52 protein-coding genes, 10 tRNA genes and 1 other RNA gene (2 of these 63 running past the window's edge) are annotated in these 54,872 nt (G+C 69.3%); 21 read left to right on the forward strand and 42 right to left on the reverse strand.

The window, feature by feature from the left end; all coding sequences use genetic code 11:
- The 3 genes from GGR66_RS10410 to GGR66_RS10420 all read right to left on the reverse strand — a co-directional run.
- Positions 1 to 85 carry the 5' end (the start) of a beta-ketoacyl-ACP synthase III gene (locus GGR66_RS10410; protein ID WP_184448223.1) on the reverse strand. The gene continues 899 nt to the left of window position 1, outside the view, so the window shows 85 of its 984 coding nt (coding positions 1-85); it begins with the start codon at positions 83 to 85; its stop codon lies off the left edge, out of view.
- A 97-nt stretch (positions 86 to 182) separates the two neighbouring features.
- A complete protein-coding gene (gene rpmF / locus GGR66_RS10415) occupies positions 183 to 377 on the reverse strand; it encodes a 50S ribosomal protein L32 (protein WP_010342479.1) in 195 nt (64 codons plus the stop codon).
- Positions 378 to 478: 101 nt separating this feature from the next.
- Positions 479 to 988 (reverse strand): YceD family protein, encoded by a 510-nt coding sequence (locus GGR66_RS10420; protein WP_010342480.1) that lies wholly within the window; start codon positions 986 to 988, stop codon positions 479 to 481.
- 131 nt (positions 989 to 1,119) lie between these two features.
- Here GGR66_RS10420 and GGR66_RS10425 point away from each other — a divergent pair, with 131 nt between their 5' ends.
- The gene (locus GGR66_RS10425; protein ID WP_184448224.1) at positions 1,120 to 1,692 is read left to right on the forward strand and encodes a Maf family nucleotide pyrophosphatase; all 573 of its coding nucleotides are present in this window, start codon (positions 1,120 to 1,122) and stop codon (positions 1,690 to 1,692) included.
- 1 nt (position 1,693) lies between these two features.
- Here GGR66_RS10425 and GGR66_RS10430 read toward each other — a convergent pair whose 3' ends face one another.
- From GGR66_RS10430 to GGR66_RS10440, 3 genes are all read right to left on the reverse strand, one after another.
- Positions 1,694 to 3,532 carry a glycosyltransferase 87 family protein gene (locus GGR66_RS10430; protein ID WP_255421663.1) on the reverse strand — a complete coding sequence of 613 codons (1,839 nt, stop codon included), beginning with the start codon at positions 3,530 to 3,532 and terminating at the stop codon, positions 1,694 to 1,696.
- A gap of 8 nt (positions 3,533 to 3,540) precedes the next feature.
- A complete protein-coding gene (locus GGR66_RS10435) occupies positions 3,541 to 4,530 on the reverse strand; it encodes a glycosyltransferase family 2 protein (RefSeq protein WP_184448226.1) in 990 nt (329 codons plus the stop codon).
- 245 nt (positions 4,531 to 4,775) lie between these two features.
- Entirely contained in the window at positions 4,776 to 6,620 is a 1,845-nt protein-coding gene (locus GGR66_RS10440; protein ID WP_184448227.1) for a glycosyltransferase family 39 protein, read from the reverse strand.
- Positions 6,621 to 6,656: 36 nt separating this feature from the next.
- Between GGR66_RS10440 and GGR66_RS10445 the strand changes: the two genes are divergently transcribed.
- Genes GGR66_RS10445 through GGR66_RS10460 form a run of 4 tightly spaced genes read left to right on the forward strand, consistent with a single transcriptional unit; the run spans position 6,657 to position 11,029 of the window.
- A complete protein-coding gene (locus GGR66_RS10445) occupies positions 6,657 to 7,610 on the forward strand; it encodes a MoxR family ATPase (protein WP_048490150.1) in 954 nt (317 codons plus the stop codon).
- Between the two features lie 5 nt (positions 7,611 to 7,615).
- Positions 7,616 to 8,572 (forward strand): DUF58 domain-containing protein, encoded by a 957-nt coding sequence (locus tag GGR66_RS10450; protein ID WP_184448228.1) that lies wholly within the window; start codon positions 7,616 to 7,618, stop codon positions 8,570 to 8,572.
- Positions 8,565 to 10,514: a DUF3488 and transglutaminase-like domain-containing protein gene (locus tag GGR66_RS10455; protein WP_184448229.1), complete on the forward strand. Its 1,950-nt coding sequence runs from the start codon at positions 8,565 to 8,567 to the stop codon at positions 10,512 to 10,514. The genes GGR66_RS10450 and GGR66_RS10455 overlap by 8 nt, the downstream gene beginning before the upstream one ends.
- On the forward strand, positions 10,511 to 11,029 hold the full coding sequence (locus GGR66_RS10460; RefSeq protein ID WP_184448230.1) for a Slp family lipoprotein: 519 nt from the start codon (positions 10,511 to 10,513) through the stop codon (positions 11,027 to 11,029). The genes GGR66_RS10455 and GGR66_RS10460 overlap by 4 nt, the downstream gene beginning before the upstream one ends.
- Before the next feature lie 83 nt (positions 11,030 to 11,112).
- Here GGR66_RS10460 and GGR66_RS10465 read toward each other — a convergent pair whose 3' ends face one another.
- From GGR66_RS10465 to dnaX, 4 genes are all read right to left on the reverse strand, one after another.
- The gene (locus GGR66_RS10465; RefSeq protein ID WP_010342491.1) at positions 11,113 to 11,460 is read right to left on the reverse strand and encodes a histidine triad nucleotide-binding protein; all 348 of its coding nucleotides are present in this window, start codon (positions 11,458 to 11,460) and stop codon (positions 11,113 to 11,115) included.
- Between the two features lie 75 nt (positions 11,461 to 11,535).
- Positions 11,536 to 12,150, reverse strand: a complete 615-nt coding sequence (gene recR / locus GGR66_RS10470; protein WP_160966221.1) for a recombination mediator RecR — start codon at positions 12,148 to 12,150, stop codon at positions 11,536 to 11,538.
- Between the two features lie 243 nt (positions 12,151 to 12,393).
- A complete protein-coding gene (locus GGR66_RS10475) occupies positions 12,394 to 12,714 on the reverse strand; it encodes a YbaB/EbfC family nucleoid-associated protein (protein WP_160966219.1) in 321 nt (106 codons plus the stop codon).
- 6 nt (positions 12,715 to 12,720) lie between these two features.
- A complete protein-coding gene (dnaX, locus tag GGR66_RS10480) occupies positions 12,721 to 14,583 on the reverse strand; it encodes a DNA polymerase III subunit gamma/tau (RefSeq protein WP_184448231.1) in 1,863 nt (620 codons plus the stop codon).
- A 234-nt stretch (positions 14,584 to 14,817) separates the two neighbouring features.
- Here dnaX and GGR66_RS10485 point away from each other — a divergent pair.
- Together GGR66_RS10485 and ffs are read left to right on the forward strand one after the other, a co-directional pair.
- Positions 14,818 to 14,910, forward strand: a tRNA-Ser gene (locus GGR66_RS10485).
- Between the two features lie 98 nt (positions 14,911 to 15,008).
- Positions 15,009 to 15,105, forward strand: an RNA gene (ffs, locus tag GGR66_RS10490) — signal recognition particle sRNA small type.
- 260 nt (positions 15,106 to 15,365) lie between these two features.
- Here the strand turns inward: ffs and GGR66_RS10495 are convergent.
- The 7 genes from GGR66_RS10495 to GGR66_RS10525 are packed head-to-tail and all read right to left on the reverse strand — an operon-like array spanning position 15,366 to position 19,530.
- Entirely contained in the window at positions 15,366 to 15,812 is a 447-nt protein-coding gene (locus tag GGR66_RS10495) for a molybdenum cofactor biosynthesis protein MoaE (RefSeq protein ID WP_184448232.1), read from the reverse strand.
- A 3-nt stretch (positions 15,813 to 15,815) separates the two neighbouring features.
- Positions 15,816 to 16,061, reverse strand: a complete 246-nt coding sequence (locus GGR66_RS10500) for a MoaD/ThiS family protein (RefSeq protein WP_160966213.1) — start codon at positions 16,059 to 16,061, stop codon at positions 15,816 to 15,818.
- Positions 16,058 to 16,576, reverse strand: a complete 519-nt coding sequence (moaC, locus tag GGR66_RS10505) for a cyclic pyranopterin monophosphate synthase MoaC (protein ID WP_184448233.1) — start codon at positions 16,574 to 16,576, stop codon at positions 16,058 to 16,060. Before moaC ends, GGR66_RS10500 begins: the two co-directional genes overlap by 4 nt.
- A gap of 31 nt (positions 16,577 to 16,607) precedes the next feature.
- A complete protein-coding gene (locus tag GGR66_RS10510; RefSeq protein ID WP_160966209.1) occupies positions 16,608 to 16,979 on the reverse strand; it encodes a nuclear transport factor 2 family protein in 372 nt (123 codons plus the stop codon).
- A gap of 3 nt (positions 16,980 to 16,982) precedes the next feature.
- Complete coding sequence (gene moaA, locus GGR66_RS10515; protein ID WP_160966207.1) at positions 16,983 to 18,017, reverse strand: GTP 3',8-cyclase MoaA; 1,035 nt, start codon at positions 18,015 to 18,017, stop codon at positions 16,983 to 16,985.
- Positions 18,014 to 18,781, reverse strand: coding sequence for an MBL fold metallo-hydrolase (locus GGR66_RS10520; RefSeq protein WP_184448234.1), 768 nt, complete (start codon positions 18,779 to 18,781; stop codon positions 18,014 to 18,016). The genes moaA and GGR66_RS10520 overlap by 4 nt, the downstream gene beginning before the upstream one ends.
- Positions 18,781 to 19,530: a 3-deoxy-D-manno-octulosonic acid kinase gene (locus tag GGR66_RS10525; protein WP_160966203.1), complete on the reverse strand. Its 750-nt coding sequence runs from the start codon at positions 19,528 to 19,530 to the stop codon at positions 18,781 to 18,783. Before GGR66_RS10525 ends, GGR66_RS10520 begins: the two co-directional genes overlap by 1 nt.
- A gap of 20 nt (positions 19,531 to 19,550) precedes the next feature.
- Here GGR66_RS10525 and GGR66_RS10530 point away from each other — a divergent pair, with 20 nt between their 5' ends.
- Both GGR66_RS10530 and GGR66_RS10535 read left to right on the forward strand, forming a co-directional pair.
- A complete protein-coding gene (locus GGR66_RS10530; protein WP_184448235.1) occupies positions 19,551 to 20,600 on the forward strand; it encodes a glycosyltransferase family 9 protein in 1,050 nt (349 codons plus the stop codon).
- A 199-nt stretch (positions 20,601 to 20,799) separates the two neighbouring features.
- The gene (locus GGR66_RS10535; protein WP_160966199.1) at positions 20,800 to 21,054 is read left to right on the forward strand and encodes a DUF2798 domain-containing protein; all 255 of its coding nucleotides are present in this window, start codon (positions 20,800 to 20,802) and stop codon (positions 21,052 to 21,054) included.
- A 46-nt stretch (positions 21,055 to 21,100) separates the two neighbouring features.
- On the opposite strand, the gene GGR66_RS10540 is transcribed toward GGR66_RS10535, so the two are convergent.
- From GGR66_RS10540 to GGR66_RS10550, 3 genes are all read right to left on the reverse strand, one after another.
- Positions 21,101 to 21,505 carry a DUF6165 family protein gene (locus GGR66_RS10540; protein ID WP_160966197.1) on the reverse strand — a complete coding sequence of 135 codons (405 nt, stop codon included), beginning with the start codon at positions 21,503 to 21,505 and terminating at the stop codon, positions 21,101 to 21,103.
- A gap of 104 nt (positions 21,506 to 21,609) precedes the next feature.
- Positions 21,610 to 23,484, reverse strand: coding sequence for a rhamnogalacturonan lyase B N-terminal domain-containing protein (locus GGR66_RS10545; RefSeq protein WP_255421664.1), 1,875 nt, complete (start codon positions 23,482 to 23,484; stop codon positions 21,610 to 21,612).
- A gap of 435 nt (positions 23,485 to 23,919) precedes the next feature.
- Positions 23,920 to 24,010: transfer RNA gene (locus GGR66_RS10550), tRNA-Ser, on the reverse strand.
- A 209-nt stretch (positions 24,011 to 24,219) separates the two neighbouring features.
- Between GGR66_RS10550 and GGR66_RS10555 the strand changes: the two genes are divergently transcribed.
- On the forward strand, positions 24,220 to 24,924 hold the full coding sequence (locus GGR66_RS10555; protein WP_048490132.1) for a protein phosphatase 2C domain-containing protein: 705 nt from the start codon (positions 24,220 to 24,222) through the stop codon (positions 24,922 to 24,924).
- A gap of 169 nt (positions 24,925 to 25,093) precedes the next feature.
- Here GGR66_RS10555 and dnaQ read toward each other — a convergent pair whose 3' ends face one another.
- From dnaQ to GGR66_RS10570, 3 genes are read right to left on the reverse strand one after another with little or no spacing between them, the layout of a single operon-like run.
- The gene (gene dnaQ / locus GGR66_RS10560) at positions 25,094 to 25,831 is read right to left on the reverse strand and encodes a DNA polymerase III subunit epsilon (protein ID WP_184448236.1); all 738 of its coding nucleotides are present in this window, start codon (positions 25,829 to 25,831) and stop codon (positions 25,094 to 25,096) included.
- Between the two features lie 29 nt (positions 25,832 to 25,860).
- On the reverse strand, positions 25,861 to 26,319 hold the full coding sequence (gene rnhA, locus GGR66_RS10565) for a ribonuclease HI (protein WP_184448237.1): 459 nt from the start codon (positions 26,317 to 26,319) through the stop codon (positions 25,861 to 25,863).
- Between the two features lie 12 nt (positions 26,320 to 26,331).
- On the reverse strand, positions 26,332 to 26,991 hold the full coding sequence (locus GGR66_RS10570) for a hypothetical protein (protein WP_184448238.1): 660 nt from the start codon (positions 26,989 to 26,991) through the stop codon (positions 26,332 to 26,334).
- Positions 26,992 to 27,003: 12 nt separating this feature from the next.
- On the opposite strand from GGR66_RS10570, the gene gloB reads away from it, so the two are divergent.
- Together gloB and GGR66_RS10580 are read left to right on the forward strand one after the other, a co-directional pair.
- Positions 27,004 to 27,771 carry a hydroxyacylglutathione hydrolase gene (gloB, locus tag GGR66_RS10575; RefSeq protein ID WP_184448239.1) on the forward strand — a complete coding sequence of 256 codons (768 nt, stop codon included), beginning with the start codon at positions 27,004 to 27,006 and terminating at the stop codon, positions 27,769 to 27,771.
- Positions 27,768 to 28,979, forward strand: coding sequence for a lytic transglycosylase domain-containing protein (locus tag GGR66_RS10580; RefSeq protein WP_184448240.1), 1,212 nt, complete (start codon positions 27,768 to 27,770; stop codon positions 28,977 to 28,979). Before gloB ends, GGR66_RS10580 begins: the two co-directional genes overlap by 4 nt.
- Positions 28,980 to 29,419: 440 nt before the next feature.
- Here the strand turns inward: GGR66_RS10580 and GGR66_RS10585 are convergent, their stop codons facing one another.
- The 14 genes from GGR66_RS10585 to GGR66_RS10650 form a co-directional block, all read right to left on the reverse strand.
- Positions 29,420 to 31,408, reverse strand: coding sequence for a peptidylprolyl isomerase (locus GGR66_RS10585; protein ID WP_184448241.1), 1,989 nt, complete (start codon positions 31,406 to 31,408; stop codon positions 29,420 to 29,422).
- 174 nt (positions 31,409 to 31,582) lie between these two features.
- Positions 31,583 to 31,659: transfer RNA gene (locus GGR66_RS10590), tRNA-Asp, on the reverse strand.
- 117 nt (positions 31,660 to 31,776) lie between these two features.
- Positions 31,777 to 31,853 (reverse strand) — tRNA-Asp (locus GGR66_RS10595).
- Between the two features lie 27 nt (positions 31,854 to 31,880).
- Positions 31,881 to 31,955, reverse strand: a tRNA-Val gene (locus tag GGR66_RS10600).
- Positions 31,956 to 31,966: 11 nt separating this feature from the next.
- Positions 31,967 to 32,284: an HU family DNA-binding protein gene (locus GGR66_RS10605; RefSeq protein ID WP_228135976.1), complete on the reverse strand. Its 318-nt coding sequence runs from the start codon at positions 32,282 to 32,284 to the stop codon at positions 31,967 to 31,969.
- A gap of 183 nt (positions 32,285 to 32,467) precedes the next feature.
- On the reverse strand, positions 32,468 to 34,936 hold the full coding sequence (lon, locus tag GGR66_RS10610; protein WP_160966185.1) for an endopeptidase La: 2,469 nt from the start codon (positions 34,934 to 34,936) through the stop codon (positions 32,468 to 32,470).
- Between the two features lie 178 nt (positions 34,937 to 35,114).
- A complete protein-coding gene (gene clpX, locus GGR66_RS10615) occupies positions 35,115 to 36,401 on the reverse strand; it encodes an ATP-dependent Clp protease ATP-binding subunit ClpX (protein ID WP_160966183.1) in 1,287 nt (428 codons plus the stop codon).
- Positions 36,402 to 36,529: 128 nt separating this feature from the next.
- Positions 36,530 to 37,156 (reverse strand): ATP-dependent Clp endopeptidase proteolytic subunit ClpP, encoded by a 627-nt coding sequence (gene clpP, locus GGR66_RS10620; RefSeq protein WP_017907831.1) that lies wholly within the window; start codon positions 37,154 to 37,156, stop codon positions 36,530 to 36,532.
- Between the two features lie 141 nt (positions 37,157 to 37,297).
- Positions 37,298 to 38,593, reverse strand: coding sequence for a trigger factor (gene tig, locus GGR66_RS10625; RefSeq protein ID WP_184448242.1), 1,296 nt, complete (start codon positions 38,591 to 38,593; stop codon positions 37,298 to 37,300).
- 191 nt (positions 38,594 to 38,784) lie between these two features.
- Positions 38,785 to 38,869 (reverse strand) — tRNA-Leu (locus tag GGR66_RS10630).
- Positions 38,870 to 38,959: 90 nt separating this feature from the next.
- Positions 38,960 to 39,035 (reverse strand) — tRNA-Lys (locus tag GGR66_RS10635).
- A gap of 75 nt (positions 39,036 to 39,110) precedes the next feature.
- Positions 39,111 to 39,187 (reverse strand) — tRNA-His (locus GGR66_RS10640).
- A gap of 35 nt (positions 39,188 to 39,222) precedes the next feature.
- Positions 39,223 to 39,299, reverse strand: a tRNA-Arg gene (locus GGR66_RS10645).
- Between the two features lie 44 nt (positions 39,300 to 39,343).
- Positions 39,344 to 39,420 (reverse strand) — tRNA-Pro (locus GGR66_RS10650).
- A gap of 155 nt (positions 39,421 to 39,575) precedes the next feature.
- Between GGR66_RS10650 and GGR66_RS10655 the strand changes: the two genes are divergently transcribed.
- On the forward strand, positions 39,576 to 40,376 hold the full coding sequence (locus tag GGR66_RS10655) for a Bax inhibitor-1/YccA family protein (RefSeq protein ID WP_184448243.1): 801 nt from the start codon (positions 39,576 to 39,578) through the stop codon (positions 40,374 to 40,376).
- Positions 40,377 to 40,517: 141 nt separating this feature from the next.
- On the opposite strand, the gene GGR66_RS10660 is transcribed toward GGR66_RS10655, so the two are convergent.
- The 3 genes from GGR66_RS10660 to grxC form a co-directional block, all read right to left on the reverse strand.
- A complete protein-coding gene (locus GGR66_RS10660) occupies positions 40,518 to 41,525 on the reverse strand; it encodes an isocitrate dehydrogenase (protein WP_184448244.1) in 1,008 nt (335 codons plus the stop codon).
- A 164-nt stretch (positions 41,526 to 41,689) separates the two neighbouring features.
- A complete protein-coding gene (locus GGR66_RS10665; protein WP_160966175.1) occupies positions 41,690 to 42,100 on the reverse strand; it encodes a carboxymuconolactone decarboxylase family protein in 411 nt (136 codons plus the stop codon).
- Positions 42,097 to 42,408: a glutaredoxin 3 gene (grxC, locus tag GGR66_RS10670; RefSeq protein WP_160966173.1), complete on the reverse strand. Its 312-nt coding sequence runs from the start codon at positions 42,406 to 42,408 to the stop codon at positions 42,097 to 42,099. Before grxC ends, GGR66_RS10665 begins: the two co-directional genes overlap by 4 nt.
- Positions 42,409 to 42,558: 150 nt before the next feature.
- Between grxC and GGR66_RS10675 the strand changes: the two genes are divergently transcribed.
- From GGR66_RS10675 to GGR66_RS10705, 7 genes are all read left to right on the forward strand, one after another.
- Positions 42,559 to 44,202, forward strand: a complete 1,644-nt coding sequence (locus GGR66_RS10675) for a M48 family metalloprotease (RefSeq protein ID WP_184448245.1) — start codon at positions 42,559 to 42,561, stop codon at positions 44,200 to 44,202.
- Between the two features lie 83 nt (positions 44,203 to 44,285).
- Positions 44,286 to 44,975 carry a phosphate regulon transcriptional regulator PhoB gene (phoB, locus tag GGR66_RS10680; RefSeq protein ID WP_160959358.1) on the forward strand — a complete coding sequence of 230 codons (690 nt, stop codon included), beginning with the start codon at positions 44,286 to 44,288 and terminating at the stop codon, positions 44,973 to 44,975.
- 64 nt (positions 44,976 to 45,039) lie between these two features.
- A complete protein-coding gene (gene phoR, locus GGR66_RS10685) occupies positions 45,040 to 46,365 on the forward strand; it encodes a phosphate regulon sensor histidine kinase PhoR (RefSeq protein ID WP_160966169.1) in 1,326 nt (441 codons plus the stop codon).
- A gap of 11 nt (positions 46,366 to 46,376) precedes the next feature.
- Positions 46,377 to 48,476: a polyphosphate kinase 1 gene (ppk1, locus tag GGR66_RS10690; RefSeq protein WP_160966167.1), complete on the forward strand. Its 2,100-nt coding sequence runs from the start codon at positions 46,377 to 46,379 to the stop codon at positions 48,474 to 48,476.
- 55 nt (positions 48,477 to 48,531) lie between these two features.
- Complete coding sequence (gene ppx / locus GGR66_RS10695; protein WP_160966165.1) at positions 48,532 to 50,058, forward strand: exopolyphosphatase; 1,527 nt, start codon at positions 48,532 to 48,534, stop codon at positions 50,056 to 50,058.
- Between the two features lie 413 nt (positions 50,059 to 50,471).
- Complete coding sequence (locus GGR66_RS10700; RefSeq protein WP_184448246.1) at positions 50,472 to 51,605, forward strand: glycosyltransferase family 1 protein; 1,134 nt, start codon at positions 50,472 to 50,474, stop codon at positions 51,603 to 51,605.
- Complete coding sequence (locus GGR66_RS10705) at positions 51,589 to 52,113, forward strand: phosphatase PAP2 family protein (protein ID WP_184448247.1); 525 nt, start codon at positions 51,589 to 51,591, stop codon at positions 52,111 to 52,113. The genes GGR66_RS10700 and GGR66_RS10705 overlap by 17 nt, the downstream gene beginning before the upstream one ends.
- A 95-nt stretch (positions 52,114 to 52,208) precedes the next feature.
- Here GGR66_RS10705 and GGR66_RS10710 read toward each other — a convergent pair whose 3' ends face one another.
- The gene (locus GGR66_RS10710; protein ID WP_184448248.1) at positions 52,209 to 53,627 is read right to left on the reverse strand and encodes a CoA transferase; all 1,419 of its coding nucleotides are present in this window, start codon (positions 53,625 to 53,627) and stop codon (positions 52,209 to 52,211) included.
- A 401-nt stretch (positions 53,628 to 54,028) separates the two neighbouring features.
- Between GGR66_RS10710 and lpxH the strand changes: the two genes are divergently transcribed.
- Positions 54,029 to 54,766: a UDP-2,3-diacylglucosamine diphosphatase gene (lpxH, locus tag GGR66_RS10715; protein ID WP_160966161.1), complete on the forward strand. Its 738-nt coding sequence runs from the start codon at positions 54,029 to 54,031 to the stop codon at positions 54,764 to 54,766.
- A 55-nt stretch (positions 54,767 to 54,821) separates the two neighbouring features.
- Here the strand turns inward: lpxH and GGR66_RS10720 are convergent, their stop codons facing one another.
- Positions 54,822 to 54,872 carry the end of a hypothetical protein gene (locus GGR66_RS10720; RefSeq protein ID WP_160966159.1) on the reverse strand. The gene runs 441 nt beyond the window's last position, so only the last 51 of its 492 coding nucleotides appear in the window; the start codon falls outside the window, past its right edge — the gene reads right to left on this strand; its stop codon occupies positions 54,822 to 54,824.

The following is a 54,872-nucleotide window of genomic DNA, read 5'->3' on the forward strand; positions in this document are numbered from 1 at the left end:
TCTGCGACAGATCGTCGTTGGTCAACACTTTTTCAGGCAAATAGCTGCCGGTGCCCGCGATCCTGGAATAGATCCGCTTGCTCATGCTGGTTCCTGTTGCCTGTTACGCAGGCCGCACCGGTGCGGCGCGGCCTGTGAAGATGGGTGACTCCGTCCGCCGCAGCGCGATGGACGGGCACGAATCAATCTTCTTCGACCTGCGCGGTCTTGGTGGCGATCACCTTCTTGCCACGGTAGTAACCGTCGGCGGTGACGTGGTGGCGCAGGTGGATCTCGCCGCTGGTCGGATCGGTCGACAGCTGCTTGGCGCTGAGGGCGTCGTGCGAACGGCGCTGGCCGCGGCGGGACGGGGTGACACGGGATTTCTGCACAGCCATGGGATTGCTCCAAACTCGGTTCGTTTACATCTGTCGTCATTACGTCGCGCAGGACGCGCGCGTCCGGCAACAACCTCAGGCAGCGGCAGGCGGACCGACCGCTACTGTTTCTTCAGCGCCGCCAACGCCGCGAACGGGTTGACCTTGCTCGTTTCTTCCTCGGTCGCCGGCCAGTCGCGATCGACCGCCTCGCTTCCGGGCGCCACCGGCACCAGCGGTACCGCCAGCACCAACTCGTCCTCGACCAGATCGGCCGGCCTCAGCATGCCGTCTTCCGGCACCAGCAAGGCCTCGTGATCCGGCGGCAGCGCGGCTTCTTCTTCCTCGCTGCGGATCAGCCCCAGCCGCTGTACGCTCGACACCGGCAGCAGGAAGCGCTGCAGGCTGCGCTGACAGATCAGCGGCAGCTCGGTTTCGATCTTCAGTTCGACATAGGACACTTGCAGTACAGCGTCGCGGCCGAATTCCAGCGTGTAGCGGCATTCGCCTTCGGTGTCGGCCAGGCTGCCTTGCAGACGGGTCATCGCCGAGAGCGGCAGGCGGTCTTCGAAGACCCTGCGCGCTGCGACCATCCGCCAGGCATCCAACAGTTCGGGCACGTTCGCGGACATAAGCCGCAGAATGTTAAGGACTGCCGGGGCCGCTGTCAAACCGTCCCGGACCCGTCCCTGCATCGCCTTGCCGGTCCGCGCCGGCCGCCGCAGACTGCCGGCCCCGGCCCACCGCTGCCTGCCCACCGCCGATGCCACCGCTGATCCTGGCTTCCACTTCCACCTACCGCCGCGAGCTGCTGCAGCGGCTGCGCCTGCCCTTCGACTGCGCCCGCCCGCAGGTCGACGAGACTCCGCTGCCCGGCGAGACGCCGCTGGCGCTGGCGCAGCGGCTGGCGGCGGCCAAGGCCGCGGCGGTCGCGGCCACCGCCGGGGAGGCCTGGGTGATCGGCTCGGACCAGGTCGCCGAACTGGACGGCCAACCGCTGGGCAAGCCCGGCGACGTGGCCGCGGCGCACGCACAGCTGGCGGCCATGTCCGGGCGCAGCGTGCGCTTCCACACCGCCGTGTGCCTGCAGCGCGGTGGACGCACGCTGCAGGCCTGCGACCTCACTGAAGTGCAGTTCCGCGACCTGCAGGCCGAGGCCATCGCCCGCTACGTCGCCGCCGAACGGCCGCTGGACTGCGCCGGCAGCTTCAAGTGCGAAGGCCTGGGCATCAGCCTGTTCCGCGCGATCCACAGCCAGGACCCGACCGCGCTGATCGGCCTGCCGTTGATCGCGCTGTCCGAGCTGCTGCGCGAGGCCGGTTACACCCTGCCCTAGCTCACTGCAACCGGCACCACTGATACGGGAAGCGCGCCTGCCCGACCCAGGACGGGTAGATCCGGCAGGACCCCGGCTGCAGCGCCAGGCCGTAGCGCGCCAGTTGCTGCTCGGCCAGCGCCTGGGTCTGCCGGTCCGCGGCGGCGACATCCACAGCCCGTTCCGGCAGCAGCACCCAGCGGCAGCGGCCGGCGTCCACGGCCACGCCGGCACGCACCGGGCGGTGCGCCAGGCGCCGCATCAGCGCGCAGTCGGGGCCGCGATCCAGGCCCAGGCGCGCGGCCACGGCATTGAGCCGCCGCAGGCGCTCGACATTGCGATCCACCTCGGCCGGCAACAGCGCATAGCCCTGCCCGCGCGCCGCCAGCATCGCCCGTACCCGCGCGGCGTAGGCCGGCGTTTCCGGAAAATTGGAGGCGACCGAGGCATACGCCGCCTGCTCCGGCAGGAACGGAATGCGCCAGGACTCCGGCGCATCGCCGACCAGCAGCACCAGGCTGCGCTCGGGCTGCGGCATGGGCGGCGCCTGCACCCGGAACGCCTGGCGCGCCCAGCGCTCGTGGCCCCACTCGCCCCAGCCATACAGCGCAAAGGCCGCACAGGCGATCAGGGTCCAGCGCGCCGCCGGGGCGGCGATGCGCGCCGGCAGCAGCCGCCGCAGCCCCACCCACAGCAGCAGCGGCGCCAGCAGCTCCGGCACCACCAGATAGCGCTGGATGCTGAAGGCCGCCTGCCAGGCGAGGAAGGCCACCAGCACGAACACCAGCACCGCACGCCAGGCCGGCGCGACCACCTCCGCCGGCGCGGAGGCGCGCGGACGCCGCAGCGCCCAGCGCAGCAACGCGACCAGGCCCAGCAGATACAGCAGCGGCCACACCAGTTGCCGCAGGCGCACCTCGCTGACCCGGTTCGGCGCCAGCGAGAACTGCAGCGGCCAGGTCAGCCATTCCCACAGCGTCTTCGGCAACCAACGCGTGTCGCTGACCGCCACCGGCTGCGCCAGCGGCGCCAGGAAGTGGCTGTTGAACTGCGGGAACAGCGGATTGCCGAAGGTCTGCCAGACCCGCAGCAGCCAGGGCCCGGCCAGCAGCGCGAAGCTGAGCAGCGTCACCGCGGTCAGCACCGCGGCACCACCGAGGCGCTGCCGTGGGCGCCCGCCGGCGACCAGCGCGGCCACGCCCAGGGCCAGCGCAAACAGGGCATTGGTCAGTTTGCAGGCCATCGCCAGCCCGAGCAGGGCACCGGCCAGCGTCCACCAGCCCAGCGCCACGCCCTGCCCCGCGGCCTGCTGGCGGCGTTGCGCATGCAGTGCGGCGAGCAGCGCGCCCAGCACCGGCAGGGCGCTGGTGTTGTCGGCCATGGTGCCGGCGAACTCGGACAGGAACGCGGCGCTGCACAGGCCGGCCAACGCCAGCCACGGCACCAGCCGCGCGCGATCCAGCCGCGGGTCCAGCACCTGCCAGACGATGCCGGCCAGCAGCAGGAACGCCAGCGCATGCAGCACGCCCATCGCGAACCCGGCCAGCGGCGCAGGCAGGCCGACGAACAGCGCGTAATGCAGCACGTCCAGCAGCGGATTGAAGTAGCTCTGCATCTGCGCCGGCGCCAGGTCGATGCCGAGGCGGCCGTGCAGTGCGGCGTAGCCGTTGTACAGGTGGTAGTTGCGCAGGTCCCAGTTGGCGTCCTGGCCCAGCCACAGCGACAACAGCCCGCCGAGCAGCGCCACCGCCACGCCCGCCGCGATCACGTTGCCGCGGCTGTGGAAGGCGAAGCGGCGATCCAGCGCGGCCAGCAGGCGCTGGCGGCGCGTCGGGCGCGGCACTTCCGCCGCAGCAGCCATGCCCACACTCATGCGCCGTCACCCCGCTGCGTACCCTGCACGTCTGCCGCCGGCCAGGCCGGGATCGCCAGGTAGGCCAGGCGCTTGGCCTCGATGCGGCCGCGCGTGACCGTGTCCAGGATCAGCCCGCAGGCCAGCAGCAGCACGCCGAGCAACACCAGCGCCGAGCACAGGATCGCGGTGGGGAAGCGCGGCACCAGGCCGGTCTGCCAATAGGTCTGCAGCAACGGCACCGCCAGCGCCAGCGCCAGCAGCACGCAGGCACCGAAGCCCAGTGAGAAGAACAACAGCGGCCGCTCGGCCTTGAACAGGCGCAGGATGGTCAACAGGATGCGGGTACCGTCGTGCCAGGTGCGCAGCTTGCTCTGCGATCCTTCCGGACGCGCGCCATAGGCGGTGTCCACTTCCGCCACCGGCATGCGCAGCTGCAATGCGTGCACCGCCAGTTCGGTCTCGGTCTCGAAGCCGGCGGCGTGCGCGGGGAACGACTTCACGTAGCGCCGCGAGAACACCCGGTAGCCGGACAGCATGTCGTCGAAGCTGCGGCCGAACAGGAAGCCCACGCAGCGGGTCAGCAGCACGTTGCCGGTGCGATGGCCGGCGCGGTAGGCCGCCGCCGCGTCGCTGCGGCGCGCCCCGACCACCATGTCCAGCCCGTCGCGCAGCAGGCGCTCGACCAGCGCCGGCGCCATCGCCGCATCGTAGGTCGCATCGCCGTCGACCAGCACGTACACGTCGGCCTCGATGTCGGCGAACAGGCGCCGCACCACGTTGCCCTTGCCCTGCAGCGCGACCTCGCGCACCACCGCGCCGGCCGCACGCGCCCGGGCGATGGTGGCGTCGCTGGAGTTGTTGTCGAACACGTGGATGTGCGCGCCGGGCAGATGCGTGGCGAAATCGGCCACGACCTGGCCGATGGTGGCCGCTTCGTTGTGGCACGGCACCAGCACCGCGATCCGCGGCGCGGCCGCGGGGCGGTCGGAGGGGGAACTGGACATGGGCGGCGTGCGGTCCTGCGCGACGGCGTGGAAAGGCGCGTCATTCTAGGGCGGATCACCACTCCCCGAGCACGTCGCGCCGCGGTTGCGCCTGCCTGTGGCGAGACGCAGGAGGACGTAGACGTCAGCCCAGGGCCGAACGATGGCGCGGCCACGGGCGCGCAACCCCGGCATTCGGGTTTGGCATGGCAGGCGCGCCGCCAAACCAAACACTGCATCCTCAGGGAGCGACCAGACGCCCTCGCTCAGCGCGGGCGCAACACGATCGGTTGCTCCCACCAGTCTTCGACGCTGCCGTCGCGGCCGTGCAGGCGCAGGCCCAGCCAGTGCGTGCCCGGCGCCAGGCCGCTGGCATCGACGGTGGCGCTGAAGCCGATGTTCGGATGGCCGGGATCGGTGGAGATCTTCCAGAACTTGGTGACGTCGTAGAACGCGCCGTAGTGCGCCTGCGCCGCGACCTTGCCGTCGAGCAGCACCTCGATCCGGTCGAGCCCCACTCCATCCTTGAACGCCCAGCCGGAGACGTCGAAGCGGTGGCCGACCGTGGCATCCACGTCGGGGGTGTTGAACCAGGCCATCGCCGGCGTGGTGCAGGGGCCGGTCGCGCGCTGCGCCGGCAACGCGAACAGCAGGAAGCGCTGGCTGCCGTGGTCGCTGGACACCACGCGCGGCGGCGGCAGCGGACCGACCAGGGCGCAGACCACGTGGTAGCGCTGCAGCAGCAGCCGGTATTTCATGTCGCTGGGCGAGAGCACCAGCAACCGCGGACCGTCGCGGTGGCCGTCGCTGAGCAGCCCCCACTGCTGCAGCTGCGCGCTGCGCCCGTGCTTGTCGTTCAAGGGATGCGGCAGCACCTGGATGTTCGGGTCGCGCAGTTCGAAGCCGAGTTCGGCGCCGACCTTGAAGTTGTCCGCCAGCACTTTGGTACCGGCCGGCATCGCTGCCAGCTCGCGACGCACCGCGCTGGCCAGCGGTCGCCAGCCGGCGAAGTTGCGCGGGTAGTACTTGTCGCCGGCGGCGTGCTCGCGCACCGCCGGCGTCGACACCGCCAGGTAGTAGCCGAACGCGCCGACCAGGCCCAGCCCGGCCAGCAGCCAGGTGGCGCGGCGCAGCGGCTTGCTCCAGCCGTTGAGGATCACCGGCGTGGCGATCAGCAGCGCCAGATAGCCCGGCAGCGGCCAGTGGAAGCTGACCCGCTCGGCATCGGTGAAGAACCCGAGCAGGAAGATGCCCAGGGTGGACACGCCACCGAGCAGGCCGAAATAGCGCCACTGCACGCGCGTGCCGCTGCTGCCGCCGCGCGTTGCCATCAGCGCCACCTTGGTCATCGCCACCGCCAGCAGTGGCGTGACCAGCAGCAACTGGATCAGCAGGAAGGCGATGCCGGCCGGCTGGAAACTCCAGGGATGGCGATCGACCAGCTGGAACTTGAGACCGGCCTCGCCGTTGTCCGCATTCCAGGCCAGCAGCGGCAGCCAGGCGACCATGCCCAGCGCCAACGCCACCCACACCTGCGGATCGCGCAGCATGCGCCGGCCCTGCGGGATCAGCAGCAGCGCGATCGCGCCGACGCCGATCACGCCGACGAAGCGGTAATGGCTCAGCGCGCCGATGCTCAGGCCCAGCGCCAGCTCCACCGCGCTCATCGCCTCGGACTGGCGCAGCAGCCGCGCCGTGGCGTCGAGGCACAGGATGGTCGCCAGCGCCATCGGCACGTCCGGCAGCGCCAGGATGCCCAGGGTGCCGGACAGCGGCATCAGCAAGGCCAGGCTGCCGGCGCGCCAGCCCGCCACCGCGCCGAACCAGCGCGTGGCGATGCGCGCGATCAGCCATGGCAGGGCCGCGCCCAGCAGCAGGAACGGCGCGCGCAGCGCCAGCAGGTGATCGCCGCCGAGCGCCACGCCCAGCCGCGCCAGCCACGCGGTCAGCCCGGGCAGATCCGAATAGGCCAGCGCCAGATGCTGGCCTTCCTGCCAGTAGAACGCCTCGTCGACGAACAACGGCAGGCGCGCGGCGACCAGCAGTTTGGCGGCGGTGACGAGCGTCCACAGCACGATGAAGACGCTGCGTGCACGTTGTTCCCCTTGCATTGCCCGTACACTCCCTGAAACCGTTGCGAGACTGCGATGCCTACTCCGCTCCGCTTGCCGGAAATGCTAACCGATACGTTGCGCGAGGCGCTCACACGCGCCCAGCAGCAGGTCAATTCGCTGGTCCTGGGCAAGCCGCAGCAGGTGCGCATGGCCTTTGTCGCCCTGCTGTCCGGCGGACATCTGCTGATCGAGGACCTGCCCGGCCTGGGCAAGACCACGCTGGCGCATGCGCTGGCGGCGAGCCTGGGGCTGGGCTTCCAGCGCGTGCAATTCACCTCCGACCTGTTGCCGGCCGATGTGCTCGGCGTGTCGGTGTACGACGCGCAGTCGCGCCAGTTCCAGTTCCACCCGGGGCCGGTGTTCACCCACGTGCTGCTCGCCGACGAGATCAACCGCGCGCCGCCGCGCACCCAGAGCGCGCTGCTGGAAGCGATGGCCGAACAGCAGGTCACCCTCGACGGCACCACCCATCCGCTGCCGTCGCCGTTCTTCGTCATCGCCACGCAAAACCCGGTGGACCTGTCCGGCACCTTTCCTCTGCCCGACTCGCAACTGGACCGTTTCCTGCTGCGCCTGGCCCTGGGCTATCCCAACGCCGAGGCCGAACGCGCGCTGCTCAGCGGCAGCGACCGCCGCGACCTGATCGCGCAGGCGCAGCCGCTGCTCGGCGAGGCCGACATGGCCACCCTGCGCCAGGGCGTGGAGCAGATCCATGCCAGCGAGGCGCTGGTCGGCTACGTGCAGGCGCTGCTGGCGCGCAGCCGCCAGCACCCCGGCGTGCGTGTGGGCCTGTCGCCGCGCGCCGGCATCGCCCTGCTGCGTGCGGCCAAGGCGCATGCACTGCTGCTCGGGCGCGGCCACGTGCTGCCCGACGACGTGCAGGCGCTGTTCGTGGCCGTCGCCGAACACCGCCTGGTGGCCGAGCAGGAATCGGCCTCCGGCCAGGCCCTGGCCAAGGCGATCCTGCACAGCGTCGCGGTGGACTGACGCCGATGCCGGGCGGGCGGCGCGACTGGCGGCAGCGACTGGCGCAGTTGGCCGCGCCGCGCGCGCCGGAAGCCCTGCCGATGCAGTTGGACCGGCGACGCATCTATATCCTGCCGACGCCGTTCGGCGGCTTCATGGCGCTGCTGCTGGCGGCGATGTTGCTCGGCGCGCTGAACTACAACAACAACCCGGCGCTGCTGCTGGCGATGCTGCTCGGCGCAGCGGCGATGGCCAGCGCCATCGTCGCCCACCTGCAGTTGTCCGGGCTGCGCCTGGAGGCGCTGTCGGCCGAGCCGGTCGCCGCCGGTCAGCCGCTGCGCCTGCGGCTGGCGCTGGCCACCGCCGACGGCCGCCGCCGGCGCGGCCTGCGCGTGCGCCACGGCACCGCGCACACCTATCTGGACCTGCACCGCGACGACCGCAACGAGGCCGACCTGGAGGTGCCCACCGAGCGCCGCGGCTGGCTCGACCTGCAGCGCATCCAGGTCTCCACCACCCAGCCGCTGGGCCTGCTGCGCGCCTGGGCCTGGTTCTGGCCGGACACCCCGCTGCTGGTCTACCCGCAACCGGAAGCCGATGGCCCGCCACTGCCGGCCGGCGCCGGCACCCCGACCCAGACCCGGCTGCACGCGCTCGGCGAGGAATTGCACCAGTTGCGTCCCTACCGCGCCGGCGACGCGCCGCGGGCGATCGCCTGGAAGCACTCGGCGCGCCGCGACACCCTGCTGGTGCGCGAGTACGAACGCCCGATCGGGGTGGACGTGGTGCTGGACTGGCGCACGCTGCCGGCCTTGCCGCACGAACGCCGCATCGCGCGGCTGGCGCGCTGGGTCGAGGACGCCGAACGCGACGGTCGCCGCTACCGCCTGCTGTTGCCGGGGCAGCCGGCGCTGGGGCCGGGCCGCGGCCCGCAGCACCGGCATCTGTGCCTGCGCGCGCTGGCGCTGCTGCCGCATGGCTGAGCCGCGCTCGCCCGCGTTGCACGCCGCCAGCCGCGCCTGGGCACTGGGCGCGGCGCTGCTGGCCTTGCTGCCGCTGCTGCTGCAGTTGCCCGGCACGCTGGCCTGGCTGATCGCCCTGTCGGCGCTGCTGATCGGCGCCAGTTCGGCGTGGCGTCCGATGCCGGCACTGCTGCGCCTGGCCCTGGTCGCGGTGATGCTCGCAGCGTTGTACTGGCAGGTCGGCCTGCGCTTCGGCCGCGATACCGGCTGCGCGCTGCTGGCGGCGATGCTGGCGATCAAGCCCTCGGAACTGAAGAGCCTGCGCGATGCGCGCAGCCTGCTCGGCTTCGCCCTGTTCGCGCCGTTCGCCGCCTTCCTGCTCGACCAGGGCCCGGTGACGATGGCGCTGGGGCTGGCCGCGGTGATCGCGGCGCTGCTGTGCATGCAGCGCCTGGCCGATCAGGAAGGACACAGCGCACGCCGCCCGCTGCGCGGACAACTGCGCGGCGTCGGCCGTCTGCTGGCGCTGGGCCTGCCGCTGGCGCTGGCCGCGTTCTGGCTGTTCCCGCGACTGGGCTCGCCGCTGTGGGGCGTTCCGGAGCGCGCCATGGGCCGTCCCGGCCTGTCGGACACGATGAGCCCGGGGCAATGGCTGGACCTGATGGCCGACGACACCCCGGCGCTGCGCGTGCAGTTCTTCGGCCCGGTGCCGGCACCGGCGCAGCGCTACTGGCGCGGCCCGGTGCTGTGGGATTTCGACGGCCGCACCTGGCGCGCGCAGCGCGGCAACGCCTGGGCGCCGGCACCGGCGGTACAGTTCGCGCCGGGCGGCTGGGACTACCAACTCGAAGTGGAGCCGACCGACCGCCGGCAACTGGTCGCGCTGGACCTGCCGCTGCAGGCGCCGGCCGGCACCCGGCTCAGCGCCGACGCCGTGCTGCAGACCGAGCGCCCGCTCAGCGCGCTGACCCGCTGGCGGCTGCGCTCGGCGCCGCCGCAGCGAGTCGAGGCCGATCTCGACCCGGCGCAGCGGCAACGCGCACTGGCGCTGCCGCCGGGCTACAACCCGCGTACCCTGGCGCTGGCCCGGCAATGGCGGCAGCAGGCCGGTGCCGACGACGCGGCGATCGTCGCCCGCGCCCTGCAATGGATCCGCCGCGACTTCGCCTACACCCTGCAGACGCCGCTGCCCGGCCGCGACGGCGTGGACGAGTTCCTGTTCCGGCAGAAGGCCGGGTTCTGCGAACACTTCAGCTCGGCCTTCGTGGTGCTGATGCGCGGCGCCGGCATTCCCGCGCGCGTGGTCACCGGCTATGCCGGCGGCACCCGCAACCCGTTCGGCGACTACTGGGTGGTACGACGCATGGACGCGCACGCCTGGGCCGAGGTGTGGCTGCCGCAACGCGGCTGGGTGCGCGTGGACCCGACCGCGGCAGTGGCGCCGGAACGCATCTACGACACCCTGGAGGACCGGCTGGGCAACGGCGCCGGCGCCCAGGGCGGCAACGCCGACTGGCGCTTGCGCGACCTCGCCGACTGGGCGCGGCGCGGCTGGAACGACCTGGTGCTGTCCTTCGACGCCAACCGCCAGCAGCGCCTGCTCAGCCAGTTCGGCGTGGCGAAGTTGGAGCCCGGCCAGCTGGTGGCGCTGTTCGCCGGGTTGGCGGCCCTGCTGCTGGGTGCGATGGCCTGGTGGCTGGCCCGCGGCGAGCGCGAGCGCGATCCCTTGCTGCGTGCCTGGCGCGGCCTGAGCCGGCGCTACGCCAAGCGCGGCCAGGGCCGCGCGCCGCACGAACCGGCATTGGCGTGGGCCGCGCGCGTGCAGCAGGAAACCGGCGATGCGACGCTGATTCCGCTCAGCCGGCGTTTCGCCGATGCGCGCTACGCTGGCGCTGATTCGGACAGCGCTTCATTGTTGCGCGACCTGCGCAGGCACCGTCCGCCCACTGGAGCATCCCGATGAAGATTCGCCTGCTGTTCCCCGTGATCGCTGCGTTGGCGCTCGGCGCCTGCGCCACCGCTCCCAAGCCACTGCAAGGCCAGTTCGCGCCGGTCAGCCCGCGCGATTCGGTCGCCGGCCACCAGGCCGGCGCGCCGGTGCGATGGGGCGGCAAGATCATCAAGACCACGCCCGGCCAGGGCCAGACCTGCTTCCAGATGCTGTCGCGCCCGCTCAATGCCAGCGGCCGTCCGGACAGCAGCTCGGCCGACGCCAGCGATGGCCGCTTCATCGCCTGCCGCGCCGGCTTCTACGACCCAGCGGTGTTCGAGCCCGGCCGCGAAGTGACCTTCATCGGCCATGTGTCCGGCTACGACAACACCCGCATCGGCGAGTACGACTACCGCCTGCCGAAGATGGACGCGGACGTGGTCTACCTGTGGCCGGTGGTGCGCCAGGTCGAAGTGGTGCCCGCCTACCCGTACGGCCCGTGGGGCCCGGGCTGGGGCCCGTGGGGTCCGCGCTGGGGCTGGTGGTAAGCCTGCCGCATTCACCGCAACGAAGAACGCCGCTGATCCAGCGGCGTTTTTTTATGCCTGCCGGTTGGCGCCAGCCGCGCGACTCAGGGCGTGCCGAAGCGACCCAGCGGCGCGCCGGCGAGCAGATGCAGGTGCAGATGGAATACGGTCTGCCCGGCGTGCTCGCGGCAGTTGATCACCACCCGGTAGCCGTCCTGGGCCAGGCCCTGCTCGCGCGCATAGCTGGCCGCGGCCAGCACCAGCCGGCCGACCAGAGTCGCCTGCTCCGGCGCCAGGTCGTCCAGGGTCGGAATCTCCACCTGCTTGGGGATGAAGAGCACATGCACCGGCGCCTGCGGCGCGATGTCCTTGAAGCCGAGCACGGCGTCGTCCTCGTAGACGATGCTGGCGGGAATTTCGCGACGGATGATCTTGCCGAAGATGGTGTCCATGGAGCGCGCCCGGAACGAAAGAAGGGGCCGTCGTTATAGCCCAATTCGGCGTTGCGCCGCAGCCGCGTGCGGCGGTTACTCGCCGGCGCCGGCGCGCGGCACTTCGCTGCGGCTGCCGAAGGCATGCGACAGCGTGCCGCGATCCACGTACTCCAGCTCCCCGCCCAGCGGCAGGCCCTGCGCCAGGCGGCTCGGCCGCACGCCGTGCTGGCGCGCCAGTTGCGCCAGGTAATGCGCGGTGGCCTCGCCTTCGACCGTGGAGTTGGTGGCGATGATCAGTTCGGCGACCTCGCCCTGCGCCAGCCGCGCGGCCAGCCGATCCAGGCCCAGCTCGCGCGGCCCGATGCCATCCAGCGGCGACAGCCTGCCCTGCAGGATGAAGTACAGGCCGCGGTAGCCGGTGGCGTGCTCGATCGCCAGCCGGTCGGCCGGCGATTCCACCGCGCACAGCTGCTGGCGGTCGCGGGCGGGACTGGCGCAGATCGCACAGAGTTCGGTCTCGCTGAAATCGCGGCACTGCGCGCAATGGCCGATGCGCTCGATCGCCTCGTGCAACCGCTCGGCCAGGCGCTGCCCGCCTTCGCGCTCGCGCTCGAGCACGTGATAGGCCATGCGCTGCGCGGTCTTCTGGCCGACGCCAGGCAGCACGCGGAACGCATCGATCAGTTGTTCGAGCAGCGGCGAGCTCATTGCGGTTGGGGATTCGGGATTGGGGATTCGGATGGCAACGGACGGTCGGCAACCAAAGCGTTGTCACGCGATCCGATGGAAACGTGGAGATTTCCGTAGGAGCGGCCTCAGCCGCGACAGGCGTTCCTGGAAAGCCCGTCGCGGCTGAAGCCGCTCCTACGAAGGCAATTCACCGAAGCAGGAGGGGCAGCGCGCTCGCGAGAAACCACGAATCCCGAATCCCCACTCCCGAATCCAGGGCCCTCAGAAAGGCAGCTTCATGCCCGGCGGGATCGGCATGCCGGCGGTGGCCGCGCCCATGCGCGCCTTGGACTCGGCATCGATCTTGTTGGAGGCGTCGTTGAAGGCGGCGGCGATCAGATCCTCGGCCATTTCCTGGTCGGCCAGGATGCTCGGATCGATCCGCACCTTGCGGCACTCCTTGGCGCCGGTCAGGGTCACGGTGACCATGCCGCCGCCGGCGCTGCCGGTGACTTCGAGCTGGGCCAGTTCTTCCTGGGCGCGCTGCAGGTTTTCCTGCATCTTCTGCGCCTGTTGCATCAGTTGGGCGATATTGCCGCGCATCGTGGTTCACTCATCGTAGGGACGGATGGAATCGGGAACGACCCGCGCGCCTTGCTGCTGGATCAGCGCCTGCACCGCCGGGTCGTTCATGAACGCGGTTTCGGCCGCGTTCTGGCGCTCGCCGCGTTGCCGGTGCGAGCGCTCGTGCAGGGTTTCGGCATCGACTGCGATGCCGCTTTCGATGACGATCTTCGGCCGCTGCCCCAGCGCATCGGCCAGGGCCGCCGCCAGTTCGCCGAGCGAGCGCTCGGACTGCAGGTACTCGAAGCCCGGCGACAGCGACAGCCGCAGCATGCCCTCGGCATGGCTGACGAAGGCGGCATTGGCGGCGAGCTGCCGCGACGGACCATTCAGGCCGCAATCGGCGACCAGTTCCAGCCAGTCCTCGGCGCTGTGCAGGGCGCGTGGCAGGTCGGACACGGCGGCGTGCGTCCGTGGCGTCTGCGCCAGCGGCGGCACCATCGCCATCTCCGGTTCGGCGGCCGCGGCCGGGGCGACCGCTGGCGCCGGTACCGTGACTGGCGCGGACGGCGCAGGGCGTGCCACCGGCGGCGCCGGCGGATCCCACGGCGGATCCAGCGGGGCCGCCGCCGCACTGGGCGCCGCCGCCGCGGGCGCAGCGGGGACCGGTGCCGACACGGCGACGACGGGCGCCGCCGGGACAGCGGCAGCCACCGCTGCAGGTGCTGCCATCGCCGCAGCAGGCGCACTGGCCGCGGCCGCCGACGCATTGCCGTGCCCTTGCGCAGCCGCACTGGTCGCGGTGCCGGCCGGCAGCGCCGCGGCGCCCATCGGACGGAACGCCAGCATGCGCAGCAACGCCATCTCGAAGCCGGCGCGCGGGCTCGGCGCCAGATACAGGTCGCGACGACCGTTCAGCGCCATCTGGTACCACAACTGCACGATCTCCGGCCGCAGGCGCTCGGCCAACGGGGCCGGATCCAGGCCGTCCAGCGCGGGCGTGGCGGCGCCCGGCACCAGTTGCCGCACCTGGATACGGTGCAAGGCCTCGGCCAGCGCCTCCAGTACCCCACCCCAGTCGGGCGAGAACTCGGCCAGGCCGGCCACCACCTGCAGCAGCCGCTGCCCGTCGGCATCGGCCAGCGCGTCCAGCATCGCCCCGACCTGGGTGCGGTCGACCGTGCCCAGCATCGTCCGCACGACGTCGTCGCGCAGCGCACCGCCGGCGTAGGCGATGGCCTGGTCGAGCAGCGACAGGCCGTCGCGCAGGCTGCCGTCGGCGGCCTTGGCCAGTTGCACGATCGCCGAGGCATCCACCTCGATCTGCTCGGCGGCCAGGATCTTGGTCATCTGCCCCTGGATCTGCTCCTCGTCCAGGCGCTTGAGGTTGAACTGCAGGCAGCGCGACAGCACCGTCACCGGCAGCTTCTGCGGGTCGGTGGTGGCGAGCAGGAACTTCACGTGTTCCGGCGGCTCTTCCAGGGTCTTCAGCAGCGCGTTGAACGCCGCCTTGGAGAGCATGTGCACTTCGTCGATCAGGTAGACCTTGAACTTGCCGCGCGAGGGCATGTACTGCGCGTTCTCGATCACCTCGCGCACGTCGTCCACGCCGGTGTTGGACGCGGCGTCGATCTCCAGCAGGTCGATGTAGCGGCCGGCATCGATGTCCAGGCAGGCCGCACACTGGCCGCACGGGTCGGCGCTGGTGCCCTGCTCGCAGTTCAGCGACTTGGCGAAGATGCGCGCGATCGTGGTCTTGCCGACGCCGCGGGTGCCGGTGAACAGGAACGCGTGGTGCACCCGGCCGCTGTCCAGCGCGTTGGTGAGCGCGCGGACCACATGCTCCTGCCCCACCAACTCGGCGAAACGCTTGGGGCGCCACTTGCGGGCGAGAACGAGATAGGACATCAGGCGACCGTCTTCATCTGAACCACCATTGTGCCACGCCGGGCCACCACGATCGTTCAGTCGCCCGGTCAGCCGCCGTCACGCGCGCGCCGCCTCCGGCGCAGGCTGCCTGCGACGATGAACAGGGCGAAGATGAGCGCAGTTCACGCAACGGCGGTGGTTCGCCTTGTGAACGGCGGCCATGACGGCTAGAATTCCCGCCCTTGCCCGGACCGCATGGCCCGCGCAAGACCCGGAGAGGTGTCCGAGTGGTTGAAGGAGCACGCCTGGAAAGTGTGTAAGCGTCTAAACCGCGCTTCGGGGGTTCGAATCCCCCTCTCTCCGCCAGATTCGAATGCGCTTCCCTCGCAGAGTTGCTTCGCTACTGGCGTAGAACTCAAAGGGAAAGACCGCGCCACTGGCGCGGTTTCGTCTCTATGGTGGCCCCGTCGGCCCCTCGCGACGCTAGGTCGAAAACCCCGCCAGGGCCGGAAGGCAGCAACGGTATCGATCGACGCGGGCGCCGAGGTCAGCCGGCGGGGTTACCACCCCTCTTCTGCAACGCTGCCTGCCGCATGGGCACACATCGCCTGCGCGATGCGTCCTGCCAGACATGAGCATCCTTGCGGTACGCCATGCCTTTCGCCCGCTTCGGGTCCGCTTCGGTTCCCTGGCTAGTCGTTGGCACCGGCCGTGGCGACGGCGCGGAGATCCCCCACGGCGGCAGGATATGCCTGGCGCGGTCAGCCGGTGGGGTTACCACCCTTCTACGACGACGAACGATCAGCCTTGATCGCGCGCCGCTATTCGCGCGACGGCGCCTGCGCCTCCGGATGCAGCCAGCCGGCATCGCCGTCGCGATAACGTTCGCGCTTCCAGATCGGCACGCGTGCCTTGACCTCGTCGATGACGTAGCGGCAAGCATCGAACGCAGCACCGCGGTGCGCGGCGACCACGCCGACCCACACCGCCAGATCGCCGATTGCCAGTTCGCCGATGCGGTGCAAGCAGCGCAGATCGAGGATGTCGAAGCGGGCCAGCGCCTCGTCGACGATGCGCTGGCCCTCGGCCTCGGCCAGCGCGGCGTAGGCCTCGTAGTGCAGGCCGTCGACCGCGCGGCCGTCGTTGTGATCGCGCACCCAGCCTTCGAAGCTGGCGTAGGCGCCGGCCTGGGCGTGCGCCAGCGGGGCGCGCAGCATGGCGATGTCGAGCGGCTGGTCGGCCAGCCGGAAACGCGGTTCGGTGGCCATGGTTCAGCCTCCCGAGACCGGTGGAATGAACACCACTTCGCTGCCGTCGCGCACCGCTTCGTCCCAGCCGACGAAGGCGCCGTCCACCGCCACCCGCAACCGATCCAGCGGCCAGCGCAAGCCATGCCGGGCATCGAGTTCGGCGTACAGCGCGCGCAGGTCGGGCGCATCGGTGCGCACCTGTTCGCGCTCCAGGCCCGCGGCTTCGCGCAAGCTGGCGAAGTACAGCACGGTCACCGAGGCGCTCATGCCACGTTCCCGACGTCGCGCTTGCCGCCACGCTTGCCGACCAGCCGCACCGGACCGATGGTCATCGTGTGGGTCAGCGCCTTGCACATGTCGTAGACAGTCAGCGCGGCGACGCTGGCGCCGGTCAGCGCCTCCATCTCCACGCCGGTGCGGTGCACGGTGCGCACCGTGCACTCGATGCCCAGCACCTGCGGCGAGCGCCAGTCGATGGCGAAGCGGCAGCCGTCGATCGGCAGCGGATGGCAGAACGGAATCAGTTCGTGGGTGCGCTTGACCGCCATCGTGCCGGCGATCACCGCGGTGTCGACGATACCCCCCTTGGCACTGCGCAGCGCATCGGCGCGCAACTGCGCGGCAACGGCAGCGGGAAAGCGCACCTGCGCCTCGGCCACGGCGACGCGCGCGGTGACGGCCTTGGTGGAGACATCGACCATGGTCGGCAGCCCCTGCGGGTCCAGGTGGGTCAGTGCCGGCGCGGCGGCGCGCGCGGACGTGGCGGTGGTCTTCTTGGTCATGGACTGCGCTGCCGCTCCCACGGCGCGATCTTCAGGCACCGCCGGGAATCGGCGTGCCTTGGTGGAACAGCATGCGCCATCGGCCGTCACGGCGCTGCCACAGCGAACTGCGCAGCGCCTGCCGCGGCGGCTCGCCGCCGCTGCGCTCGCTGCGGTAACGCACTTGCGCAAGATCCGGCGCCAGCGACTGCACCTCGATGTCGAAGGCGCGGTAGCGGACGTCGCCCGATTCGGCCGACAGCGTGTGCAGCACCGCCGGCTTGTCGAAGCAACGGCCGGAGGCGCCGAACTCGACGAAGGCCTCGTCGAGCAGTTCGGCCACGCGCGCTGCCGAGGCCCGCACCGCCGGCTCCAGCAACTCCAGTTCCAGCGCGACCAGCGCGCGTTGCACTGCGGCGTCCATCGCTCAACCGCCGATCAGGAACATTTCGACGTGCTTGCCGCGCCTGACCTGCGCGGCACCGCGCAGTTCGCTGTAGCGATCCTCGCGGCGCTCCCACAGCGCGCGCACGCGCTCGGCCAGCGCCTCCTCGCCGCCGGCCAGCGCCGGCCGCAGGTCGGTCCCTTCGCCCGCGAACAGGCAGGTGTAGAGATGGCCATCGGCGGACACGCGGGCGCGGTGGCAATCGCCGCAGAACGGCGTGCTGACCGAGGTCACGAAGCCGATCTCGCCGCCGCCGTCGGCGAAGCCATAGCGCGCGGCGACCTCGCCGGGATAGTGCGGCGCCAGCGCCTGCAGCGGCCAGCGCGCGGCGATGCGGTCGCGCAGTTCGGCGGCCGGCACCACCCGCTCGCGGCGCCAGGCGTTGCAGGTGCCCACGTCCATGTATTCGATGAAGCGCAGCACGTGGCCGCTGCCGCGGAAATGCGCCAGCAAGGGCAGCACCTGATCGTCGTTGATGCCGCGCTGGACCACGCAGTTGAGCTTGACCGGCCCGAACCCGGCCGCGACCGCCGCATCGATGCCCTCCAGCACCTGCGCGATCTCGCCGCGGTCGCCGGACATCTTCCGGAACACCGCCGGCTCGATCGCGTCCAGGCTGACCGTGACCCGGCGCAGACCGGCCTCGCGCAAGGCCTGCGCGTGCCGCGCCAGCAGCGCGCCGTTGGTGGTCATGGCCAGATCGTCCACACCGGGAATGCGCGCCAGCCGCCGCACCAGTTCGGGCAGATCGCGGCGCAGCAGCGGCTCGCCGCCGGTCAGGCGCAGCTTGTTGACACCGTTGCGCACGAAGGCGCGGGCCAGGGTCTCGAGTTGCGCGAACGACAGCCGCGATGCGGCGTCGAACCCGTAATCGTCCGGCACCTTGTCGGCCGGCATGCAGTAGCCACAGCGGAAGTTGCACGCCTCGATCACCGACAGCCGCAGGTCGCGCAACGGTCGCCCGCGCCGGTCCGCCGGCGTCGCCGACGCGAGCGGCAAGCGCGGCAGCGCGTTCATCCCACCGCTACCTGCGGCACCTGCGCGGCGCGCGGCGCGGGCAGCGCCACGCATTCGCCCGGGCGCGCCACGCGGTGCCCGCGCCTGCGCAGGGCTTCGGCATCCTCAGTGCTGGCGTAGTGGTACAGCATGGTCCGTTGCAGCAGCTCGACGGGATACTCCCGCTCCAGATCGTCCACGCCAGTATGCGACGGGTTGCCGTGAAGACCACAGTCGTGGGCCACCAGTTCGCCGTCGTTGGCATACCGGTTCAGCATTTCCGGGATCGGCCGGGTATCCCCGCTCCACACCAGCGCACCCTGCAGGCGCAGGCCGTAGGCGGTCTCCGGCCAGTGGTGGCGCACCGGGAACACCTCCAGGCGCATGCCCTCGTGCCAGAACGCATCGCCCACCGCGATCAGCTGGAACGCATCCCAGAAGTTGGCGCCGCCCTCGGCCAGCACGTTCGGATAGTCGGCCACCCGGCGGTGCAGCAGCGGCACCACCGTCGCCGGCACGTACAACCGCACCTTGCCACGGCGCTCGGAGAAATAGCTGTCCACGAACAACCGCTCGAAGCCAGCGACGTGGTCCAGATGCACATGGGTGACGAACAGCGCCTGCGGCATCGCGCCGTAGTGCGCCTGATAGGCGGTCAGCCCCTCACCGCCGCAGTCGATGGTCAGCCACGGCCGACCATCGCGCTCGATGGTGGCCATCGGCGAGCCCAGCGCCACCGCCGAGGCATTGCCCACGCCCTGGAAGCGCAGCGCCCAGTCGGTCATCAGCAACCGCGCTCCCAGGCCAGGTCGTAGGCGCGGCGCAGGCGCGCATAGTCCTTCTCCACCGCATCGACGCTGCGTTCGCCGCGCAGCTTCAGCAGCGAACGACGCAGCCGCTTGAGGTTGCGCTCGCGCCAGCGGGTGCTGGGAATGCGCAGCACGCCGCGATCGAAATCGATCAGCCAGCCGCGGTTGTTGCCGTCGAACAGGATGTTCTGGGCATTGAGGTCGGCGTGATCGAGGCCGGCGCGATGGAAGCGTGCGATCAGCCGCCCCGCCTCCTCCCACGGCGCGCCGCGGCCGGCGATGCGCGCGCAGTCGGCCAGCGAGCGCACGCCCTCCAACCGCTCCATCAGGATCGCCGCGCGGTAGCGCAGCCCCTGGCGCAGATAGCAGGCCGCCAGCGGTCGCGGCACCGGCAACTTGCGCGCGATCAGCGCGCGCATCAGCCGGAACTCGGCGAAGCTTCGGGTGCGGTCGGCGCCGGTCCACAGGTAGCGGTCGCGGACCAGCTTGGCGACTAGCCCACCGCGGCGGTACTGGCGCAGCACACAACTGCCGAACGGGGCATCGACGAACCAGGCGCCGCCACGGCCGCCGGCATCCACCGGGCGCGCGCGTTCGGCCCAGGCGGCGGCGGAGAACAGCGCCGGTTCGGCTTGCCGCAGCCGCTCGCGGTCGAACAGAATGGCCCCGTAACCGCGGCCCTCGCGGTACGGCGTCAGCGCTTCGGTGGCGTCGAATGCAACCATCCAGCGAGTCTAACAACACCATGCCGGCAACGCTCCCTTCGTTGTGCCTGTTGCGCCTGTCGGCGCTGGGGGACGTGACCCACGTGGTGCCGCTGGTGCGGACCTTGCAGCGCGCCTGGCCGCAGGCGCCGGCACTGCATTGGATCATCGACAAGGCCGGGCACAAGCTGCTGGACGGTTTGCCGGGCGTGGTGTTCCACACCTACGACAAGCGCAGCGGCGTGGCCGGCATGCGCGCCTTGCGCAGTGACCTGCCCGCGCAGGGCTTCGACGCGCTGCTGCAGATGCAGGTCGCATTGCGCGCCAACGTGCTGTCGGCGTTCGTGCCGGCGCGCCGGCGCATCGGCTACGACCGCAGCCGCTCCAAGGACCTGCATCGCCTGTTCGTCAACGAACGCATTCCGGACCGCCCCGGCATCCACGTGCTGGATGCGATCGGCAGCTTCTGCGAGCCGCTGGGGCTGCGCCAGACCGAGGTGCGCTGGGATCTGCCGGTGCCCGAGGAGGCCCATGCCTGGGCGCGCGCGCAATGGCCCGACGACGGCCGCCCGGCACTGCTGATCTCGCCCTGCTCCAGCCACCAACGCCGCAACTGGTATGCCGAGCGCTATGCCGCGGTGGCCGACCATGCGGCCACACAGGGCTGGCGCGTGGTGTTGTGCGGCGGCCGCAGCGATCTGGAACGCAGCACCGCCGACGCCATCGTCGCCGCAGCGCGCACGCCGGTGCTCGACCTGGTCGGCCGCGACACGCTCAAGCAACTGCCGGCGCTGCTGCAGCGCGCGGCGCTGGTACTGACCCCCGACTCCGGCCCCATGCACATCGCCAACGCGATGGGTGCCAAGGTGCTGGGCCTGCACGCGGCCAGCAACCCGCGCCGCAGCGGCCCGTATTCGGACCTGCGCTACTGCGTGGACAGGTACGACGCGGCCGCGCGCAAGTACCTGGGCAAGCCGGCCGAGCGCCTGAAGTGGGGCAGCAAGATCGAGTTCGACGGGGTGATGGCGCTGATCGAGGTGGACGACGCCATCGCCGCGTTCGAGCGCTACCGCGCCGACCACGGCCACTGAGTCCTATTGCGGCGCGCGCGGCGCCGCCCTACCATCGCCGCGCGTTCTGCCGCCGACCCGGCCCGCAGGAGCCGCCGTAAGCGTTTACGTCAATCAACGCGCCAACTGCGCCGGATCCGTCCGGGGCTGTTTCCCGCCCGGGCCTGGCAGGCCGTTGGCGGGTGGCGCCTTCGATCGACCGGCTTACGGAGAGTCCGCAATGTCACGTTCCCCGCTGTTTTCCCGCAAACTGCCCCCGCGCCATGCCGCCTGGGTGACCCCGCTGCTGCTGTCGGTGCTGATGACCTGCATCGTCTCGATGATCAGCACCCTGCGCAGCGTCGGGCTGGCGCCCGGCGTCGGCACGCTCTGGCTCGGCGCCTGGGCGCTGTCCTGGCTGGTCGCCTTCCCCACCTTGCTGCTGGTGCTGCCGCTGGTGCGGCGCCTGACCGGCCTGGTGGTGGCGCGCGGCTGACGGTGGCCGGCATCCGGGAGACGGCAACGCCTCCCGGGCGCCGCCCTCAGGCCGAGGGGTTGCGGTAGTCCTGGTAGGACTTCTCTTCCACGTAGCTGGAGCCCAGGGCCAGATTGATTTCCTTCTTGAGCCGCGCGCGTTCGTCGTTTTCGTAGTACACGCTGCGCGCCAGCTTGATGAACTCCTCGTCGAAGGCCTGCGCCTTCTCCTTGATCCGGATCTCGTCCTCGATGACCCACAGGCGCTCGTTGACCGCCTTCAACTCCGCACGCAACCGCGCCACGTCCCCACCGGCCGCCGGATGCGCCATCCAGGTCTTTTCCAGCGCCGACAACTCGGCGCGCACGTTGGCCAGCTTTTCGGCATCGCCGATGCGCTCGGACTTGATCTGCAGGATGGCGATCTTGTCGAGCAATTCGCCGAAGGATACGGGCACCAGGATTTCGGACATGGCAGACACCACAAACAGAAGTCGCGCAAGTGTAACGGCTCTGCCTTAAGGCGGCGTCGGCGCTGCGTCGCGGTTGCGCACCGGCCTGGTACGGAGCACGGACGTCAGCGCGCCGCAGCGACGCCCGCAGGTTCGTTCTCCTGGACCAGATCGATCGCATCGTACGAAACGCCCGGACTGAGGAAACCCTGCCCGTGCTGACCGCTGGCGACGCTCAACGTCAGCTCGTTGCTCCCGACCTTCAACGCGGACAACGGGATGACGAAGCGATAGACGGTGTTGTTGCCGCGATAGGTGCCGACCGTCAACGTGCGCGAGGTCGGTTGCTGCGACGCCGTGGGAACCGCCGCCTGCCAACCGCCGATCGCGGGCACGGAGCGCCCATGAAAGGCGGCAGTGGTGATGCCGATCCGCAGCGTCGGCGGCGCGGCCGGCATGCGCGCGAGGACGAAGCGCACGTGCAGCGCGTTGTTCACGTCCTGCCATTGATACGCGGGAAAGTCCTGCGCCGCTGACGACGCACCGACCGTGAATGGCGCGGTCCGCCAGCTCGCCATGCGCACGTCCGACGGGTGCATGGTCGTCACCTTGTCGCCATTCAAGAACTCGCGCGGCGAGCCGTCCCAGCGCCCGATCCGCCACAACGCCGGCACGGCGTCCGGATCGTCGGCGCGCAGCGTCCCGGCGGCCACGGTACGGCCTGCTGCCACGGTGGCCTCGCCCTGCGCGACAGCCAGTTCGTTCTTGTAGAGCGTCACCCGGTAGACGCCCGGCAGCATGCCGCTGCGTTCGAAGCGCCCGTCCGCGCCGACGCCGGTCCAGTACTGCGCCTGGGCCGAGGCGAAACCCACCGTATAGGCAAAGGCGGGATCAAGGCCGCGCGCCGTACCGGCCACCCCGCCACGTGCCGCCGGCGGGACGTAACCGTCCAGGCCCGCACCCGCGAACCACGCGGTATCGACCGGCCCGGGCGGCGCGCCATCGGTGAAGGCCAGCGTGTAGGCATCGAGGATGCCGGTCCGGAACGGCTCGGTCTGGCCTTCGCCGTAATTGACGATGTAGGTCAGTTCCTGGTCGACGGTGCCCTGGTCCAGCAGGCTGCGGTAGAACGGGCCGCCGGAGCCGCCTTCGTTGTCGTCGCGCACCATCCACATCCCGACATGCGCACCGGTCGCGCCGAAGAAGCGCCAGTCGAGCAGCCGCATGTTGGAATAGTGTTTCGAGCGGGTCTGCCCGTCCGGACGGGCAAACACGTCATGCGCCTCGATGGTGCGATCGGTACCGTGCAGGTCCGCCGGTTCGGGGCCATGCGGGAGCAGCGCCCAGGGCACGCGCACGACGAAGCGCAGCAGCCCGGGCTTCGGTTCGCTGCTGAAGCGGTCGGCCATGTAGATGCGCGGCTCGCCGCGCCGGGCCAGGTAGTAATGGACCAGATCGCCCGAGCGCACCGTCACCCGGATCGTGTCGGCATCGAGTTGTCGCGCCTCGACGGCGACCGGCCCGGCGTCCGCATAGAGGCCGGCGAAGCCCGAGTTGACGTGGCTGTCCTTGGCCGGATCCTGGTACTCGACACCATGCCAGCGCAGCGAGGACAGACCGCCCGCGCTCTGCAACCCATTGTGGCCGGCGATGCGCCGCACGGCGAAGGTCAACCCCGCACCGGTGTCGACGACATAGGCATCCGCGCGTTCGCTGAGTCCGAACCGCGCCGCGCGCGCGGATGCCGGCGCGTCCGGCATCGGCGCCGCAACGCCGCGCTGGGCCGTGGCGCCGACCGCGGCAAACAGCAGGATGCACATCGTGATGGAGGAGAAGCACCGACGCGATCCTGGGTGCCCACCTGCGTTCGTCGTTTTCATCGCCTGCGCGCGCGGCACCACCCTGGTGACGCCGGGACACGCGTCGGCACGTCGATTCGCACGCTCGAAGCCAATCCGACTATCCATTGCGCCAATGCCGAAACCAGGGGGCGACAGCATGCGAACACGACCGCTGGACGATGGATGAACCGGGAGAACGATCTTGTCCAACGCATGGCGGGAACGCCTGCGACGCGCCGGATGCAGGCGCGACGCCTCGGGATGCGGGCGTCCACCTGCGCAGGCAGACCTGGCGGCCGGTCTCACCCGCGGTGAGGCGGGATCAGGCCCAACCGGAGGTGGAGTGCAGGTCCACGCCAGGCGCAAGGCCTGTTGCGATCGAACCTGCACGAACGGGGCGATCCATCGATGGCCACATGCGGTCGACCGCCGCCCGAGGACCCTGGACGGCTCGGTCGCGGCGCGGGGAGGCGATGGGGTAACGGGACAGCGCCTGCAGCGCGGCTGGAATCGCCAGCGACGTTTGCCGGTCCGGCACGGGGCATGTCTATGCCCCTGGAGACGCAACCTCGCGGGAGCGCGAGACGCGAAAACTGGCGGGAAGGGGGGGATTCGAACCCCCGAGGCGCTATAAACGCCTGCCTGATTTCGAGTCAGGTACATTCAACCACTCTGCCACCTTCCCGGGTGGTCCCCGGCGGACCGGGGGCGTGCATCATACGGTTCCCGCCGCGCGCGGACAAGCGGCCCGGCGCCAATGCCCCGCAAGCGCCCCGGCGGCGCGGGGCGATGAACCCCGCCTGCGTGGCGCCACGCCCGGCGATTGCCTGATCCGCGCGCGACCGCGATGATGCCCTTCGACCCCAGAAAACACCGGCCGGCCGCAGGCGCGCAATGATCGAATTCGGACACCTCACCCACGTCGGCCTGCGCCGCGACCTCAACGAGGACACCTATTACGGCGACCACGAACTGGGGCTGTGGCTGGTGGCCGACGGCATGGGCGGCCACGCCTGCGGCGAAGTCGCCAGCGCCCTGGCGCGCGAGGCCATCGTGCGCGAGGTACGCGGCGGCACCGCGCTGGCGCAGGCCATCCGCATCGCCGACGAGGAAATCATCCGCGCCTCGCAGCGCCGCAACGACACCCTGCCGATGGGCACCACGGTGGTGGCCGCGCGGGTGCAGGGCAACCGCTTCGAGGTGGCCTGGGTCGGCGACAGCCGCGCCTACCTGTGGCGCGACGGCAAGCTGGCCCAGCTCAGCCAGGACCACAGCTACGTGCAGGAGCTGATCGCGCAGGGCGCACTCACCGCCGAGCAGGCCCGCGCGCACCCCCACCGCAACGTCGTCACCCAGGCGCTGGGCGTCACCGATCCGCAGCACTTGAACGTGGCCACGATGACCGGCGAATTGCGCCCGGGCATGCGCCTGCTGCTGTGCAGCGACGGGCTGACCGAGGAAGTGGACGATGCCGGACTGGCCAGCGCGCTGGGCCACGACGACTGCAGCGCGCAGGAATGCGTGGACATGCTGGTCGCCGCCGCGCTCGACGAAGGCGGTTCGGACAACATCACCGCGATCCTGGTGCGCTGCCACTAGGGCGCGTCATCTGTCCCGGGCACGACGTCCTGCCGCGCACGCCTTCTAAAATCGAAGCGCGAAGAAGTGACCGCCCGCCTGTCCACGCCTGAGCGATGACAAGCTTGGCGCGCAGCCAGCCAGATCCTCAGGATCGGCGTGGCAGACGCGCCACCCGCGCAAGGCGGCCTCAGCCGGCCACTGCCTCCGCCGCGACCGGCTCGGCGTCGTCCCACAGCGCGCGGCCGGCCTTCTTGCGCAGCTTCTCCAGCCGCGCCTGGTGCGCCTCCAGCTCCGAGGCCGTCGGCAGCACCCGCGGGCGCGGCAGCAGCATCGACATGTCGAAGGCCGGCCCCTGCGCTGCCGTACGCGCGGCGCCGTCCTCGGCCAGAGCGAAGCCGATCTCTTCCTGGCCGGAGGTCAGCGCGATGTACACGTCGCTGAGGATCTGCGCATCGAGCAGCGCGCCGTGCAGTTGCCGGTGCGAGTTGTCCACGCCCAGCCGCTTGCATAGCGCGTCCAGCGAATTGCGCTGGCCGGGGAAGCGCTCGCGCGCCAGCAGCAGGGTGTCGATCACCGTGGCGCGGTCGAGGATGCGGCCGTAGGACTCGCCCAGCCGCGACAGTTCGTAGTCCAGAAAGCCCAGGTCGAACGAGGCGTTGTGGATGATCAGCTCGGCGCCGTCGATGAACTCCAGGAATTCGTCGACCACCTCGTGGAATTCCGGCTTGTCGGCGAGGAAGTCCAGGGTCAGGCCGGTGACTTCCTGCGCGCCGGGCTCGAAATCGCAGTCCGGGCGCAGATAACGATGGAAGTTGCGCCCGCTGGGGCGGCGTTCGAGCAGTTCCACCGCGCCGATTTCGACGACGCGGTTGCCCTTCTTCCATTCCAGGCCGGTGGTTTCGGTATCGAGGATGATCTGGCGCATGGGACTCGCAGCGGAAAAGGAAGACACGATCAGGTCGCCACCGCGGCGCCGCCGGCGCGCACGTGCAGGGCCTGGTTGCGCGCCAACTGGTCGACCCGCTCGTTGTCCGGATCGCCGTTGTGGCCCTTGACCCAGCGCCAGTCGATCGTATGCCGCTGCGCCGCGGCGTGCAGCCGTTCCCACAGGTCGCGGTTCTTGACCGGATCGCCGCCAGCGGTCTTCCACTGCCGCCGCACCCAGCCCGGCATCCATTCGGTGATGCCCTGGCGCACGTACTGCGAGTCGGTGTGCAGCACGATCTGGCACGGCTCGTTGAGCGTTTCCAGGGCCATGATCGCGGCCATCAGCTCCATGCGGTTGTTGGTGGTGTACGCCTCGGCGCCGGCCACCTCGCGTTCCAGTCCCTTGTAGCGCAGCAGCGCGGCCCAGCCGCCGGGGCCGGGATTGCCGAGGCAGGCGCCATCGGTATGGATGTCGACAGTCTTCATGAAACTCCGTGTTCAGATGGAAGCGACCGAGCCGCGCCAGCGGACCGGCGCGCGCAACGGGATGGGGCCGATGCCGGCGGCGGTGCGTTTCTCCGCCTGCAACAGGCAGACCGCGCGCAGCGGTGCGGTGGACGTGGCCGGGCCGACACCACCGCGAGTCGGCCATACCGGCCCGAGATAGCGCAACTGCTCCACGCACGGCAGGCCGACCTGTTCGAGCAGGCCGCGCCAGCTGCCCGGCGGGCGTGCCACCAGGCCCTGGCGGCGCCAGCGCAGCCGGTACGGGCTCATCGCGTTGAGCGCGAACAGCCACAACCGACCACCCGGCATCAGGATGCGCTCGCATTCCTCCAGCAGCGCCGCCGCATCGGCGCCGAGCACGTGTTGCAGGACGATGGCGTTGACGCTCTCCGACGGCAGCGGCAGCGGCAACGTGCACACCAAGTCGCCGGCATAGCCGCGCGCGCTGCGGTGCAGGCGCACGCCCCTGCCCGGAACCTCGCGCGATGGCGGCGGCAGCGGTACCGGCGCCAGCCACAGCCAAGGCTGCGCGGGGCGCTTGAGCAGGGCGTCGAGGATCAGCGGCTGCTCGGCCTGCAGCAGCGCCTGCGCCCCGGCTGTATCAAACCAGGATGAGACGTTGGCTTGACGAGGGAGCGACACGGCAGGCATGGTGCCAATTCTATGCGACTGATCGCCCTGCCCGCATTCCAGGATAACTACATCTGGGCGATCGCCACGGACGACGGGCGTGCATTGCTGGTCGATCCCGGCCAGAGCGAGCCGGTGCTGGAAGCCGCGGCGCAAGGGCTGCAGCCCGCTGCCATCCTGCTCACCCACCACCACGACGACCATATCGGCGGCGTCGCCGCCTTGCGCGAGCGCTGGCCGGACATCCCGGTGTACGCGCCGGACGACCCGCGGATCGCCGGATTCGCGTGCGAACGGGTCGGCGACGGCGATGTCGTGAAGGTGCTGGACTGGCAGTTCGATACCCTGGCCGTTCCCGGCCATACCCGCTCGCACCTGGCCTATGTCGGCCAGGGCCACCTGTTCAGCGGCGATACGCTGTTCAGCCTGGGCTGTGGGCGCATGTTCGAAGGTACGCCCTCCCAGATGTTGGGTTCGCTGCAGCGCCTGTCCGCCCTTCCGGGCCAGACGCTGGTCTGCTGCGGACACGAATACACCTTGGCCAATGCGGCATTCGCCGTCACGGTCGATCCCACCAACGCTGCTCTGCGGCAGCGCCATCAGGAAGCCCAGGCCATGCGTCACGCTGCCCGCCCCACCGTTCCCGTCACCCTCGCCAGCGAACTGGCGACCAATCCGTTCCTGCGCACCGCCTCGGCGGCGATCCAGCAGGCAATCGGCGCCCGGCTCGGCCGGGGGGTGTCCGACGAGGTGGACGTCTTCGCCGAATTGAGGCGCTGGAAAGACGATTTCCGCGCATGAGGGCGCTGGCGTTGACGGCGGCGCTGACGCTGGCGATGGCGTCGGCGACGCCCCCCGCGGCGGCCTCGACCCCGCTTGCGGCGGCACTCGAACAGACCGTGGCCGGCCTGAACGGCCTGCCCACGGACGCGGCGGCGCTGCCACCACCGACCACCCGTAACGGGCACGACATCCTCGCCCGCTTCCGCGATGGCCTGGCCGACGCGCGCTGCGACGCCGGCGCCACCGATGCGCGCTGGCAGCAGCAATTCTCGCGCGCGCCGTCGCGTCTGGCCGACGAGGACGAGGACGTGCTGCCGCTGTTCGGCTACGTGGTCGACGAACTGCGCGCGGCCAACCTGCCGACCGAGTTCGCGCTGATCCCGTTCGTGGAGAGCGGCTACCGCCCAGGCGCCCGCAACAGCGGCGGCCCCGCCGGCCTGTGGCAGTTCATCCCCGGCACCGCGCGCAACCACGATGTCCCGGTGGAGAGCGGCTACGACGGCCGCCTGTCCGCGGTGGACTCCACCCGCGCCGCGGTGCGCTACCTGAAGACCCTGCACGGCATGTTCGGCGGCGACTGGCGCCTGGCGATCATGGCCTACAACGCCGGCGAGTACCGCGTGCTGCAGTCGATGCGCCGCGCCGGCATGAACGCGCAGAACGCGCAGCCGGACAAGCTGCCCGGGCTGTCCTCGGTCACCTACGCCTATGTCGAGAAGCTGCACGCGCTGGCCTGCGTGCTGGAACAGGCGCAGACCCGCGACGAATGGATGGCCTCGCTGGACCGCGACGTGCCGATCCTGCAGGCACAGACCCTGCCCGCCGGCATGGCGCTGGACGAATGGGCACGGCGCCAGGCGCTGCAGGGCAACCAACTCGCACGGCTGAACCCGGCGCTGGGCAGTGGCCGCAGCACCAAGCGTGCGCTGCCGGTACTGGCGCCGCGCAGCCTCGGCGGCCCCGTGCTGGCCCAGGACACCGCGCCGCCGGTGCAGGACGACGCGCCGGTCGTCACCACCGTGGCCAGCACCGACGACAGCCCCGCGCCGAAACGCGCCACGCGCGCCGGCGCACGCTCGCGCCACACCCACACCGTGCGCGATGGCGACACCGCCTGGAACATCGCCAAGCGCTACGGCATCACCGTGCAGGCGCTGCTGATGAAGAACGGTCTGTCCGCGCGCAGCGTGCTGCGTCCCGGCATGGTGCTGAGCTACGAGGACTGACGCGCTCCCGCCGCGGCGGGACGACGTCCACGACGTGCCGCAGCGCCGACGGCCGTGCAGCCACGCCGCGGGATGACCTGATCACTCGTTCCCAACCCGAATGAGCACCTGCGACCAACGTAAGCGCCTGCAAGACAGGCGTATCACCGCGTCCAGGGCCTGCGGCAACCGCGCACTGCCCCACGGCCAGCATGTCTGCCTCGATCGCCCCAGCGCGCTCAGCATGCGCACGAGGCGAAGGTAGCGACGTACCGCGCTTGCCGCCCAGTCGTGCCACTGCCAAGCCTGCCGGCGATCGGCAGGCGCACGCGATGCACTTGCGCGCCAAGGCTGCGCACCTCTCCCGCGGCGACACGCACACCTCGATGACGCCTGAAACGCAACAGGCCCGGCATTGCCGGGCCTGTTGCGTGACATCGTGCTTCGACGGCGCGCAGCCGTTACAGCTGCGACTCCTGCACGCTGATCTTGAAGTGCTTGCGCATCGCGTCGACGTAGGCCTTGGCATCGGCCTCGCCTTCGATCCGCGCCAGCTGCTGCTGGAACATGGTCCGCTGCTCGGCCGGCACCTTGCTCAGGTCGCCCGGCGTCACCTTGGTCACCGCGAACAGCGCATAGCGCTTGCCCACGGTGCCCGGCGCCGCAGGCAGTTCCACCTTGCCCACCGACGGCTTGCCGTCGGCCGGCTGCGGCGCGCTGAAGATCGCCTGGCTGGCCTGCGCGCTCGGCATCGGCACGTTGCGCGGCAGCCCCGGCATCGGGTTGATCTGCAGCTTTTCCGGGCCGGCCAGCGCCTGCAGGGTCTCGCCCTTGCGCAAGCGCGCCAGCAGCGCGTCGGCCTTGGCCGCGGCGGCCTTGGCGGTGCGGTCGGCATGCACCGCGGCCACCACCTGCTCGTGCACCTTGGCCAGCGGCTGGATCTGCTCCGGCTGGTGCTGGGTCACGCGGATCAGCACGCTGTGGTTCGGCCCCAGGTTGATCGGGTCGCTGACCGTGCCGTCCTGCACCAGGGTGTCGGAGAACGCGGCGCGCAGCACCGCCGGCTGTGCGGCGATGCCGCTGGCGCTGGCGCGCGAGAACGGCCCCAGCGTCTGCACCGGCAGGCCCACTTCCTTCGCCGCCGAGGCCAGCGCGGTCGGGTTCTTGTAGACCAGGTCCACCAGCTTGCCGCTCAGTTCGCTGAAGGCCTTCTCGCTGTCGGCCTTCAGTTGCTCGCTGGCGAGCTGATCGCGGACCTGCTCGAACGACTTGCCGCCGCCGCCCTTGACCTGGCGCAGCTGGATCACGTGATAGCCGAATTCGCTCTTCACCGGACCGACGATCTCGCCGGGCTTCATCGCGAACAGCGCATCCTCGAACGGCTTGACCATCACGCCCTTCTCCACCCAGCCCAGATCGCCGCCGGCGTTCTTGGAACCGGGGTCGTCGGAGTTGGCGCGGGCCAGCGCGGCGAAATCGGCACCGGGCTGCTTGGCCTCGGCCGCCAGCTTGGCCGCCTTGGCCTCGGCCGCCTTCTGCGAGGCCGCGTCCTTGCCGGCGCTGATCAGGATGTGCGAGGCCAGCCGCTGGTCGGGCTCGACGAAGCGCGCCTTCTCGTCGTCGTAGCGCTTGCGCAGCGTCGCCTCGTCGGCCGGCTTGACCGGCGGCAGGTTGGCCGCATTGAGGTCGACGTACTCGATCGTCACGGTTTCCGGCTGCTTGAAGTCGGACTTGTGCGAGTCGTACCACTGCTGCACCTGCGCGTCGCTGACCGGTGCGGTGTCGGCCGGCATTTCCGGCAACAGCGCCATCTCCACGTCGCGCGTTTCGCCCAGCATCTTCAGCAGGCGCTCGGTCTCCTGCTTGGTGGCGAACGCCGATTCCGCGATGCCGGAAGGGATCACCGACTGCTGCAGCGCGTCGCGCACCAACTGCTGGAACATGGTCGGCGTGCGCGGCGGCGTGCCCGAGGCCAGGGCCAGGCGGTAGCGCTCCGGATCGAACTTGCCGTCGTTCTGGAACGCGGGCATGGAGCTGATGTAATCGCGCACCGCGGTATCGCCGATGACCACGCCGGCGCGCTCGGCCGACAGCTTCGCCACCTGCTCGTCGATCAGCTGATCGAGCAGCTTGCGCTTGTTGTCGATGCTTTCGAACGCACGCGGATCGAAATCCTCGCCCTGCTGTTCGCGCGCCTGGATGCGCGCCTGCTCGAAGCGGGTACGGAACTGTTCCGTGCTCACTTCGTGGTGCTGCCACAGCAGCGACACCGGCCACCATGTCGGCGCCGACGACCACCACGCCGGCGGCGCCTGCACCTTGGCGACATTGTTGGCACCGACGCCACCGAGGTAGCTGTTGTCGATGACGAACAGGAACGGAATCATCAACAAGCCGATGATCGCAGTGGCGATCCAGCCCGAGGTCTTTTCGCGAAGTTTCTGCAGCATTGGGAACCGACGGCCTATTGGCGAGCCGCGCAGTTTAACCCGCTTCACGCCTTGCGGCAGAACCGGCGGCCCGCCAGCCAGCGCCGCTCATGCGCCGCGGCGGCGAATCCGGGCGAAACCAGCGCACTGCGGAAAAAAAGAAACCCCCGATCGCTCGGGGGTTTCGCGTGCAAATGGCGGAGTGGACGGGACTCGAACCCGCGACCTCCGGCGTGACAGGCCAGCATTCTAACCGACTGAACTACCACTCCGCGTTTGAACGGAGGCGGGCGCGAGGCCCGCTTTCCCGGAGCTGCCGGGCCGACGCTGGCGCGTGGCGGCGACTGCGAGAAACGAAACCCCCGATCGCTCGGGGGCTTCGGTACAACTGGCGGAGTGGACGGGACTCGAACCCGCGACCTCCGGCGTGACAGGCCAGCATTCTAACCGACTGAACTACCACTCCGCTTTTGAAACTTGTCGCTTGGTGCTCTGGTGGGTGCTGAGGGTTTCGAACCCCCGACCCTCTCCGTGTAAAGGAGACGCTCTACCGCTGAGCTAAGCACCCTAGCGAGTCGATTAGTTTACGGCATCCTTCAGCGCTTTACCAGCCTTGAACGTCGGATTCTTCGACGCCGCGATCTTGATGGAGTCGCCGGTCTTCGGGTTGCGGCCGGTGCGCTCGGCACGGTCGCGCACCTGGAAGGTGCCGAAGCCCACGAGCGTGACGCTGTCGCCCTTCTTCAGCGCCTTGGTCACTTCCGACACGAAGGCGTCGATGGCACGACCGGCTTCGGCCTTGGAGATATCGGCGGCAGCGGCGATCGCGTCGTTCAGTTCGGCTTTATTCATTTCTTGATGACTCCATGTGCGGCAGAAGACCGCGGAATTGAGGATCGGGTGTCGGCGTGGCCTGTCTCGCGTTGGCGAGACCCCGATCGATGATTTGCACTACCAAGCACGCCCGTTCGCGGTGCTCGCAAGCGCTGCATTTATACCAGCGGGCCCATACCCGCGCAAGCCGAAAAGCCAGCAACGGCGCGGGTTTGGGCCATGTGCGCAGGGACGGTTCAGCGCGCGTCAGTGCTTGACGCGCGGGTTCGAGGATGCTTTCTGCTTGCGCCGCGACGGCGCCTGCTCGGCATCGGCGGCGGGCTTGGGCGCAAGCGGACGCTCCAGTGCCAGATCCAGCACTTCGTCGATCCACTTCACCGGCACGATCTTCAGATCGCGGGTGACGTTCTCCGGGATGTCGGCCAGATCCTTGCGGTTCTCCTCGGGGATCAGCACGGTGCGGATACCGCCGCGCAGCGCCGCCAGCAACTTTTCCTTGAGTCCGCCGATCGCCGAGACGCGGCCACGCAAGGTGATCTCGCCGGTCATCGCCACCTCCGACCGGACCGGCACCTTGGTCAGCATCGACACCAGCGAGGTCACCATCGCGATGCCGGCGCTGGGGCCGTCCTTGGGCGTGGCGCCATCGGGCACGTGCAGATGCACGTCGTGCTTCTGCAGGAAGTCCGCCTCGATGCCAAGCCGCTCGGCGCGCGAGCGCACCACCGACAACGCCGCCGACGCCGATTCCTTCATCACGTCGCCGAGCTGGCCGGTCAGGATCACCGCGCCCTTGCCCGGGACCAGGGTCGATTCGATCTGCAACAGATCGCCACCGACCTCGGTCCAGGCCAGGCCGGTCACCAGGCCGATCTCGTTCTGCTCCTCGGCGCGACCGAAGTCGTAGCGGCGCACGCCCAGGTACTTGTCCAGGTTCTTCGAGCCGACGCTGACGCGCGCCTTGTCCTTGCGCGCGACACCCTTCTTGGCCGCAGCCTTCTTCGCCGGCACCACCGTCTGCGGACCGGCCAGGGCGATCTCCTTGACCACCTTGCGGCAGATCTTGGCCACTTCGCGCTCGAGGTTACGCACGCCGGATTCGCGCGTGTAGTAGCGCACGATGTCGCGGATCGCGTCGGCACCGATCTCCAGTTCGTCCTGCTTCAGGCCATTGGCCTTGAGCTGCTTGGGTACCAGGTAGCGTGCGGCGATGTTGAGCTTCTCGTCCTCGGTATAGCCGGGGATGCGGATCACTTCCATGCGGTCCAGCAACGGGCCCGGGATGTTCAGCGAATTGGAGGTCGCCACGAACATCACTTCGGACAGGTCCAGATCCACTTCCAGGTAGTGGTCGTTGAAGGCGTTGTTCTGCTCGGGGTCGAGCACTTCCAGCAGCGCCGAGGACGGATCGCCGCGGAAGTCCATCGACATCTTGTCGATCTCGTCGAGCACGAACAGCGGATTCTTGCTGCCGACCTTGTTGAGGTTCTGCACGATGCGGCCCGGCATCGAACCGACATAGGTGCGGCGATGCCCACGGATCTCCGCCTCGTCGCGCACGCCGCCCAGCGACATGCGCACGAACTTGCGGTTGGTGGCCTTGGCGATGGACTGGCCCAGCGAGGTCTTGCCCACGCCCGGCGGCCCGACCAGGCACAGGATCGGCCCCTTCATCTGCTTCACCCGCGACTGCACCGCGAGATACTCGAGGATGCGGTCCTTGACCTTCTCCAGGCCGTAGTGATCGGCGTCGAGGGTTTCCTGCGCGACCTTGAGGTCCTTGCGCACCTTGCTGCGCTTCTTCCACGGCACGCCCAGCAGCCAATCGAGGTAGTTGCGCACCACCGCGGCTTCGGCGGACATCGGCGACATCTGCTTGAGCTTGTTGAGTTCAGCCTTGGCCTTGGTCTCCACCGGCTTGGGCATGCCGGCCTCGGCGATCTTGCGCGCCAGTTCCTCCAGTTCGCCCGGCGCATCGTCGAGGTCGCCCAGCTCCTTCTGGATCGCCTTCATCTGCTCGTTGAGGTAGTACTCGCGCTGGCTTTTCTCCATCTGCGACTTGACCCGGCCGCGGATGCGCTTTTCCAGTTGCTGCACGTCGATCTCGCCGTCGACCAGGCCGACCAGCATCTCCAGGCGCTCGCCCACTTCCAGCGTTTCCAGCAGGCGCTGCTTGTCGGCCAGGCGCACACCGATGTGCGCGGCGATGGTGTCGGCCAGGCGGCCGGGCTCGTCGATGCCGGACAACGTCTGCAGCAACTCCGGCGGCAGCTTGCGGTTGGTCTTGACGTACTGCTCGAACAGCGACATCAGCGAGCGCGCGATCGCCTCGACCTCGCGCTCCTCGCGCGATTCGGCGGCGTCGATCTCGCGGCCTTCGCCCTGCAGCGCGCCGTCGCGCTCGGCGACCTTGTCGACGCTGACCCGCGACAGGCCTTCGACCAGGACCTTGATGGTGCCATCGGGCAGCTTCAGCAGTTGCAGCACCTGCGCCAACGTGCCGACGTTGTACAGGTCGGCCGCCGCCGGATCGTCGGTCTCAGCGGATTTCTGCGCGACCAGCAGGATGCGCTTGTCGGCCTCCATCGCGTGCTCGAGCGCGCGCATGGATTTGTCGCGACCGACGAACAGCGGGATGACCATGTGCGGGAAGACCACGACGTCGCGCAACGGCAGGACCGGCAGGTCGAGGACTTCGGATTGGGACTGGGCCATGAGGATTCCGATTTGGGAGGCGGGAACGCGGTGCGGGCGGCCATAAAAACGCCGATGGCCCCGTTATGGGGCCATCGGCTGGACGATGCAAGGGGAGCTAGAAACCCCTTTGTTTTTCAGCAGCTTACCGGGGCGGAAGGAGGCCGCGACGAGGTCGCCGCGCCCACCCCGCCCGGGGTCACTCCGCGGAGGCGACCTTGGGCGGCGCCGGCGGGGTCTGGTAGATCAGGTACGGCTCGGACTTGTGCTCGATCACCGACTCGTCCACCACCACCTTGCTGACGTTTTCCTGCGACGGCAGCTCGTACATCGTGTCCAGCAGCACCGACTCGACGATGGTGCGCAGGCCGCGTGCGCCGGTCTTGCGCTTGAGCGCCTTCTTGGCGATGGCCAGCAGCGCGTCCTGGCGGAACTCCAGCTCCACGCCTTCCATCTCGAACAGCTTCTTGAACTGCTTGGTGATGGCGTTCTTCGGCTCGGTGAGGATCTTGATCAGCGCCGGCTCGTCCAGTTCCTCGAGCGTGGCGACCACCGGCAGGCGGCCGACGAACTCGGGGATCAGGCCGAACTTGATCAGGTCTTCCGGCTCGACCTCGGCCAGGATCTTGCCGACCTCGCGCTTGCGCTCTGAGCTCTTGACCTTGGCGCCGAAGCCGATGCCGCCGGCATCGTTGGAGCGCTGCTGGATCACCTTGTCCAGGCCGGCGAACGCGCCGCCGCAGATGAACAGGATGTTCTTGGTGTCCACCTGCAGGAATTCCTGCTGCGGATGCTTGCGCCCGCCCTGCGGCGGCACCGAGGCGACCGTGCCTTCGATCAGCTTCAGCAGCGCCTGCTGCACGCCTTCGCCGGACACGTCGCGGGTGATCGACGGATTTTCGCTCTTGCGCGAGATCTTGTCGATCTCGTCGATGTAGACGATGCCCTGCTGCGCCTTGTCGACGTCGTAGTCGCACTTCTGCAGCAGCTTCTGGATGATGTTCTCCACGTCCTCGCCGACATAGCCGGCTTCGGTCAGCGTGGTCGCATCTGCGATGGTGAACGGCACGTTGAGCAGGCGCGCCAGCGTCTCGGCCAGCAGCGTCTTGCCCGAACCGGTCGGACCGACCAGCAGGATGTTCGACTTGGCCAGTTCGACCTCGTCGTTCTTCTGCCGGCTCTCGATGCGCTTGTAGTGGTTGTACACGGCCACGGCGAGCGTGCGCTTGGCGCGCTGCTGGCCGATCACGTACTGGTCGAGCACTTCCAGGATCTCGCGCGGCTTGGGCAGGCTGCTGCGTGCCGACTGCGCCTTCTCCTCGAGCTCCTCGCGGATGATGTCGTTGCACAACTCGACGCATTCGTCGCAGATGAACACGCTGGGCCCGGCGATCAGCTTACGGACCTCGTGTTGACTCTTGCCGCAGAACGAGCAGTACAGGATCTTGTTGCTGTCGCCGGAACGGCCTTGCCGGTCTTCGCTCATTGCTTCGCTTACCCAGTTACCCCACCCGATGAACGGTGGTTCGATTTCGAGAATAGCACAGGGCCGGGAGGACGCTAGCCCGACCCCGGCCCTGCGGAATACGCTGCGTTTAGCAGTACATGCAAGCCTTATGCCGGCTGGATGGACTCATCCGGGCGACGCTCTAGCACCTGGTCGACGAGGCCGTAGGCCTGCGCGTCGACGGCGCTCTTGAAGTTGTCGCGCTCGGTGTCGCGGGCGATGGTCTCCAGCGACTGGCCGGTGTGCTTGGCCAGGATTTCGTTCAGCCGCGCGCGCAGGGTCAGGATCTCGCGCGCGTGGATGTCGATGTCGGTGGCCTGGCCCTGGAAGCCGCCCAGCGGCTGGTGGATCATCACCCGCGAGTTCGGCAGCGCATAGCGCTTGCCGGCCGCGCCCGAGGCCAGCAGCAGCGCGCCCATCGAGGCGGCCTGGCCAACGCAGATGGTGCTCACATCCGGCTTGATGTACTGCATGGTGTCGTAGATCGCCATGCCGGCGGTGACCACGCCGCCCGGCGAGTTGATGTAGATGCTGATGTCCTTCTCCGGATTGTCCGCTTCCAGGAACAGCAGCTGCGCCACGATCACATTGGCCATGTGGTCGTCGATCGGGCCGACCAGGAAGATCAGACGCTCCTTCAACAGGCGCGAATAGATGTCGTAGGCGCGCTCGCCGCGGCTGGTCTGCTCGACCACCATCGGAACCAGATTCAAGGCCTTGGTCACATTGTCCACGCGGTGATCTCCTGCTGCTCGGGGTCCGTCCCTGTACGGGGGTGTACAGGGCTTCGCATCGTGTTGCGCCCCGCCGCCGCGGGGAATGAAACGGGATTCGGCGCGCGCATGCCAGGATGCGCGCGGCGGCGACGCGTCGTCTTATTGACGGATCGCGTCCTGGAACGACATCGCCTGCTCGGTGTGCTGGGCGCGCTCGGCGATCCAGTCGATCACCTGCTCTTCCATCACGCGGCTCTGCAGTCCTCCCATCAATTGGGGGTCGTTGCGGTACATCTCAATGACCTGTTCCGGCTCTTCGTAGGTCGAGGCGATCAGGCGCAGCGTCTCCGAGACCCGCTTCGGGTCCAGGCGCAGCTCGTTGCGGCGGGCGACCTCGCCGACCAGCAGGCCGACCAGCACACGCTTGCGCGCAGCATCCATGAAGCCCTGGTGGGCATCGTCAGGCACCTGGCCCGGGTCGCGGCCGGAACGGCGCAGTTGCTCGACCTGCTGCGCCAGCATGGCGCGCGCTTCGTTCTCGACCAGGCGCGGCGGCATTTCGACCGAGGCGTAGGCGGCGATCAGCTGCTCGCCGACTTCGCGGCGCAGGCGGTTCATCAGCGCGCCCTTGAGCTCGCGTTCCAGGTTGATGCGGATGTCCTTGCGGAACTGCTCGGCATCACCGCTCTTCACGCCGAAGCTCTTGATGAACTCCTTGTCCACGTCCGGCAGCACCGGCGCGGCCACGTCGACCGCCTTCACGTGGACCTGGACCTGCTTGCCGGCGAACTGCGGCACACGCCAGTCGGCCGGGAAGTCGACGGTCAGGGTCTTCTCTTCGTCCTTGGACAGGCCGACCAGGCCCTGCTCGATCGCCGGGAACATGACGCCCGAGCCGATCACGCTGCTGCCCTTCTCCACGCCCTCGGCCGGCAGGCGCTCGTCGCCGACCTGCGACCAGGTCTCCAGGGTCACCAGGTCGCCGTCCTGCGCCGGACGCGCGACCGGCTGCCAGGTGCGGCGCTGCAGGCGCAGGTTTTCGATCATCTGCTCGATGTCGGCGTCGGTGACCTCGGCGGTGTGGCGGATCACCTGCAGCGTGGACACGTCGATGTCGCCGAAGTCCGGCACCACTTCGAAGGTGGCCACGAACTGCAGTTCGTTGTCGCCGGCGCGGTCGATGCGCGGATTGCCGGCCAGGCGCAGCTCGTGCTCGCGCACGGCCGAGTCGAAGGTCTCGCGCAGCAGGCCGTCCAGCGCCTCGGCGCGGATCTGCGGCCCGAAGCGCTGCTCGATCACCTTGGCCGGAATCTTGCCCGGACGGAAGCCCTTGATCCGTGCGGTACGCGCGACTTCGCGCAGGCGACCGCCGACATGGGTTTCCAGGCGATCCTCCGGCAGGGTGAAGGTCAGACGCCGTTCCAGGGTACCGGTGGTTTCGATCGAAGCTTGCATGTGGACTCCTGCCACCGGGAGCCCACGGCTCTCGGCACGATGTAGAAAAGTACGGGTTGGCGCGGGCACGGGACAGCCGCCGCAGCCGGATAGTTTCGCCTATTCCCGCGGCGCCTGCCAGCGCAGGGCCGGTAGGCCCGAAGCGGCGACGCCGGACGTGGCCGCGCGAGCACGGTCCACGGGCATCGGGATGGTGCGAAAGAGGGGACTCGAACCCCTACGCCTTGCGGCACTGGTACCTAAAACCAGGGCGTCTACCAATTCCGCCACTTTCGCATTGCAGGGCCGGAAGGCGCCTGCCGGCACATTGTTGCAGGCCGGCCGGCAAAGAAAAAGGCACCTGCCGGAGCAGGTGCCTTTCTGTTTTGGTGGGCCGTCAAGGATTCGAACCTTGGACCTATTGATTAAGAGTCAACTGCTCTACCAACTGAGCTAACGGCCCTGAAACTGAGTCGCACATTCTATGTGCTTTTTTGCTTCGTTGCAACACCCGCGAAGCGTCGGGTCACACGATCAATGGGGTGGCTGAGGGGACTCGAACCCCCGACATCTGGAATCACAATCCAGTACTCTAACCAACTGAGCTACAGCCACCATTGAAACCTTGCATCTCCTGCCCGGCGCCGGTGTGGCGCGCCCGACAGGAATCGAACCTGTAACCGCCGGCTTAGAAGGCCGGTGCTCTATCCAGTTGAGCTACGGGCGCCCTGGCTGGATTGTCGCATTCCTTTCCGCCGTTGGACATCGGATTGGTCGGGGTAGAGGGATTCGAACCCCCGACATCCTGCTCCCAAAGCAGGCGCGCTACCAGACTGCGCTATACCCCGGCGGAACATCCCTCGCGGCCAAGGCCGGAAAGGTCGGCTATTGTGGGAAGCCTGAGGCCCGCTGTCAACGTCGCATGTACGCAACATCGCCTGCGCTATGCTCACGCCTTGCCATCGGCATCGGCCGAGCGCCACTTTCTGAAGGAGAAAACAGCATGCTTCGCAGCGGCAACCCCGCCCTGAAGGAATCCACCTTCCTCGATCTGCACAGCGGCAACGTGGTCTCGCCCGGCAGCGGCACGGTCGTCGCACACGACAGCGGCGCGATGACCCTGAACGGCACCGCCAACAAGACCGGCGTGTTGTTGATGCTGACCGTGCTCACCGCCGTGTTCGCCTGGAGCCAGTCGCTCTCGGTCGACGCCGCGGGCAACGAGATGATCGCCCCGGGCGTGGCCGGCTACGCGCTGGGCGGCGCCATCGGTGGCTTCATCCTGGCCCTGATCACGATCTTCAAGAAGGAATGGTCGCCGATCACCGCGCCGCTGTACGCGCTGGTGGAAGGCTTCTTCCTGGGCTCGATCTCGGCGGTCTACGAGCACCGCTTCAACGGCATCGTGCTGCAGGCGGTGCTGCTGACCTTCGGCACCTTGTTCGCGCTGTTGTTCGCCTACCGCAGCGGCATGATCAAAGCCACCGAGAACTTCAAGCTGGGCGTGGTCGCAGCCACCGGCGGCATTGCCCTGGTGTACCTGGCGACCATGGTGCTGGGCTTCTTCAACATCCAGATTCCCTACATCCACGCCTCCGGCACGGTCGGCATCCTGTTCAGCCTGTTCGTGGTGGTGGTGGCGGCGCTGAACCTGGTACTGGACTTCGACTTCATCGAGAGCGGCGTCGAACAGGGCGCGCCCAAGTACATGGAGTGGTACGGCGCGTTCGGCCTGATGGTTACGCTGGTGTGGCTGTATGTGGAGTTCCTGCGCTTGCTGTCGAAGCTGCAGTCGCGGAATTGAAGCCGGGAGTCGGGAATCGGGATTGGGGAATCGTAAGAGCGACTCCCCTTGACCGATCTGCAGATGTGGTTTCGGACAACTTCCGAGCAAAAGAAAGGGCGCCCTGGGGCGCCCTTTCTTGTTTGCGATCTTCCGACGCGCTCAGAGGCGGCTGGCGATGGCCTTGGCGAAGCCCATGGTGTTGCCACTGCCGCCCAGGTCCGGGGTCAGCCCGTCCTTGGCTTCCAGCGTGGCGACGATGGCGTTGCGCAGGCGCTCGGCGTTCTGCGGCTGGCCGACATGGTCCAGCAGCTGCGCCGCACCCAGCAGCAGCGCGCACGGGTTGGCCTTACCCTGCCCGGCGATGTCCGGGGCCGAGCCGTGCACGGCTTCGAAGATCGCCGCGTCCACGCCGATGTTGGCGCCCGGGGCCAGGCCCAGGCCGCCGACCAGGCCGGCGCACAGGTCCGACAGGATGTCGCCGAACAGGTTGGTGGTGACGATGATGTCGAACTGCTCCGGGCGCATCACCAGCTGCATGCACGCGTTGTCGACGATCATTTCCTGGAATTCGATCTCCGGGTAGTTCGCCGCCACTTCGCGCGCCACCTTCAGGAACAGACCCGAGGTGGACTTGATGATGTTGGCCTTGTGCACCGCGGTGACCTTCTTGCGGCCGGTCGCACGGGCCAGGTCGAAGGCGTAGCGCACGATGCGCTCGGAACCCTTGCGGGTCACCTTGGCCATGGACAGCGCGGTCTCGCCGTCGGCCGACACTTCCTGGCCTTCGCTCAGGTAGGCGCCTTCGGTGTTCTCGCGCACGGTGATCAGGTCAACGCCGGCGCCGAAGCGCGACTTGGTGTTCGGGAACGACTTGGCCGGACGCACGTTGGCGTACAGGTCGAACTGGCGGCGCATGGCCACGTTGATCGAACTGAAGCCCTCGCCCACCGGCGTGGTCAGCGGGCTCTTCAGCGCCACCTTGTTCTTGCGGATCGACTCCAGCGTGGCGGCCGGCAGCAGGTCGCCGTGCTTCTCCAATGCCACCAGGCCCGCGTCGGCGTATTCGTAGGTGAGGCCGGCGTTCAGCGCGTCGAGCACGAACAGCGTGGCGTCCATGATCTCCGGGCCGATGCCATCGCCACGGATGACCGTGATTGTCTGCGTCATAGGGTTGCGGTTTCCGTACAAGAGGGGGGAGCGCCGCCCGGGAACCGGGGCTGCAGGCGCAAGGAGGTTTCAGCGGTAATTATGCCCGAAGCCGGTGAAGGCGCCCAAAACCGGGCGGCCTCCGGCGCGGGCGCCGGCGGCCTTGGGGGCAGCCCGAGGCGGGCTCAGTCGTGGGCGTGCTGCGCCGGCGCGGCGGCGCCGGCCTCCAGCGTGTCGAGGAAGTCCACTGCGCGGCGCAGGTGCGGGATCACGATCGACCCGCCGACCACCAGGCCGACCGAAAAGGTTTCGAAGAACTCCTCGCGGCTGACCCCAGCCTCCTTGCACTGGGCCACGTGGTAGCTGATGCAGTCGTCGCAGCGCAGCACCAGCGAGGCGACCAGGCCGAGCAGTTCCTTGGTCTTCACGTCCAGCGCGCCAGCCTGGTAGGTCTGGGTGTCCAGCGCGAAGAAGCGCCGCACCACCTGGTTCGGCTCGGCCAGAATGCGCTGGTTCATGCGCTGGCGGAACTCGGTGAACTCGCGTACCCGGTCCTCCCCTGCCGCGGCGCCCTCGCCCGTCGCGGCGCCGCTCATGCCTGCGCCTCGGGGGCGCGGCCGTCGAGCAGCGGCTCCAGCTTGCCGGCGCGGTGCAGCGCCATCATGTCGTCGTAGCCGCCGACGTGGACGTCGCCGACGAAGATCTGCGGCACGCTGGTGCGCCGCGCCAGCGCGACCATCTTCTCGCGCTCGGCCGGATCCAGGTCGATCCGTACCTCGTTCCAGGTGCGGCCCTTGCTCTTGAGGAAGTTCTTGGCCGCCACGCAGTACGGGCAGATCGCGGTGGAATAGAGGGTGATCGGCGCGCCGCCGGCCTGGCCGGTGTCGGCAGTTGGGTTGTCCACGGGAAACTCCGGGCGGTGTAGAAGGTCCAAGTCACTATGGTAGCGGCCGGGTGGATTTTCGAGGCCGCTGCCGCAACACTGCGAATCATCCCGGATTCACCGTCGTCCCGGGCGCCCCCCCGGCGTCCGCCTACCCTCTTGGAGCCCGTCTTGCGCCTGCTGCCGCTCGCCTTCGCGATCACCCTGGCCACCGCCTGCGCCGTGGCGCCGGCCCAGGAGAACAAGCTGCCGGACATCGGCTCCTCGGCCGGCGAGCTGCTGACCCCGGCGCGCCAGGCCGAGTACGGCAAGATGATGCTGGCCGAGCTGCGCAGCTACGGCTACGTGCTCGAGGACCCGCTGATCGACGACTGGCTGCAGACCATGGGCACCCGGCTCGGCGCCAACAGCGACCAGCCGCAGCAGAAGTTCACCTTCTTCATGCTGCGCGACCGCCAGATCAACGCCTTCGCCACCCTCGGCGGCTACGTGGCGGTCAACGCCGGCCTGGTGCTGACCGCCGAGCGCGAGGACGAGGTGGCCGCGGTGCTGTCGCACGAGATCGCCCACGTCACCCAGCAGCACGTGCTGCGCGGGGTGGAGCGGGCGCAGCGCGACCAGATCCCGATCCTGCTCGGCATGCTCGCCGCGGTGGTCGCGGCGCAGCAGGCCGGCGGGCGTTCCAGCGGCGACGCCACCCAGGCGGCGATCGCCAGCGGCCTGGGCCTGATGCAGCAGCGGCAGATCGACTACACCCGCTCCAACGAATCCGAGGCCGACCGTCTGGGCATCCGCACCCTGGCGCGCAGCGGCTACGACGTCGACGCGATGGCCGGCTTCTTCGAGCGCATGTCGCTGGCGATGCGCGGCAACCAGGGCGGCTACAGCACACCGGACTTCCTGATGACCCACCCGGTCACCACCACCCGCATCAGCGAGGCGCGTGAGCGCGCCGAGCAGATGAAGAAGAACACCCTGACCGTGACCACCAGCGTGCCCGGCGGCACCCTGAAGGAGCGGGTCGATCCGAACGACGTGTCGCTGAGCCAGCCGCTGGGCGCGCCCAGCAACCCGCTGCTGCCGGGCGGGCTGCAGTTGCCCTTCGCCAACTATGCGCGCGGTCCCAGCGGCCAGTTCGAGTGGGCGCGCGAGCGGCTACGGGTGTTCAGCGCCAACACTCCGGCCGATGCGATCCGCGAGTACGAAGGCCTGCGCCAGGGCAGCAAGCAGGGCCTGAGCGACGCCCAGCGCTACGGCCTGGCGCTGGCGCGGCTGCGCGGCGGCGGCAGCGCGCAGGACGTCGCGCAGACGCTGGAAAGCCTGCTGCAGGCGCACCCGGACAACTGGTGGCTGACCGTCGCGGTGGCCGAGGCCGAGGCCAAGGCCGGCCGCAACCAGGCCGCCGACCAGCGCTTCGAGGCGCTGGTCAAACGCATGCCCAGCAACCGCGCGGTGGCCCTGAGCTATGCGACCGCCCTCAACGAGCAGGGCGGCCGCCAGGCCGGCCAGCGCGCCCAGGCCGTGCTGCGGCCATTGCTGGGGGCGGCCGCGGAGGATCCGGTGTTCCAGCGCACCTTCGCCCGCGCCTGCGAACTGGCGGGCGACGACACCCGCGCCGGCGAGGCCTACGCCGAGGCCGCCTATCTGAACGGGCACCCGGAGCAGGCCCTGATCCAGCTCAGCAACCTGAAGAAGCGCAGCGACCTGGACTACGTGGCGCGCGCGCGTATCGACGCCCGCATCGCTGCGATCACGCCGACGGTGCTGGAACTGCGCCGCCAGGGCGTGCAGGACCCGGACATGCAACGGCGCTGAAACGCGCCCGTGTCAGGCGTCACTCAACCGTAATAAAACCGTAGTCTACTGGCGACCTTCCTCCCCAGTTCCACGGTGCCGTTGTGCAGAAACGCATCCTGATCGTCGACGACGAACCGGCCATCCGCGACATGGTCGCGTTCGCCCTGCGCAAGGGCGACTTCGAGCCGGTGCATGCCGGCGATGCCCGCGAGGCGCAGACCTCGATCGCCGACCGGGTCCCGGACCTGATCCTGCTGGACTGGATGCTGCCCGGCACCAGCGGCCTGGAACTGGCCCGGCGCTGGCGCAAGGATGCGATGACCCGCGAAGTGCCGATCATCATGCTCACCGCCCGCGGCGAGGAGAACGACCGCGTCGGCGGCCTGGAGGCCGGCGTCGACGACTACGTGGTCAAGCCGTTCTCCGCGCGCGAGCTGCTGGCGCGGATCCGCGCGGTGATGCGCCGCACCCGCGAGGACGACGAGGACGGCAGCGTCTCGGTCGGCAGCCTGCGCATCGACGGCGCGGCGCACCGGGTGTTCGCCGGCGAGGCGCCGGTGCCGATCGGCCCGACCGAGTACCGCCTGCTGCATTTCTTCATGACCCATCCCGAGCGCGTGTACAGCCGCGCGCAGCTGCTCGACCACGTCTGGGGCGGCAGCGTCTACGTGGAAGAGCGCACCATCGACGTGCACATCCGCCGCCTGCGCAAGACGCTGGAGCCGTTCGCGGTGGAAAACATGGTGCAGACCGTCCGCGGTTCCGGCTATCGCTTCTCTGCGTCCATCTGACCGCCAGCTTCGCCTGCTATAACGGCGGACGGATCACGATCCTTTGCGACAGAGTGCGTTCCCGATGCCCCGCCACATCCGCTCCGCCTGGTTGAAGACCCTCGGCACGCTCGCCGGCATGTTGTTGCTGGCGTTGCTGGTCGGCTGGATCGGCGGCCATGTATGGATGGCGCTAACCCTGATGTCGCTGGGGGTGATGGGCTGGCACTACTGGCGGCTGCGGCGGGTGCTGCGGCGACTGACCGCGCGCCAGCGCTGGGAGCCGCCGGCCGGCACCGGCGTATGGAACGAGCTGGATCGGCTGCTGTACCGCAGCCAGGCGGAAATGCGCGTGCGCAAGCGGCGCCTGCTCGACATGCTGCGCGCCTACCGCGCCGCCGCCGCGGCGCTGCCCGACGCGGTGGTGGTGGTGGACCGCAACAGCCAGCGCATCCAGTGGTTCAACGAGGCGGCCGGCACCCTGCTCGGCCTGCGCCACCCTGGCGACCTCGGCGCGCCGGTGGTGGAGCGCTTGCAGCCGATGCCGCTGGCGCACTGGCTCAGCGGCGGCCGCAACGCCGAACCGATGCTGGACATGCCCTCGCCGGTCGACGACCGCCTGCGCCTGAACCTGCGCCTGATCCCCTATTCCGACGACCACTGGCTGCTGGTCGCGCGCGACGTCAGCAAGCTGCTGCAGCTGGAGCAGGTGCGCCGCGATTTCGTCGCCAACGTCTCGCACGAGCTACGCACGCCGCTGACCGTGGTCCACGGCTACCTGGACATGCTCGATCCGGAGGACTTCCCGGACTCGGGGCCGATGATCGCCGAGATGCGCAAGCAGTCGCAGCGCATGACCCAACTGGTCGAGGACCTGCTGACCCTGTCGCGGCTGGAATCGCAGGAGCACGCCAACGAGGAGTCGATCGCGATGGCGCCAATGCTGGCCACGCTGCGCCGCGAGGCCGAGGCGCACAGCCAGGGCCGGCACCGCATCGAGGTCCACGACGAGGCCGATTGCGACCTGGTCGGCTCCAACAAGGAACTGCACAGCGCCTTCTCCAACCTGGTCACCAACGCGGTGCGCTACACCGCGGCCGGCGGCACCATCCGCATCCGCTTCGCCCGCGAAGGCGACGGCGCGGTGCTGTCGGTGCGCGACAGCGGCTACGGCATTCCCGCGCATCATCTGCCACGGATCACCGAGCGCTTCTACCGCGTCTCCAGCAGCCGTTCGCGCGAGAGCGGCGGCACCGGCCTGGGCCTGTCGATCGTCAAGCACGTGCTCGGTCTGCATCAGGCGCGACTGGAGATCGAGAGCGAAGTCGGCAAGGGCAGCACCTTCTCCTGCCACTTCGGCGCCGGGCGCGTGCATCCGCGGCACGACCATGCCACCCTGACCTCCGTCTAACGAGTATCGCCATGCCCCGCCGCGCCCCTGCCCTGCCGCCCACGCCGCCACCGGACATTCCCAGCGACCCGCTGCGCGATCCCGCGCTGTACATCAACCGCGAACTGTCGCAACTGGACTTCAATTTCCGGGTACTGGCGCAGGCGCAGGACCCGCAGGTGCCGTTGCTGGAGCGGCTGCGCTTCCTGTGCATCTCCTGCACCAACCTCGACGAATTCTTCGAGATCCGCGCCGCCACCGTGCGCCACGCGCAGGAGTTCGGGCTGCCGCCGGCACCGGACGGGATGAGCCCCAGCGCCATCCTCACCTCCATCCACGACCGCGCCGCGCAACTGGTCGACCAGCAGTACCGCTGCTGGAACGAGGTGCTGCGCCCGGCGCTGAAGGACGCCGGCATCGGCGTGCTCGGCCGCCATTCCTGGAACGCGCGGCAGAAGCGCTGGCTGCGCGCCTACTTCCGCAACGAGATCATGCCGGTGCTGTCGCCGCTGGGCCTGGACCCGGCGCATCCGTTCCCGAAGATCCTCAACAAGTCGCTGAACATCGTGGTGGTGCTCAAGGGCACCGACGCGTTCGGCCGCGTCGGCCACCTGGCGATCGTGCGCGCGCCGCGCTCGCTGCCGCGCATCATCCAGTTGCCGGAAAGCCTGTCCGAGGGCGGGCAGAGTTTCGTGTTCCTGTCCTCGGTGCTGTCCACCTTCGTCGACGAACTGTTCCCGGGCATGGAGGTGATGGGCTCCTACCAGTTCCGCGTCACCCGGAACTCCGAACTGGTGGTGGACGAGGAGGAAGTGGAGAACCTGGCGCTGGCGCTGCGCGACGAACTGGTCAACCGCGGCTACCGGCCGGCGGTGCGGCTGGAGATCGCCGAGGACTGCCCGAAGTCGATCGTGCGCACCCTGCTGCAGAACTTCGAATTGCCGGAGAACGCGGTCTACCGCATCAACGGCCCGGTCAACCTGAGCCGGGTCAACCAGGTCTACGACCTGGTGCAGCGCCCGGACCTGAAGTATCCGGCGATGAACCCGCGCACCCTGCGCGACAGCGAAGGCATCTTCGAGATCGCCGCCGCCGGCGACGTGCTGCTGCACCACCCGTTCGACGCCTTCACCGCGGTGCTGGACCTGATCAAGCAGGCCGCGATCGACCCCAACGTGCTGGCGATCAAGCAGACCCTGTACCGCACCGGCAAGGACTCGGCGATCGTCGATGCGCTGGTGCTGGCCGCGCGCAACGGCAAGGACGTCACCGTGGTGGTGGAGCTGCGCGCGCGCTTCGACGAAGAGGCCAACCTGGGCCTGGCCGACCGCCTGCAGGAAGCCGGCGTGCAGGTGGTGTACGGCGTGGTCGGCTACAAGACCCACGCCAAGATGCTGCTGATCGTGCGCCGCGAGGGCCGCAAGCTGCGCCGCTACGTGCACCTGGGCACCGGTAACTACCACAGCGGCACCGCGCGCGCCTACACCGACCTGAGCCTGATCACCTCCGACGTGGACATCGGCAATGACGTGCACCTGCTGTTCCAGCAGTTGTCCGGCCTGGCACCGAAGATCCGCCTCAAGCGCCTGCTGCAATCGCCCTTCACCCTGCACCCGGGCGTGCTGCACCGGATCGAACGTGAGACCAAGCTGGCGCACGCCGGCCGCCCGGGCCGCATCATCGCCAAGATGAACGCGCTCAACGAGCCGCAGGTGATCCGCGCGCTGTACGCCGCCTCGCAGGCCGGGGTCAAGATCGACCTGATCGTGCGCGGCGCCTGCACCCTGCGCCCCGGCGTGCCGGGCGTGTCCGACAACATCCGGGTGCGCTCGATCGTCGGCCGCTTCCTCGAGCACAGCCGGGTCTACTGGTTCGGCAACGACGGCGCGCCGGAACTGTTCTGCGCCAGCGCCGACTGGCTGGAACGCAACCTGCTGCGGCGCGTGGAGACGGGCTTCCCGATCCTCGATCCGGACCTGGTCAAGCGCATCCACCGCGAGGTGCTGCAGAACTACCTGGCCGACAATCTCAACGCCTGGGAACTGGACGCCGACGGCAACTACCGCAAGCTGGCCCCGGGCCAGGACCAGCCGCCGCATTCGGCGCAGCTGGCCCTGCTCGACGGGCTCTGAGCGCAGCGCGGCGTCGCGCCAACGGCGCGCGCCGCGCATCGGCTACCATTCCGCCATGCCTGCCACCTCCCCCACTCATCCGCCGCTGCGCGACGACGACCTGCTGGCCGCCATCGACCTGGGTTCCAACAGTTTCCACATGGTCATCGCCCGCTATCAGCTCGGGCAGCTGCGGGTGGTGGATCGCCTGCGCGAGACCGTGCGCATGGCCGACGGCCTGGACAACAAGGGCGGGCTGTCCGCCGACGCGCGGCAGCGCGCGCTGGAATGCCTGGCGCGCTTCGGCCAGCGCATCCGCGACCTGCCTTCGCTGCGCGTGCGCGCGCTGGCCACCAACACCGTGCGCCAGCTGCGCTCGCCGCAGACCTTCCTGATTCCCGGCGAAACCGCGCTCGGCCATCCGATCGAAGTGGTCAGCGGCCGCGAGGAAGCGCGCCTGATCTACCTGGGCGTGGCCCACGCGCAGCCGCCCAAGCCGGACGAACGCCGCCTGGTCATCGACATCGGCGGCGGCTCTACCGAGTTCATCATCGGCAGCGGTTTCCAGACCCTGGAACGCGAGAGCCTGCAGGCCGGCTGCATCGCCAGCACGCGACGCTTCTTCCCGGGCGGCAAGCTGTCCAGGAAGAAGTGGAAGGACGCGCTGACCGAGATCGGCGCCGAGTTCCAGCAGTTCGCGGGCCAGTACCGCGCGCTGGGCTGGCACGAGGCGCTGGGTTCGTCGGGCACGCACAAGGCCATCGGCGAGATCTGCGCGGCGATGAAGCTGACCAAGGGCGCGATCACCGCCGAGGCGCTGCCGCAACTGCGCGACCGCCTGCTGCTGGCCAAGCGCATCGAGGACATCGACCTGCCGGGCCTGTCCGCCGACCGCCGGCCGATCATCGCCGGCGGCGTGCTGGTGCTGGAGGCGGCGTTCCAGGCGCTGGGCCTGCAACGGCTGATGGTGAGCAAGGCGGCCATGCGCGAAGGCATTCTCTACGACATGCTCGGCCGCGGCGGCGAGAACGATCCGCGCGAAACCGCAATCGCCGCGCTCACCCAGCGCTACGGCATCGACGAGGCGCAGGCCGCGCGCGTGGAGCACACCGCGATGGCGCTGTTCGAGCAGGTCGCCGGCGACTGGGCGCTGGATGCCGACGACGCGCGCATGCTCGGCTGGGCCGCGCGCCTGCACGAACTCGGCCAGGCCATCGCGCACAGCCAGTACCACGTGCACGGTGCCTACGTGCTGGAGCACTCGGACATCGCCGGCTTCTCGCGGCAGGAGCAGCAGGTGCTGGCCACGCTGGTGCGCACGCACCGCCGCAACGTCTCCAAGACCGCGTTCGACGCGCTGCCCGACCGCCTGCTGCTCAGCGCCAAGCGCAAGGCCGCGCTGCTGCGCCTGGCGGTGCTGCTGCATCGCGCGCACGAGGCCGATCCGATCCCCGCGCTGGAACTGAAGGCCGACGGCGCCAACCTGCACCTGATCCTGTCGCAGCCGTGGATCGAATCGCGGCCGCTGCAGCGCGCCGACCTGATCGGCGAAGTCGAGGGCATGGCCGGGCTGGGGATCAATTTCCGGCCGTTTGTGGCTTGAGGGCCGGGATTCGGGATTCGGGATTCGGGACTCGGGACTCGGGACTCGGGACTCGGGACTCGGGACTCGGGACTCGGGACTCGGGACTCGGGACTCGGGACTCGGGACGGCAGCATGCTGTCCGCGGTCAAATCGCGGTCAAGCGATTTGATGAAAAAAGTGCCGGTTTTTGAAAGAAAAAGCCGCACTCTCTGAAGCCGCGACACCGCGGCTTTTGTGGGAGGGGCTTCAGCCCCGACGCCTTACCGATACCGCGTCGGGGCTGAAGCCTCTCCCACAGAAAAGCGGCACGGCGACGAACTTGCGAAAATCCCGAATCCCGAATCCCGGCTTCTGGCGTCATCGTTCCTACATGCGCTGGACATGTTCGCTTCACCGCCGTGCGCGAGGCTTTGCCAAACCGGAGCCCCCGCATGCGCTACGCGATCGTCACCGAGACGTATCCCCCTGAGGTCAACGGCGTGGCGCTGACCGTGCAGGGGCTGGAACTGGGGCTGCGCGCGCGCGGCCATAGCGTCGATGTGGTGCGTCCGCGCCAGGCCGGCGATGCCGACCCGGCGGATCTGCGGCTGGTGCGCGGTGCGGCGCTGCCGCGCTACCCCGGATTGAAGTTCGGCCTGCCCGCGCCACGGCGCCTGACCCGGCTGTGGCAGGCGGCACCGCCGGATGCGGTGTACATCGCCACCGAGGGCCCGCTGGGCTGGTCGGCGCTGCGCAGCGCACGGCGCCTGGGCATCCCGATCGCCACCGGCTTCCACACCCGCTTCGACGAGTACCTGCCGCAGTACGGCGCGGCCTGGCTGCAGTCGACCGCGCTGCGCTGGATGCGGCGCTTCCACAACCAGGCCCAGGCGACCCTGGTGCCGACCCGCGAACTGCGCGACTTCCTGGCCACCCAGGGTTTCGAGCGGGTACGCCTGCTGGCGCGCGCGGTGGACAGCAAGCAGTTCGAGCCGCAGCGCCGCGATCCGCAGTTGCGCCAGCAGTGGGGGCTGCAGGACGACGATTGCGCGGTGCTGTACGTGGGCCGCATCGCCTCGGAGAAGAACCTGCCGCTGGCGGTGCGCGCGTTCCGCCAGTTGCAGCAGCTGCGCCCGCGCGCACGCTTCGTCTGGGTCGGCGACGGCCCGCTGCGCGAGCGCCTGGCGCAGGAGAATCCCGACTTCATTTTCTGCGGCGTGCAGCGCGGCGATGCGCTGGCGCGGCATTTCGCCAGCGGCGACCTGTTCCTGTTCCCCAGCCGCAGCGAGACCTTCGGCAACGTGACCCTGGAGGCGATGGCCAGCGGCCTGGCCACGGTCGCCTTCGACTACGGCGCGGCGCGCGAGTACCTGCGCGACGGCAGCAACGGCGCAGCGGTGGCCGACGACGACGCCTTCATCGCCGCCGCCCTGCGCCTGGGCAGCGACGAGGCGCTGCGCCGGCGCCTGGGCGCGGCCGCCTGCGCTTCGATGCAGCAACTGCGCCCGGAGCGGGTGGTGGCCGATTTCGATGCCCTGCTCAACCAACTGGCGCAGACCCGGAGGACGCATGTCGACGCGGCTTGAGATCCTGCGCGGGCACGAGACCCGCTGGTGCCGGCGCGCCAACCACTGGTGCCGGCGGCGTTCGGTGCGGCGCTTCTTCTCGGTGATCAGTCGACTGGGCGACGGCGTGTTCTGGTATGCGCTGATGACCCTGCTGGTGCTGTGCGACGGCATGGACGGCGTGTTCGCCTCCGCGCACATGGCCGCCACCGGCGTGGTCGCACTGAGCCTGTACAAGGGCCTGAAGCGCTGGACCCGGCGTCCGCGCCCGTATGCCGCCGACCTGCGCATCCGTGCCTGGGTGGCGCCGCTGGACGAATTCAGCTTCCCCTCCGGCCACACCCTGCACGCGGTGTCCTTCGGCATCGTCGCCCTCGCCTACTACCCGTGGCTGGCGCCGCTGCTGGTGCCGTTCATCGCCTGCGTGGCGCTGTCGCGGGTGGTGCTGGGCCTGCACTACCCCAGCGACGTCCTCGCCGCCACCGGCATTGGCGCGCTGCTGGCGGGCGTGTCGCTGTGGTTGGTTTAAAGCTGGGAGTGGGGAATCGGGAATAGGGAGTGGGAACAGCCGGCGCCGTCCGGCCCCATGCGCTCTCTCTCCATCCTGACGCTCTCAAGACTGCTTCATCGTGCCTTGGCCGAGTCGCTTGCCCATGCGCATGGAGACGCGCCAAGAGGCTCGGCGCCACGGGCGAGAGACGGGCGAAGGTCCGAGTAGTTGATCTGGGTTGGCAGGTACGTCGTTTCGCCGAACGGTCCCGGCACCGTCACACGTCGATTCTTCAGCCGCGCGGGATCGGGCGGCGGCAAGCCGATCACCTGTGCACGAGACAGCAGGCCGAGATCCTGGATCCACATGCAGACCCGCGCCAGGTCGAGATGGACATGGTAGGCGCCGCCTTCCACTGTGCGCCGCCGAAGGGCCTCGGTCACACCGGCCGCTCCCAAGATCGCGGCCAGATAGTCGTTCAGCAGATAGGTCGGCGGCAAGCGGGGGCCATCGAACGCCCCCTCCTCCGCCGAAAACCCCGTGGCGGCGCAGGCGAGCTGATCGAACCCGCCGCGCTGAGACCAAGGCCCCGCCTTGCCCCAGCCATGGAAGTCGAGCACGACAATCCCCGGCCGGCGCTCGGCAAGCGCGAGCGGCCCGTACCCCTTGCGATCGAGGGAAAGATAGCTTCCAACATAGATGTCGGCATCGCCCAACAGCCGTTCGAATGCCGCACGTCCCGCCGGCTCGTTGAGGTCGCACCAGGCGCTTCGCTTTCCAATATTGGTCTCGACCTGCATCGCCTGCGGGTCGGGATAACGCGGTGTCGAAAGATGAAGGACCTCCGCTCCATGTTCAGCCATCAGTCGCGCCGCGATCGGCCCTGCTATGACATGGGTGTTGTCGAGGACGCGCAATCCATCCATCGGCAGCGCAGCCCTTCCCTCGGGCAGGGGCACCGGTGGGGTATCGCCGATCCTGGTGATCTCGATCAGCGGTCGGTCGGCAAGGTAGAGCCCTTGGGGATGGCTGCGCCATTCCGCCCGCGTCCGGACGGCAACGCATGTGCCCCCTACCCCGCTGATGGCGTCCTCCAATGCGAAAGCGTCCCAACGTGCGATCGCGTCGGCAAAATGCCGACGTGACGGAGGACAACCGAGCACCTGGCAGGCCAGCATCCGCAGATGCGGATAGGTCAGCAGCAGATAAACGTAACGGCCGTCGCCTGCACGATAGAAGTCGCTGTCCGCGAACAGGGAGGGATCCTCGAAGAGTCGTTCGGCAGGCACGCCGTTCAAGGTCGTCAGGAACACCGCCATCAGCTGCGCGATCGCATCCTCGACGTCGACGGTGACGGTCTGTCGTGTCCCGCCCCTCAACTCGCCGAGACTGCTCATGCCCGCGCCCAGCAAGCCGAGGGCCGCGGCGGCACCGTCCCCAATACGATGGACCGATGGCGTCACCGGGTCGTGGCCCGTCAGGACCACCGTGGTGCCGGCGTCAATTCCGATGGAATCTCTCAGATCGGCGTAGACCCCCTGTACGGTCCTCATGACGACCTCCTTCAAACGTTGAAAGACGATTCACGGCCGGAGCGCGCGATGGCGCCAGCAATGCGGTCACGCTAACAAACATTTCTATGTTGATGGCGTGAGATGCGTCGGCGTATCAAACAGTGCCTTGGCCGCGCTCACCTCGGCAAACGAAGGCCCTGCACTACCGACCAGAATCGCAGCGCCGCACAAAGCGACAGGACGGCAACGGGCCGCGACCCGGTAGAAGGAGGAACCGTAGTTCAACGTGCACGCTCACTGGTCGCCAGCCACCAGGGCGGTTTCGGTTCCAAGGCGGCGGCTGAAGCCGTTCCTACGCCAGGCACAACGACGCCAGTGCTCGCGGCTTCATCCAATCCCCAATCCCGATTCCCCAATCCCGGCCGTACTACAATGGCCGAATGACCACGCTGTTCATCTCCGACCTGCATCTGGATCCGGCACGGCCGGCGATCACCGCGCTGTTTCTCGACTTCCTGCGCGGGGAGGCGCGCCGGGCCGAGGCGCTGTACATCCTCGGCGACCTGTTCGAGGCCTGGATCGGCGACGACACGCCGTCCGAGGCGGCCGATGCGGTGGCGCTGGAGCTGCACGCGCTGCACGCGGCCGGGGTACCGGTGTTCTTCATGCACGGCAACCGCGACTTCCTGCTCGGTGCCGACTACGCGCAGCGCGCCGGCCTGCGCCTGCTGCCCGATCCCTGCGTGATCGATCTGTACGGCGAGCCGACCCTGCTGCTGCACGGCGACCTGCTGTGCACCGACGACACCGCCTACCAGGCGTTCCGCGCGCAGACCCGCGACCCGGCGTTCCAGCAGCAGTTCCTGGCGCAGCCGTTGGCCGCGCGCATCGCCTACGCGCAGCAGGCGCGCGCCGCCAGCCAGGCGCGCCAGGCCGACCTGAAACAGGGCGACCGCACGCAGTTCGAGACCGTCACCGACGTGGCGCCGGCCGAGGTCGCCGCCACCTTCGCCCGCTATGGCGTGGCGCGGATGATCCATGGCCACACCCATCGGCCGGCGGTGCATGCGCTGGACGTGGAGGGGCGTGCCTGCACCCGCATCGTGCTCGGCGACTGGTACGAACAGGGCTCGGTGCTGCGCGTGGATGCGCAGGGCTGCCGACTGCAACAGCTCTAGTACACGTGTCCGGCGCGGCCGCGCGCAGCCCGGCGACGCGCACAAGACCCGCCGCTCAGGGCAAGCCGCCACCGGTTTGCTGCTGCCGCCATTGCGCGTAATCGAC

The sequence above is a fragment of the Xanthomonas sp. 3498 genome (genome assembly GCF_014199795.1).
Classification (GTDB): Bacteria; Pseudomonadota; Gammaproteobacteria; order Xanthomonadales; family Xanthomonadaceae; genus Xanthomonas_A; species Xanthomonas_A rydalmerensis.

Coding starts and splice junctions, on each gene's coding strand:
- rpmF (WP_010342479.1), bottom strand. CDS start 377: ATGGCTGTGCAGAAATCCCGTGTCACCCCGTCCCGCCGCGGCCAGCGC.
- GGR66_RS10420 (WP_010342480.1), bottom strand. CDS start 988: ATGTCCGCGAACGTGCCCGAACTGTTGGATGCCTGGCGGATGGTCGCA.
- GGR66_RS10425 (WP_184448224.1), top strand. CDS start 1,120: ATGCCACCGCTGATCCTGGCTTCCACTTCCACCTACCGCCGCGAGCTG.
- GGR66_RS10430 (WP_255421663.1), bottom strand. CDS start 3,532: ATGGCTGCTGCGGCGGAAGTGCCGCGCCCGACGCGCCGCCAGCGCCTG.
- GGR66_RS10435 (WP_184448226.1), bottom strand. CDS start 4,530: ATGTCCAGTTCCCCCTCCGACCGCCCCGCGGCCGCGCCGCGGATCGCG.
- GGR66_RS10440 (WP_184448227.1), bottom strand. CDS start 6,620: ATGCAAGGGGAACAACGTGCACGCAGCGTCTTCATCGTGCTGTGGACG.
- GGR66_RS10445 (WP_048490150.1), top strand. CDS start 6,657: ATGCCTACTCCGCTCCGCTTGCCGGAAATGCTAACCGATACGTTGCGC.
- GGR66_RS10450 (WP_184448228.1), top strand. CDS start 7,616: ATGCCGGGCGGGCGGCGCGACTGGCGGCAGCGACTGGCGCAGTTGGCC.
- GGR66_RS10455 (WP_184448229.1), top strand. CDS start 8,565: ATGGCTGAGCCGCGCTCGCCCGCGTTGCACGCCGCCAGCCGCGCCTGG.
- GGR66_RS10460 (WP_184448230.1), top strand. CDS start 10,511: ATGAAGATTCGCCTGCTGTTCCCCGTGATCGCTGCGTTGGCGCTCGGC.
- GGR66_RS10465 (WP_010342491.1), bottom strand. CDS start 11,460: ATGGACACCATCTTCGGCAAGATCATCCGTCGCGAAATTCCCGCCAGC.
- recR (WP_160966221.1), bottom strand. CDS start 12,150: ATGAGCTCGCCGCTGCTCGAACAACTGATCGATGCGTTCCGCGTGCTG.
- GGR66_RS10475 (WP_160966219.1), bottom strand. CDS start 12,714: ATGCGCGGCAATATCGCCCAACTGATGCAACAGGCGCAGAAGATGCAG.
- dnaX (WP_184448231.1), bottom strand. CDS start 14,583: ATGTCCTATCTCGTTCTCGCCCGCAAGTGGCGCCCCAAGCGTTTCGCC.
- GGR66_RS10495 (WP_184448232.1), bottom strand. CDS start 15,812: ATGGCCACCGAACCGCGTTTCCGGCTGGCCGACCAGCCGCTCGACATC.
- GGR66_RS10500 (WP_160966213.1), bottom strand. CDS start 16,061: ATGAGCGCCTCGGTGACCGTGCTGTACTTCGCCAGCTTGCGCGAAGCC.
- moaC (WP_184448233.1), bottom strand. CDS start 16,576: ATGACCAAGAAGACCACCGCCACGTCCGCGCGCGCCGCCGCGCCGGCA.
- GGR66_RS10510 (WP_160966209.1), bottom strand. CDS start 16,979: ATGGACGCCGCAGTGCAACGCGCGCTGGTCGCGCTGGAACTGGAGTTG.
- moaA (WP_160966207.1), bottom strand. CDS start 18,017: ATGAACGCGCTGCCGCGCTTGCCGCTCGCGTCGGCGACGCCGGCGGAC.
- GGR66_RS10520 (WP_184448234.1), bottom strand. CDS start 18,781: ATGACCGACTGGGCGCTGCGCTTCCAGGGCGTGGGCAATGCCTCGGCG.
- GGR66_RS10525 (WP_160966203.1), bottom strand. CDS start 19,530: ATGGTTGCATTCGACGCCACCGAAGCGCTGACGCCGTACCGCGAGGGC.
- GGR66_RS10530 (WP_184448235.1), top strand. CDS start 19,551: ATGCCGGCAACGCTCCCTTCGTTGTGCCTGTTGCGCCTGTCGGCGCTG.
- GGR66_RS10535 (WP_160966199.1), top strand. CDS start 20,800: ATGTCACGTTCCCCGCTGTTTTCCCGCAAACTGCCCCCGCGCCATGCC.
- GGR66_RS10540 (WP_160966197.1), bottom strand. CDS start 21,505: ATGTCCGAAATCCTGGTGCCCGTATCCTTCGGCGAATTGCTCGACAAG.
- GGR66_RS10545 (WP_255421664.1), bottom strand. CDS start 23,484: ATGCTGTCGCCCCCTGGTTTCGGCATTGGCGCAATGGATAGTCGGATT.
- GGR66_RS10555 (WP_048490132.1), top strand. CDS start 24,220: ATGATCGAATTCGGACACCTCACCCACGTCGGCCTGCGCCGCGACCTC.
- dnaQ (WP_184448236.1), bottom strand. CDS start 25,831: ATGCGCCAGATCATCCTCGATACCGAAACCACCGGCCTGGAATGGAAG.
- rnhA (WP_184448237.1), bottom strand. CDS start 26,319: ATGAAGACTGTCGACATCCATACCGATGGCGCCTGCCTCGGCAATCCC.
- GGR66_RS10570 (WP_184448238.1), bottom strand. CDS start 26,991: ATGCCTGCCGTGTCGCTCCCTCGTCAAGCCAACGTCTCATCCTGGTTT.
- gloB (WP_184448239.1), top strand. CDS start 27,004: ATGCGACTGATCGCCCTGCCCGCATTCCAGGATAACTACATCTGGGCG.
- GGR66_RS10580 (WP_184448240.1), top strand. CDS start 27,768: ATGAGGGCGCTGGCGTTGACGGCGGCGCTGACGCTGGCGATGGCGTCG.
- GGR66_RS10585 (WP_184448241.1), bottom strand. CDS start 31,408: ATGCTGCAGAAACTTCGCGAAAAGACCTCGGGCTGGATCGCCACTGCG.
- lon (WP_160966185.1), bottom strand. CDS start 34,936: ATGGCCCAGTCCCAATCCGAAGTCCTCGACCTGCCGGTCCTGCCGTTG.
- clpX (WP_160966183.1), bottom strand. CDS start 36,401: ATGAGCGAAGACCGGCAAGGCCGTTCCGGCGACAGCAACAAGATCCTG.
- tig (WP_184448242.1), bottom strand. CDS start 38,593: ATGCAAGCTTCGATCGAAACCACCGGTACCCTGGAACGGCGTCTGACC.
- GGR66_RS10655 (WP_184448243.1), top strand. CDS start 39,576: ATGCTTCGCAGCGGCAACCCCGCCCTGAAGGAATCCACCTTCCTCGAT.
- GGR66_RS10660 (WP_184448244.1), bottom strand. CDS start 41,525: ATGACGCAGACAATCACGGTCATCCGTGGCGATGGCATCGGCCCGGAG.
- GGR66_RS10665 (WP_160966175.1), bottom strand. CDS start 42,100: ATGAGCGGCGCCGCGACGGGCGAGGGCGCCGCGGCAGGGGAGGACCGG.
- phoR (WP_160966169.1), top strand. CDS start 45,040: ATGCCCCGCCACATCCGCTCCGCCTGGTTGAAGACCCTCGGCACGCTC.
- ppk1 (WP_160966167.1), top strand. CDS start 46,377: ATGCCCCGCCGCGCCCCTGCCCTGCCGCCCACGCCGCCACCGGACATT.
- ppx (WP_160966165.1), top strand. CDS start 48,532: ATGCCTGCCACCTCCCCCACTCATCCGCCGCTGCGCGACGACGACCTG.
- GGR66_RS10700 (WP_184448246.1), top strand. CDS start 50,472: ATGCGCTACGCGATCGTCACCGAGACGTATCCCCCTGAGGTCAACGGC.
- GGR66_RS10705 (WP_184448247.1), top strand. CDS start 51,589: ATGTCGACGCGGCTTGAGATCCTGCGCGGGCACGAGACCCGCTGGTGC.
- GGR66_RS10710 (WP_184448248.1), bottom strand. CDS start 53,627: ATGAGGACCGTACAGGGGGTCTACGCCGATCTGAGAGATTCCATCGGA.
- lpxH (WP_160966161.1), top strand. CDS start 54,029: ATGACCACGCTGTTCATCTCCGACCTGCATCTGGATCCGGCACGGCCG.